The 57,671-nt window shown below is 36.4% G+C and carries 59 protein-coding genes and 1 other annotated feature (2 of these 60 cut by a window edge); of the genes, 6 read left to right on the top strand and 53 right to left on the bottom strand.

Features of this window, described 5'->3' with window-relative positions; genetic code table 11:
• The 33 genes from pyrC to panE all read right to left on the bottom strand — a co-directional run.
• On the bottom strand, window positions 1–1,127 hold the 5' portion of the coding sequence (pyrC, locus tag NSQ69_RS19135) for a dihydroorotase (protein WP_002088243.1). The gene continues 160 nt to the left of window position 1, outside the view; the window shows 1,127 of its 1,287 coding nt (coding positions 1–1,127); its start codon is at window positions 1,125–1,127; its stop codon lies beyond the left edge, outside the window.
• Window positions 1,111–2,025, bottom strand: coding sequence for an aspartate carbamoyltransferase (gene pyrB / locus NSQ69_RS19140; protein ID WP_002128846.1), 915 nt, complete (start codon window positions 2,023–2,025; stop codon window positions 1,111–1,113). The genes pyrC and pyrB overlap by 17 nt, the downstream gene beginning before the upstream one ends.
• A gap of 147 nt (window positions 2,026–2,172) precedes the next feature.
• The gene (gene uraA / locus NSQ69_RS19145) at window positions 2,173–3,465 is read right to left on the bottom strand and encodes a uracil permease (protein ID WP_002014712.1); all 1,293 of its coding nucleotides are present in this window, start codon (window positions 3,463–3,465) and stop codon (window positions 2,173–2,175) included.
• A 146-nt stretch (window positions 3,466–3,611) separates the two neighbouring features.
• Window positions 3,612–4,154: a bifunctional pyrimidine operon transcriptional regulator/uracil phosphoribosyltransferase gene (gene pyrR, locus NSQ69_RS19150; RefSeq protein WP_001156489.1), complete on the bottom strand. Its 543-nt coding sequence runs from the start codon at window positions 4,152–4,154 to the stop codon at window positions 3,612–3,614.
• Window positions 4,155–4,358: 204 nt separating this feature from the next.
• Window positions 4,359–5,267, bottom strand: a complete 909-nt coding sequence (locus NSQ69_RS19155; protein ID WP_002128848.1) for an RluA family pseudouridine synthase — start codon at window positions 5,265–5,267, stop codon at window positions 4,359–4,361.
• 4 nt (window positions 5,268–5,271) lie between these two features.
• Window positions 5,272–5,730 carry a lipoprotein signal peptidase LspA gene (lspA, locus tag NSQ69_RS19160; RefSeq protein ID WP_002128849.1) on the bottom strand — a complete coding sequence of 153 codons (459 nt, stop codon included), beginning with the start codon at window positions 5,728–5,730 and terminating at the stop codon, window positions 5,272–5,274.
• A 125-nt stretch (window positions 5,731–5,855) separates the two neighbouring features.
• A complete protein-coding gene (locus tag NSQ69_RS19165) occupies window positions 5,856–6,185 on the bottom strand; it encodes a hypothetical protein (RefSeq protein WP_002014715.1) in 330 nt (109 codons plus the stop codon).
• Window positions 6,186–6,343: 158 nt separating this feature from the next.
• Complete coding sequence (gene ileS2, locus NSQ69_RS19170; RefSeq protein ID WP_002128852.1) at window positions 6,344–9,109, bottom strand: isoleucine--tRNA ligase; 2,766 nt, start codon at window positions 9,107–9,109, stop codon at window positions 6,344–6,346.
• Window positions 9,110–9,181: 72 nt separating this feature from the next.
• Window positions 9,182–9,406: a binding site (T-box leader), on the bottom strand.
• A gap of 51 nt (window positions 9,407–9,457) precedes the next feature.
• Window positions 9,458–9,964, bottom strand: coding sequence for a septum site-determining protein DivIVA (gene divIVA, locus NSQ69_RS19175; RefSeq protein ID WP_001131609.1), 507 nt, complete (start codon window positions 9,962–9,964; stop codon window positions 9,458–9,460).
• An 89-nt stretch (window positions 9,965–10,053) separates the two neighbouring features.
• On the bottom strand, window positions 10,054–10,821 hold the full coding sequence (locus tag NSQ69_RS19180; protein ID WP_341092402.1) for a YlmH family RNA-binding protein: 768 nt from the start codon (window positions 10,819–10,821) through the stop codon (window positions 10,054–10,056).
• Window positions 10,822–10,836: 15 nt separating this feature from the next.
• Entirely contained in the window at window positions 10,837–11,100 is a 264-nt protein-coding gene (locus NSQ69_RS19185; protein WP_002014720.1) for a YggT family protein, read from the bottom strand.
• Between the two features lie 6 nt (window positions 11,101–11,106).
• The gene (locus NSQ69_RS19190; protein ID WP_002014721.1) at window positions 11,107–11,577 is read right to left on the bottom strand and encodes a cell division protein SepF; all 471 of its coding nucleotides are present in this window, start codon (window positions 11,575–11,577) and stop codon (window positions 11,107–11,109) included.
• A gap of 19 nt (window positions 11,578–11,596) precedes the next feature.
• Window positions 11,597–12,271, bottom strand: a complete 675-nt coding sequence (locus tag NSQ69_RS19195; protein WP_002033757.1) for a YggS family pyridoxal phosphate-dependent enzyme — start codon at window positions 12,269–12,271, stop codon at window positions 11,597–11,599.
• A gap of 5 nt (window positions 12,272–12,276) precedes the next feature.
• Entirely contained in the window at window positions 12,277–13,086 is an 810-nt protein-coding gene (gene pgeF / locus NSQ69_RS19200) for a peptidoglycan editing factor PgeF (RefSeq protein ID WP_002128855.1), read from the bottom strand.
• A gap of 117 nt (window positions 13,087–13,203) precedes the next feature.
• On the bottom strand, window positions 13,204–13,482 hold the full coding sequence (locus NSQ69_RS19205) for a YlmC/YmxH family sporulation protein (RefSeq protein ID WP_341099613.1): 279 nt from the start codon (window positions 13,480–13,482) through the stop codon (window positions 13,204–13,206).
• A 293-nt stretch (window positions 13,483–13,775) separates the two neighbouring features.
• Window positions 13,776–14,555 carry an RNA polymerase sporulation sigma factor SigG gene (gene sigG, locus NSQ69_RS19210; protein WP_002014725.1) on the bottom strand — a complete coding sequence of 260 codons (780 nt, stop codon included), beginning with the start codon at window positions 14,553–14,555 and terminating at the stop codon, window positions 13,776–13,778.
• Between the two features lie 157 nt (window positions 14,556–14,712).
• On the bottom strand, window positions 14,713–15,432 hold the full coding sequence (sigE, locus tag NSQ69_RS19215) for an RNA polymerase sporulation sigma factor SigE (protein WP_002128857.1): 720 nt from the start codon (window positions 15,430–15,432) through the stop codon (window positions 14,713–14,715).
• A gap of 19 nt (window positions 15,433–15,451) precedes the next feature.
• Window positions 15,452–16,369 (bottom strand): sigma-E processing peptidase SpoIIGA, encoded by a 918-nt coding sequence (spoIIGA, locus tag NSQ69_RS19220; RefSeq protein WP_002165147.1) that lies wholly within the window; start codon window positions 16,367–16,369, stop codon window positions 15,452–15,454.
• A gap of 457 nt (window positions 16,370–16,826) precedes the next feature.
• A complete protein-coding gene (ftsZ, locus tag NSQ69_RS19225; RefSeq protein WP_002014730.1) occupies window positions 16,827–17,981 on the bottom strand; it encodes a cell division protein FtsZ in 1,155 nt (384 codons plus the stop codon).
• Window positions 17,982–18,020: 39 nt separating this feature from the next.
• Window positions 18,021–19,322: a cell division protein FtsA gene (gene ftsA, locus NSQ69_RS19230; RefSeq protein WP_002014731.1), complete on the bottom strand. Its 1,302-nt coding sequence runs from the start codon at window positions 19,320–19,322 to the stop codon at window positions 18,021–18,023.
• 401 nt (window positions 19,323–19,723) lie between these two features.
• The gene (divIB, locus tag NSQ69_RS19235) at window positions 19,724–20,494 is read right to left on the bottom strand and encodes a cell division protein DivIB (RefSeq protein ID WP_002014733.1); all 771 of its coding nucleotides are present in this window, start codon (window positions 20,492–20,494) and stop codon (window positions 19,724–19,726) included.
• A gap of 98 nt (window positions 20,495–20,592) precedes the next feature.
• Window positions 20,593–21,498, bottom strand: coding sequence for a UDP-N-acetylmuramate dehydrogenase (gene murB / locus NSQ69_RS19240; RefSeq protein ID WP_002014734.1), 906 nt, complete (start codon window positions 21,496–21,498; stop codon window positions 20,593–20,595).
• Window positions 21,499–21,559: 61 nt separating this feature from the next.
• Window positions 21,560–22,654: an undecaprenyldiphospho-muramoylpentapeptide beta-N-acetylglucosaminyltransferase gene (murG, locus tag NSQ69_RS19245; protein ID WP_341099614.1), complete on the bottom strand. Its 1,095-nt coding sequence runs from the start codon at window positions 22,652–22,654 to the stop codon at window positions 21,560–21,562.
• A 102-nt stretch (window positions 22,655–22,756) separates the two neighbouring features.
• The gene (gene spoVE / locus NSQ69_RS19250; RefSeq protein WP_002014736.1) at window positions 22,757–23,848 is read right to left on the bottom strand and encodes a stage V sporulation protein E; all 1,092 of its coding nucleotides are present in this window, start codon (window positions 23,846–23,848) and stop codon (window positions 22,757–22,759) included.
• 90 nt (window positions 23,849–23,938) lie between these two features.
• Window positions 23,939–25,291 carry a UDP-N-acetylmuramoyl-L-alanine--D-glutamate ligase gene (gene murD, locus NSQ69_RS19255; protein ID WP_002014737.1) on the bottom strand — a complete coding sequence of 451 codons (1,353 nt, stop codon included), beginning with the start codon at window positions 25,289–25,291 and terminating at the stop codon, window positions 23,939–23,941.
• Window positions 25,292–26,266 carry a phospho-N-acetylmuramoyl-pentapeptide-transferase gene (gene mraY / locus NSQ69_RS19260; protein WP_002014738.1) on the bottom strand — a complete coding sequence of 325 codons (975 nt, stop codon included), beginning with the start codon at window positions 26,264–26,266 and terminating at the stop codon, window positions 25,292–25,294.
• 22 nt (window positions 26,267–26,288) lie between these two features.
• Window positions 26,289–27,764, bottom strand: coding sequence for a UDP-N-acetylmuramoyl-L-alanyl-D-glutamate--2,6-diaminopimelate ligase (gene murE, locus NSQ69_RS19265; RefSeq protein ID WP_002014740.1), 1,476 nt, complete (start codon window positions 27,762–27,764; stop codon window positions 26,289–26,291).
• Window positions 27,765–27,974: 210 nt separating this feature from the next.
• Window positions 27,975–29,891 carry a stage V sporulation protein D gene (locus NSQ69_RS19270; protein ID WP_002014741.1) on the bottom strand — a complete coding sequence of 639 codons (1,917 nt, stop codon included), beginning with the start codon at window positions 29,889–29,891 and terminating at the stop codon, window positions 27,975–27,977.
• A gap of 81 nt (window positions 29,892–29,972) precedes the next feature.
• The gene (locus NSQ69_RS19275; RefSeq protein WP_443650644.1) at window positions 29,973–32,120 is read right to left on the bottom strand and encodes a penicillin-binding protein; all 2,148 of its coding nucleotides are present in this window, start codon (window positions 32,118–32,120) and stop codon (window positions 29,973–29,975) included.
• 22 nt (window positions 32,121–32,142) lie between these two features.
• Entirely contained in the window at window positions 32,143–32,505 is a 363-nt protein-coding gene (ftsL, locus tag NSQ69_RS19280) for a cell division protein FtsL (RefSeq protein WP_002014745.1), read from the bottom strand.
• 15 nt (window positions 32,506–32,520) lie between these two features.
• Window positions 32,521–33,453: a 16S rRNA (cytosine(1402)-N(4))-methyltransferase RsmH gene (rsmH, locus tag NSQ69_RS19285; protein WP_002014746.1), complete on the bottom strand. Its 933-nt coding sequence runs from the start codon at window positions 33,451–33,453 to the stop codon at window positions 32,521–32,523.
• A gap of 366 nt (window positions 33,454–33,819) precedes the next feature.
• Entirely contained in the window at window positions 33,820–35,436 is a 1,617-nt protein-coding gene (bshC, locus tag NSQ69_RS19290; protein WP_002128861.1) for a bacillithiol biosynthesis cysteine-adding enzyme BshC, read from the bottom strand.
• Between the two features lie 79 nt (window positions 35,437–35,515).
• Complete coding sequence (panE, locus tag NSQ69_RS19295; protein ID WP_078177801.1) at window positions 35,516–36,403, bottom strand: 2-dehydropantoate 2-reductase; 888 nt, start codon at window positions 36,401–36,403, stop codon at window positions 35,516–35,518.
• 295 nt (window positions 36,404–36,698) lie between these two features.
• Between panE and NSQ69_RS19300 the strand changes: the two genes are divergently transcribed.
• A complete protein-coding gene (locus tag NSQ69_RS19300) occupies window positions 36,699–37,172 on the top strand; it encodes an N-acetyltransferase (RefSeq protein ID WP_002014751.1) in 474 nt (157 codons plus the stop codon).
• 33 nt (window positions 37,173–37,205) lie between these two features.
• On the opposite strand, the gene NSQ69_RS19305 is transcribed toward NSQ69_RS19300, so the two are convergent.
• From NSQ69_RS19305 to NSQ69_RS19315, 3 genes are all read right to left on the bottom strand, one after another.
• Window positions 37,206–37,712: an RsfA family transcriptional regulator gene (locus NSQ69_RS19305; protein ID WP_341099616.1), complete on the bottom strand. Its 507-nt coding sequence runs from the start codon at window positions 37,710–37,712 to the stop codon at window positions 37,206–37,208.
• 129 nt (window positions 37,713–37,841) lie between these two features.
• Complete coding sequence (gene rpmF / locus NSQ69_RS19310; protein ID WP_001984764.1) at window positions 37,842–38,015, bottom strand: 50S ribosomal protein L32; 174 nt, start codon at window positions 38,013–38,015, stop codon at window positions 37,842–37,844.
• A 61-nt stretch (window positions 38,016–38,076) separates the two neighbouring features.
• Window positions 38,077–38,577 carry a YceD family protein gene (locus tag NSQ69_RS19315; RefSeq protein ID WP_002014753.1) on the bottom strand — a complete coding sequence of 167 codons (501 nt, stop codon included), beginning with the start codon at window positions 38,575–38,577 and terminating at the stop codon, window positions 38,077–38,079.
• Between the two features lie 153 nt (window positions 38,578–38,730).
• On the opposite strand from NSQ69_RS19315, the gene NSQ69_RS19320 reads away from it, so the two are divergent.
• Window positions 38,731–39,972: a nucleotidyltransferase gene (locus NSQ69_RS19320; protein ID WP_175491553.1), complete on the top strand. Its 1,242-nt coding sequence runs from the start codon at window positions 38,731–38,733 to the stop codon at window positions 39,970–39,972.
• Window positions 39,973–39,998: 26 nt separating this feature from the next.
• Here the strand turns inward: NSQ69_RS19320 and NSQ69_RS19325 are convergent, their stop codons facing one another.
• Together NSQ69_RS19325 and NSQ69_RS19330 are read right to left on the bottom strand one after the other, a co-directional pair.
• Window positions 39,999–41,024 (bottom strand): SepM family pheromone-processing serine protease, encoded by a 1,026-nt coding sequence (locus tag NSQ69_RS19325; RefSeq protein WP_002088283.1) that lies wholly within the window; start codon window positions 41,022–41,024, stop codon window positions 39,999–40,001.
• Entirely contained in the window at window positions 41,017–41,808 is a 792-nt protein-coding gene (locus NSQ69_RS19330) for a patatin-like phospholipase family protein (protein WP_002088284.1), read from the bottom strand. The genes NSQ69_RS19325 and NSQ69_RS19330 overlap by 8 nt, the downstream gene beginning before the upstream one ends.
• A gap of 112 nt (window positions 41,809–41,920) precedes the next feature.
• Between NSQ69_RS19330 and ylbJ the strand changes: the two genes are divergently transcribed.
• On the top strand, window positions 41,921–43,150 hold the full coding sequence (ylbJ, locus tag NSQ69_RS19335; protein ID WP_002033736.1) for a sporulation integral membrane protein YlbJ: 1,230 nt from the start codon (window positions 41,921–41,923) through the stop codon (window positions 43,148–43,150).
• Here the strand turns inward: ylbJ and coaD are convergent.
• Together coaD and rsmD are read right to left on the bottom strand one after the other, a co-directional pair.
• Window positions 43,142–43,633 carry a pantetheine-phosphate adenylyltransferase gene (gene coaD, locus NSQ69_RS19340; protein WP_002128865.1) on the bottom strand — a complete coding sequence of 164 codons (492 nt, stop codon included), beginning with the start codon at window positions 43,631–43,633 and terminating at the stop codon, window positions 43,142–43,144. The two genes, ylbJ and coaD, sit on opposite strands and share 9 nt — an antisense overlap.
• Complete coding sequence (rsmD, locus tag NSQ69_RS19345) at window positions 43,630–44,196, bottom strand: 16S rRNA (guanine(966)-N(2))-methyltransferase RsmD (protein ID WP_001266992.1); 567 nt, start codon at window positions 44,194–44,196, stop codon at window positions 43,630–43,632. Before rsmD ends, coaD begins: the two co-directional genes overlap by 4 nt.
• A 529-nt stretch (window positions 44,197–44,725) precedes the next feature.
• Between rsmD and NSQ69_RS19350 the strand changes: the two genes are divergently transcribed.
• Window positions 44,726–45,115, top strand: coding sequence for a DUF7147 family protein (locus tag NSQ69_RS19350; protein ID WP_002014762.1), 390 nt, complete (start codon window positions 44,726–44,728; stop codon window positions 45,113–45,115).
• Between the two features lie 55 nt (window positions 45,116–45,170).
• Here the strand turns inward: NSQ69_RS19350 and NSQ69_RS19355 are convergent, their stop codons facing one another.
• From NSQ69_RS19355 to NSQ69_RS19380, 6 genes are all read right to left on the bottom strand, one after another.
• Entirely contained in the window at window positions 45,171–45,437 is a 267-nt protein-coding gene (locus NSQ69_RS19355; RefSeq protein ID WP_002088292.1) for a YlbG family protein, read from the bottom strand.
• A gap of 127 nt (window positions 45,438–45,564) precedes the next feature.
• Complete coding sequence (locus NSQ69_RS19360; protein WP_002128868.1) at window positions 45,565–46,017, bottom strand: YlbF family regulator; 453 nt, start codon at window positions 46,015–46,017, stop codon at window positions 45,565–45,567.
• Window positions 46,018–46,133: 116 nt separating this feature from the next.
• Window positions 46,134–46,706, bottom strand: a complete 573-nt coding sequence (locus NSQ69_RS19365) for a histidine phosphatase family protein (protein ID WP_002014767.1) — start codon at window positions 46,704–46,706, stop codon at window positions 46,134–46,136.
• Between the two features lie 77 nt (window positions 46,707–46,783).
• Window positions 46,784–47,029 (bottom strand): YlbE-like family protein, encoded by a 246-nt coding sequence (locus NSQ69_RS19370; protein ID WP_002014770.1) that lies wholly within the window; start codon window positions 47,027–47,029, stop codon window positions 46,784–46,786.
• An 11-nt stretch (window positions 47,030–47,040) separates the two neighbouring features.
• Complete coding sequence (locus NSQ69_RS19375) at window positions 47,041–47,478, bottom strand: YlbD family protein (protein ID WP_002088296.1); 438 nt, start codon at window positions 47,476–47,478, stop codon at window positions 47,041–47,043.
• 174 nt (window positions 47,479–47,652) lie between these two features.
• Window positions 47,653–48,687, bottom strand: coding sequence for a CAP domain-containing protein (locus NSQ69_RS19380; RefSeq protein WP_002128869.1), 1,035 nt, complete (start codon window positions 48,685–48,687; stop codon window positions 47,653–47,655).
• Between the two features lie 207 nt (window positions 48,688–48,894).
• On the opposite strand from NSQ69_RS19380, the gene NSQ69_RS19385 reads away from it, so the two are divergent.
• The gene (locus NSQ69_RS19385) at window positions 48,895–49,260 is read left to right on the top strand and encodes a YugN family protein (protein ID WP_242246923.1); all 366 of its coding nucleotides are present in this window, start codon (window positions 48,895–48,897) and stop codon (window positions 49,258–49,260) included.
• Window positions 49,261–49,296: 36 nt separating this feature from the next.
• Here the strand turns inward: NSQ69_RS19385 and ctaG are convergent, their stop codons facing one another.
• The 6 genes from ctaG to cyoE all read right to left on the bottom strand — a co-directional run bounded on the left by ctaG (window position 49,297) and on the right by cyoE (window position 55,205).
• Window positions 49,297–50,202 carry a cytochrome c oxidase assembly factor CtaG gene (gene ctaG / locus NSQ69_RS19390; protein WP_033708188.1) on the bottom strand — a complete coding sequence of 302 codons (906 nt, stop codon included), beginning with the start codon at window positions 50,200–50,202 and terminating at the stop codon, window positions 49,297–49,299.
• 81 nt (window positions 50,203–50,283) lie between these two features.
• On the bottom strand, window positions 50,284–50,616 hold the full coding sequence (ctaF, locus tag NSQ69_RS19395) for a cytochrome c oxidase subunit IVB (protein ID WP_002014776.1): 333 nt from the start codon (window positions 50,614–50,616) through the stop codon (window positions 50,284–50,286).
• A gap of 3 nt (window positions 50,617–50,619) precedes the next feature.
• Window positions 50,620–51,243, bottom strand: a complete 624-nt coding sequence (gene ctaE / locus NSQ69_RS19400) for a cytochrome c oxidase subunit III (RefSeq protein WP_000557861.1) — start codon at window positions 51,241–51,243, stop codon at window positions 50,620–50,622.
• The gene (ctaD, locus tag NSQ69_RS19405; RefSeq protein WP_002014777.1) at window positions 51,243–53,078 is read right to left on the bottom strand and encodes a cytochrome c oxidase subunit I; all 1,836 of its coding nucleotides are present in this window, start codon (window positions 53,076–53,078) and stop codon (window positions 51,243–51,245) included. The genes ctaE and ctaD overlap by 1 nt, the downstream gene beginning before the upstream one ends.
• A gap of 60 nt (window positions 53,079–53,138) precedes the next feature.
• Complete coding sequence (gene coxB, locus NSQ69_RS19410) at window positions 53,139–54,188, bottom strand: cytochrome c oxidase subunit II (RefSeq protein WP_002088304.1); 1,050 nt, start codon at window positions 54,186–54,188, stop codon at window positions 53,139–53,141.
• Between the two features lie 93 nt (window positions 54,189–54,281).
• Window positions 54,282–55,205, bottom strand: a complete 924-nt coding sequence (cyoE, locus tag NSQ69_RS19415) for a heme o synthase (protein ID WP_002033731.1) — start codon at window positions 55,203–55,205, stop codon at window positions 54,282–54,284.
• A 497-nt stretch (window positions 55,206–55,702) separates the two neighbouring features.
• On the opposite strand from cyoE, the gene ctaA reads away from it, so the two are divergent.
• Window positions 55,703–56,638 (top strand): heme A synthase, encoded by a 936-nt coding sequence (gene ctaA / locus NSQ69_RS19420; protein WP_002014781.1) that lies wholly within the window; start codon window positions 55,703–55,705, stop codon window positions 56,636–56,638.
• Window positions 56,639–56,724: 86 nt separating this feature from the next.
• Here the strand turns inward: ctaA and pyc are convergent, their stop codons facing one another.
• Window positions 56,725–57,671, bottom strand: the final stretch of a protein-coding gene (gene pyc / locus NSQ69_RS19425) for a pyruvate carboxylase (RefSeq protein ID WP_341099617.1). Its footprint extends 2,500 nt past the window's final position; 947 of the gene's 3,447 nt are visible here — the last part of the coding sequence; its start codon lies off the right edge, out of view; it ends in the stop codon at window positions 56,725–56,727.

Genomic DNA, 57,671 nt, shown 5'->3' on the forward strand with positions numbered 1-57,671 from the left:
ATATCAGCTGTTCTACCTTCTGTTAGGCGCCCTGCTTCTAAACCGAATGTGTCAGCTGGTTTTTCTGTTAAGAATTGAATCAGTTGCTCTAATGTAATGATTCCTTTTTTCACAAGGTTCGTATATAAAAGCGGGAATGCTGTTTCAAAACCAGTAATTCCGAACGGTGCTCTTTCAATCCCTTGCGCTTTCTCTTCTGCAGTATGCGGTGCATGGTCAGTTGCGATCATATCAATTGTTCCATCTAATAGTCCTTCAATTAACGCTGCATGATCTTCTTTTCCTCGAAGCGGTGGATTCATTTTAAAGTTAGGATCAGCCGATGGGATATCATCTTCACATAATACTAAGTGATGCGGTGTTACTTCTGCTGTCACCTTAATTCCAGCACGTTTCGCGTCACGGATTACACGTACAGATCCTTTTGTACTTACATGACATACGTGGTAGTGACAATTTGCAGCTTCCGCAAGTAAGATGTCCCGGGCAATATGTACGGATTCACATACTGATGGGATACCGTTTAATCCGTGTTTCTCAGAAAACTTCCCTTCATGTACACATCCTTTATTAATAAGTGTGTTCTCTTCACAGTGTGCAACAACTGCCATATTTAATTTCGATGCACGCTTCATTGCAGCTAACATCATGCTTGCATCTTGCACGCCTACGCCATCATCAGTGAAAGCAAACGCTCCAAGTTCTTTTAACGTTTCAAAATCGGTCATTTCAGAACCTGCTTGACGTACTGTAATTGCTCCATATGGTAATACATTTACATGTGCTTTTTCTTTAATACGCTTTTGCAGGTCTTCCATATGTTCTTTACAATCTGGTACTGGGCGTGTGTTTGGCATTGCGCAAATTGTAGTAAATCCACCTTTTGCTGCTGCAAGTGTTCCTGTTTCAATTGTTTCTTTATGTTCACCACCTGGTTCACGAAGATGAACGTGTACATCTACTAATCCAGGTGCGATTAACTTTCCATTTACATCGATTACTTCAGCATTATCTGCCGTAATATTTTCTGCTACCTTCGCAATTTTACCGTCTTGTACGAGAAGATCTGTTGCTACGATTGTTCCTTCTGCATTCATATAACGACCATTTTTAAACAAATAATTCATGTTTCATTCCTCCTAATACATTTGGTAATGCGCGTTTTAGTACAGCCATTCTTACGTAGACCCCGTTTTCCATTTGCTTGAATATGCGTGAGCGTTCACACTCGACAAGTTCACTCGCAATTTCAACATCACGGTTTACAGGGGCTGGATGCATAATAATGCTTCCTTCTTTCATACGTTTTTCTCTTTCAACTGTTAACCCATGTTGCTCGTGATACTCTTTCATAATGTCTGTTTCATAATGGTCATGACGCTCATGTTGTACACGAAGTAACATCATCACATCCACTTCTGGAACAAGTTCATCTAAACTCTTGTACGTTCCAAATGTGTTCTCTTCATCTTTCCACTCTTCTGGGCTTGCAAAGTAAATTGTCGCGCCCAGTTTCGTTAATGCTTCTGCATTAGAACGTGCTACTCGGCTATGACGAACATCCCCAACTATTGCAATCTTCAAACCTTCAAATCTTCCAAACTCTTGTTTAATTGTTAGAAGATCGAGTAGACATTGCGTTGGATGATTTCCACATCCATCTCCAGCGTTCAAGATTGGGATATTCACCTGATCTTTTAATTCATCGAAGTAACGATCTTGCTCATGGCGGATGACTACCGCTTTTGTTCCGATTGATTCTAGTGTTCTTATCGTATCGTATAAAGTTTCTCCTTTTTGTACGCTAGATGCATCTGCGGAAAAGTCTAATACTTCAAGTCCTAATCTCTTCTCAGCAACTTCAAAGCTAAATCTCGTCCTCGTACTATTCTCAAAGAACAAGTTCGCAACAAATGTTTGCTCTGTCGTTTTTCTCTCTTTTCCATTCGCGAAATCTTCTGCGTCTTTTAGGATTTCTGAAATTTCTTGTTCCGATAATTCACTCATCGTTAACAAATGGCTCATCGTCATCCCTCATCTTTCTGTTTTTTATGATAACACCATTGAATTTATATAACAATAACTGTATAAAAATACCCTAGTCTTTGAGACTAGGGTGCGTTAAAGTAGCCACCCTTTTCTATCTCACAGGACTGAATTAAAAGGTTATTTTTATGAAGCAATCTGCTTAGATTGTTTTGTTTTATTTGTTTGTTTTGTCTCTGGTAGTAGTAGATTTAATAGTACACCTACAATTGCTGCTAACGCCATTCCTTCTACTTGGAACGATTCACCTACGTGCAGTACCGCTCCGCCAATACCGATTACTAGTATAACTGATGCAATCATTAAGTTTCGTTTGTCACCTAAGTCTGTTTTATCGTCTACCATCATACGTAAACCACTTGATGCGATTACACCGAAGAGTAAGATTGATACACCACCCATAACTGGTGTTGGAATCGAATGAATCAGTGCTGAAATCTTCCCGATAAATCCAAACATGATTGCGAACACTGCTGAACCGATGAATAAGTATACACTGTATGCTCTCGTAATTGCTAGCACACCGATGTTTTCACCGTACGTTGTATTCGGTGGTCCTCCTATTAGTGATGCGATCAATGTTGCTATCCCATCACCGAAGATTGAACGATGTAAACCTGGTTTTTCAATTAAATCTCTTTTAATAACATTTCCAAGTACAATTTGATGTCCGATATGTTCTGAAATTGTTACAAGTGCAACTGGCACCATTAAGAGTACAATTTTCCATGAAAACTCCGGAGTATATGTTACAAACGGTACTGTGAAGTCTGGTATGACAAACCATTTTGCCTCAGCTACTGGCTTTAAATCTACTAGCCCTTGGAAGTAAGCGAATATATACCCGCCGATGATTCCAAGTAGCACTGGTATGATACTGAAAAATCCTCTTCCGAATATGGAGCAAATGATTGTAATTGCTAATGTTACTAATGCTACTGAAAAGTGTGTAATGCTATACTTACCATCCGCACCGTTCATCGCCATGTTCACTGCTGTATGTGCTAAAGATAAACCGATTACCATTACGACTGGCCCAACTACGATTGGCGGAAGTAATTTCATAATCCATTCTGACCCAGATTTCTTAATTCCGAGTGAGATTAAGATGTAAACAAGTCCCGCAAGCATTCCTCCAAGCATCGCTGCTCCAGGTCCACCTGCTGTTTTCGCTGTAATAATTGGTGCAATAAAGGCGAATGATGATCCTAAATATGCTGGTACTTGACCTTTCGTTATTAGAAGAAACGCTAGCGTTCCTAATCCACTTGATATTAAAGCTACTGATGGATTCAGTCCTGTTAAAAACGGAACAAGCACTGTTGATCCAAACATCGCGAACAAATGTTGTATACTTAATAATAACCATTTTCCCGGTTTCGGTACTTCATGAATGTCTAACACTGGCTTTTGCTCCATTGTTACATCCTCCTTCAGTTTTAATTTTTGCAATAAAAAAACTCTTTGTGCCTGTGCACAAAGAGTCCTACACTTTCGTATGCCAAATTTGACATATGAAAGCCAAGACCCTTTGGCAGCCTCACAGGACTACATTTAAAAGGGCTTTACTTATCGTATATGCTTACTCGATCTTGTTGATCTGTCTCTTGCAAATCAACTTCGATACGCTCTTCACTAGATGTTGGAATGTTCTTTCCTACATAATCAGCGCGAATTGGTAATTCACGATGACCTCTATCAACAAGAACAGCCAATTGGATTTGTGATGGTCTACCTAAATCCATAAGAGCATCCATTGCTGCTCGAACTGTTCTACCTGTATATAACACATCATCCACAAGGATAACTTTTTTCTTCGTAATATCTACAGGAATATCAGAACCTTTTACAAGTGGTTCTTTATGTTTCGATTGTAGTGTTAAATCATCACGATATAACGTAATATCTAACTCTCCTACTTCCATCTCTTTTCCTTCAATTTGACCAATTCGTTCTGCCAAACGTTGTGCAATAAAAATTCCACGTGTTTTTATTCCGACAAGAACACAATTATCGACACCTTTATTTCGTTCCACGATTTCATGACTAATTCGTGTTAAAGCGCGGCGAATCATTTGGTCATCTAAAACGACAGCTTTCTCTTGCATGCTCTACACCTCCAAGCTTTTTTTCTTGCGTGAGAGTAATGGTATAAAAAAAGTCCTCTCAGCGTGTGCGAGAGGACTTTTGAAAAAAGGGTACAACATACCCTAAGTATTTCAAACCGTTACCTTCTCAACCTCACGGGGCTGTGTTAAAGGATCATTATTTAACTGTTGTCAGTATCTCAGTTTTCTTATGATTTGTCAATACTATTTCCGTAAAACATTTAGCGCTTCTTCAAACACTTCTGGAATCGGTGCCTCAAACTCAATATATTCACCAGTACGAGGGTGATCGAAACCTAAAATCCCTGCATGAAGTGCTTGTCCATTCATATCTAATGTTTTCTTCGGACCATACTTTGGATCTCCTGCAAGCGGATAACCAATATATTTCATATGAACACGAATTTGGTGTGTACGTCCCGTTTCTAAGCGGCATTCTACAAGTGTGAAATCCTTAAATCGCTCTAACACTTGGAAATGTGTAACTGCATTCTTACCATTTTCATCAACAGTCATACTTTGACGTTCTTTTTTATCACGACCAATTGGAGCGTCAATTATTCCTTTATCATGTGGAATTACACCATGTACAATCGCTTTATAACGTCTTGTTACCGTTTTTGCTACAAGTTGATTTACAAGTGATTCATGCGCCATATCATTTTTAGCAACCATTAATAATCCAGATGTATCCTTATCAATACGGTGTACTATACCAGGACGCATTACACCGTTAATACCTGATAGGTCTGTACAATGATGCATAAGTCCGTTTACAAGCGTACCCTTCGTATGCCCTGGTGCTGGATGTACTACCATGCCACGCGGCTTATTTACAACTAGTACATCGGCATCTTCATAATAAACTTCTAAATTCATATCTTCCGGTTGAATATCTAACTCTTCTGGCTCGGGAATTGTTACTGTAATTTCATCATTTCCTTTTACTTTATAATTCCCTTTAACTGATTTCCCATTTACTGTCACAACAGCATCTTTAATCCATTGCTGCACTTGTGAACGTGACCATTCACTGTTTATTTCTGCAACGAATTTATCAATTCGCTCGCTTTTTTGTTCTTCTGCAACTGTTACTTGTACTACTTCACTCATTCAATTACTCCTTCGCTTTCTTTCCTTCTAATACTGTTTGAATAATAATTAATACAACTCCAATACATAATGCTGAGTCAGCTATATTGAATACCGGATAGTTGTACGAGAAAATATACACGTGAATGAAATCCACTACTTCTTGTCTAAATACACGATCAATAAAATTGCCAATTGCTCCGCCTAAAATTAGACCTAATGAAATACCTAGAAGCTTGTCCGTTTTCGCATATTTTTTCATATAAAATACGATAAATGCTACGAAAATGACTGTAATAATGTAGAAAAACCACATTTTATTTTCTAAAATACCCCAGGCAGCTCCTCTATTTCGATGAGATGTTATGTATAATACATTATCGATAATCGGAATGCTCGTACCCAATTCCATGTTCTTTACAATTAGCCACTTCGATATTTGATCGATGGCAATGACAAATAACGCTATTACATAATATATCATTTTCATTTCCCCCACAAAGACAGTGTACCTCAAAATTTTAGCATAGCTGCTACCTTTTCACAATGAACCTTTGTAGAAGAATAAAATAAATTAAAAAAAGGTAACATAATATCGTTGTGCGTATTTCATACATTTACCTTTTCATAGAAAAATTCATGAATAGTACGAGCAGTCGGCATTGTTTTCATTTGTTTTGTAGAAATCGCTCTTCCAGTTTCTTCACAAATACCGTACATATCTATTTCCATTTTAAACAATGCACGTTCTACATCTTTTAAATCCTCTTTTATATCATGTAATAGCAATTTTTTCTTTGTCTCTTCCTTTATTTCGTATCCAAGTTCTTGCCCAAATTCCATATAGTATGTGTGCATTACTTCTTTCGCCAATCTATCTTGCAACTCTTTTCTCATCAATTGCAATTCTTCTTTTATTTCCATATAAATTTCATTCACGTGTACATTCCTCCCAGCTGCAATGTACAATTAGTGTGTCCGAAATTTCCACGCTTACCTCACACACATTTTTCCTTCATAGGAAAGAGAGTGAAAGTTATTTCGATATATCATCAACAAAAAACTGACTGCTATTATGAGCAGTCAGCTTTTTTTCATTATTTTACATAATTTTCTTTAACAACCGTTGCACAACGCTCACATAATGTTTCATGTTCTGCATCTTTACCAATTGTTTCTGAAACAACCCAACAACGTTCACACGTCTCACCTGTCGCCTGTGCTACAACTACAGCTGTATGCTCATACTTTGGTGCTTCTGTTGGCGCTTCTTCAATTGTACCACCAAGTTTATACTCAGAGACGATGAATAATTGCTTTAAGTCTTCGCTAATAGACTCTAACATAGCCTTCATTTCTGCAGTCGGATATAGCGTAATGCTCGCATTTAATGACTTACCAATTACTTTCTCATTACGAGCTACTTCTAACGCTTTTAAAACGTCATCACGTAATGTCATAAATGCATCCCATTTTGCTCTTAACGCTTCTGAACCCTCTACTTCTGTAGCTTCTGGCATATTAGTTAACTGTACGCTTTCTTCTTCTGCACCAGGAACATATGGCCATACTTCATCAGCTGTATGAGGTAAGATTGGCGTTACAAGTTTCGTTAATGCAACAAGAACATCATATAATACAGTTTGAATTGCACGACGATCCGCGTGATCTGCACCTTCAATGTATAAAATGTCTTTTGCAAAATCTAAGTAGAATGAACTTAGATCAATTGTACAGAAGTTGTGAATTGCATGATATACAGCAGCAAAGTCATATGTTTCATATGCATCTTTTACTTTTGTAATTAAGTCATTTAACTTCACTAACATGTAACGATCTACTTCACGAAGTTCAGCTACCGCTACTGTATTTTCACTTGGATTAAAATCATCTAAGTTTCCTAATAAGAAACGGAATGTGTTACGGATTTTACGATACACTTCTGCTACTTGTTTTAAAATATCATCTGAAATACGTACATCAGATTGATAGTCAACAGAAGATACCCATAAGCGTAAAATGTCTCCGCCTAATTGATCCATAATTTTCTTCGGTACGACGATGTTTCCAATCGACTTACTCATTTTACGTCCTTCACCATCTAGTACGAAACCATGGCTTAGTACGCCTTTATATGGAGCTTTACCAGTCACAGCAACTGCTGTTGATAATGAAGAGTTAAACCAACCACGATACTGGTCAGATCCTTCTAAATATAAATCAGCTGGACGTTGTAAGTCTTCGCGCTCTTCTAATACCGCTTGGTGAGAAGAACCTGAATCGAACCATACATCCATGATGTCTGTTTCTTTACGGAATTCACCATTTGGGCTACCTGTATGTGTAAATCCTTCTGGTAATAAATCTTTCGCTTCACGCTCGAACCATACGTTAGAACCGTGCTCACGGAATAAATCTGCTACATGATTAATTGTTTCATCTGTAATAATTGGATCACCATTTTCTGCATAGAATACAGGAATTGGCACACCCCATGCACGCTGACGAGAAATACACCAGTCACCACGGTCACGAACCATATTATGAAGACGAGTTTCTCCCCATGCTGGTACCCATTTTGTTTCCGCAACAGCTTCTAATAATTCTTTACGGAACGCTTCAATAGATGCAAACCACTGCGCTGTCGCACGGAAAATAATTGGTTTTTTCGTTCTCCAATCATGTGGGTATGAATGCGTAATGAATGTTAGTTTCAGTAACGCGCCTACTTCTTCTAATTTTTCCGTAATTGGCTTGTTAGCTTTATCATAGAATAAGCCTTCAAATCCAGGTGCTTCATTTGTTAATACACCTTTATCATCAACTGGGCAAAGTACTTCTAAGCCATACTTTTTACCAACAACGAAGTCATCTTCCCCGTGTCCTGGTGCTGTATGAACACAACCTGTACCTGCATCTGTTGTTACGTGCTCTCCTAGCATAACTAATGAGTCACGATCGTAGAATGGATGTTTTGCAACTGTATACTCAAGTTCGCTACCTTTTACCGTTTTCACAACTTCAGCATTTTCCCACTCTAACGTTTTTGCAACTGTCTCAAATAGTTCAGAAGCGATGATATATTTCTCATCATTTACTTTCACAATAGCATATTCAAGTTCTGGGTGAACAGAAATACCTAAGTTTGCAGGTAACGTCCAAGGCGTTGTTGTCCAAATAATGTATTTCTCATCACCTTCTAATACGTTCTTTCCATCTTTTACAGGGAATGCTACGTAAATAGATGCTGATTTTTTATCTTGATATTCAATTTCAGCTTCTGCTAAAGCTGATTCACTTGTTGGAGACCAGTAAACTGGTTTTTGTCCTTTATAGATATAACCTTTTTTCGCCATGTCACCAAACACTTTAATTTGTTGTGCTTCATAAGCTGGCTCTAAAGTAATATATGGATTATCCCAATCTGCACGTACACCTAAACGCTTAAATTGTTCACGTTGACGTTCCACTTGCTCATATGCATACTCTGCACATAACTTACGGAACTCAGCAACTGTCATTTCTTTACGCTTTACACCTTTATTTGTTAAAGCTTGCTCAATTGGTAAACCGTGTGTATCCCAACCTGGTACATATGGTGCACAGTATCCAGTCATTGATTTAAAACGAACAATAAAGTCTTTTAACACTTTATTTAGTGCGTGTCCCATATGGATGTCACCATTTGCATATGGAGGTCCATCATGTAGTACAAATAAAGGACGGCCTTTCGTATGTTCTTGTACCTTTTCATAAATATTCATTTCAGCCCATTTTTCTTGCATTGCAGGCTCACGTTTCGGTAAATTCCCACGCATCGGGAATTCTGTTTTTGGCATTAGTAATGTATTTTTGTACTCCATGCTCAATTCCTCCTTAAATATATAAACGACAGACCTTAAAAAAGGGAATAAAAAAGAGACCTCTCATCCCCAAAAAGGGACGAGAAAGTCTCCCGCGGTACCACCCTAGTAGACCATATACAAATGCATAAGGTCCTCTTTATATTCTTAACGCGAATATACGCCTACGCTTACTAAATTTGTTCAGCGCGGAACTCCAGGGTGATATTCCCATTATCTCCTTATCCTGAGCTTACACCATCCTCAGTTCGCTATATAAGGTATGAAAAAGGTACTTATCCCTATCTTCGTTTTTCTTAATAAATATGCTGTTTAAAATTATATGTAATAATGAGAAAAACGTCAAGCTTACACTGTTTCTTCTTTTTTCAACAGTTCGTCCACTTCGTCTTCTAATTCAATTAGTTTATCCCAATCATCGTTGTTTAACATTTCAAGTTGTGTTTCTAATAACATACGGAAACGAGTTCGGAATACTTTCGCTTGTTTCTTCAACTCTTCAATATCAAAAGCAACTTTTCTTGATTTCACTAACGCTTCATTAATGATACGATCTGCATTTTTTTCTGCTTCACGTACAATTAATTTTGCTTCTTTTTGTGCATTACGCTTCACTTCTTCAGCAGCTTCTTGTGCGACAATGATAGATTTGTTCAGCGTATCTTCAATATTAGAAAAATGATCTAACTTTCCTTCTAATTGTGCAACCTTTTCTTCTAAAGCTTTTTTCTCACGAATGACTAATTCATAATCTTTGATGATTTGATCAAGAAACTCATTTACTTGATCTTCATCGTAGCCACGAAACCCGCGACCAAATTCTTTGTTATGAATATCTAATGGTGTTAACGGCACAACGCCACCTCCAAGTAGTTATCTAAATTTCCTCTTTCAATTATATCTTTTCTTCGACAAAATAAGAGAATTTCCTTCTAAAAAACCAATCATTTTAGTATACCATACAAAACTCTCCATTTGTCGCGCTTCGTTTTACCTTCTACAGAAAATAATTTACTTCGTCCATACCCTCTAACCGAGAAAACATCCCCTGGAAAACATTCATACGAAGTTTGCTCTACTGTTTTCCAATTGACTTTTACTAAGCCACCTTTTATAAGAGGCTGTACCTTCTGCCTAGATATATGTAGCATTTCAGCTAATAAAACATCTAGACGAAGTGACGAAACAGTCCCAGATTTTTCTCCCCATTTTTCACCTACACGCAAAATTTTCTCTACTTGTATAGGAGAGAGTGTGACTTTCATTTTCCCTATTGATTGTAAGTTCATTTCAATATACGATACAACTTCTTTGGCAACTGCAATTTGGGCACGGTCTTCTTGAAGCAAAATATCACCACATTTTTCCCTTGTTAAACCAAGCGACATGAATGCACCTAATATTTTCCTATGTTCTAGCGTAAAAAACTTGGAAGGATAGTCAATTTCTAATACTTCTACTTGAAATTCCTCTTCATTTAATTCTAGATAATCTGGATAAATTAGTGCTCTTTTCCGTTCGGCTTCAGGCATCGCACCATCAAACCGTACAGCTACATCTCCTTGCCCTATTACCATAGAAACAATTTGTTGCTGTCTTGGATCAAGAAAATCTGTTAACTTGACTTGATGGTACTCAGCAGCCTGTTTCCACTCTAATACTTTATCCACAAAGACCTCTTCATCAGGTCTAAAATGCTCATAGATGCTCATGTATTTAACCTCACACTATAAAAAATAGTTGAATAAACTCACTAAACCACCTCTAGCAAGTTTCAAGGCAACAATAGCAACAAGTGGAGAAATATCAATCATACCAAATGGTGGAATAAACCTCCTAAACGGCTCTAAATACGGTTCGCAAATACGCGCAAGAAAATCTCCAAAAGCTGATTCCTTTGCGCCAGGAAACCATGATAGGAGAATGTAAATAATTAGTGCCCACGAGTAAATCTCGATAGCAGTAAGTAACACTGTTAAAACTGTTGTCATGGCGTATTACCACCTCTTTATATTTGTCTCTTCTTCTTCACCGAATAACTCTGAAATCGCACCAACGATATCAACATTTTCAGGTGTACACATAAATGTTTTCGGGCCTATTTTTTGAATATCCCCGCCTATAGCGTATACAGTACCACTTAAAAAGTCAACGATACGTACAGCTTGATCTGTAGACATTCTTTGCAAATTAATTACAACAGCTCGTCTACCTTTTAAGTGATCCGAAATGCCTTGCGCTTCCGAATATGTACGTGGTTCTAGTAAAACAACTTTTGAAGATTGCTTCGCTGTTTCAATACTCACTACATTTTGCTTCGGTTGCACTTTCGCAAACGGAACATCTTGTTGTTCTGGGGGATCTTGTTGCTTTTTCATGTCTGTTTGCTCCTTTTCATAACTATATTGAGCTGCTTCTTTTTCTTCCGGTGTGTCAAAAAAGAAGTATTTTACTTTTGACCAACTCATAATAACTTTCTCCTTCCTCCTACGCTTTTCCTACTAAAACCGTTCCCAAACGAATATATGTAGCGCCTTCCTCAATTGCAATCGTGTAATCATTTGACATTCCCATTGATAATTCTTTACATGGTGCATGTAATAATTCTAGCTCCTGCACCTCTGTTTGTAGCATGCGCAATTCCTTAAAGCAGCGACGAATCTCTTCCTCTTCTCCTGTAAACGGAGCCATTGTCATTAATCCTACCACTTCAATCTTATCCAATTCTTGCAAACTTTGAATAAAAGAAATTGTTTCTTCTATCGCCAATCCTTGCTTTGATTCTTCAGATGATGTTTTCACTTGAATAAAGCATTTAACTTTCTTATCAGCACGTTTTTGAATTTCTTTTGCAAGCGAAAGACGATCTAATGAATGTAAATAATCAATCTCATTAATGATTTCTTTTACTTTTCTCGTTTGCAATGATCCAATAAAATGCCAATTCACTTTTGAACCGAAATGCTCGTATTTTTGTAAGAAACCTTCATTTCTATTTTCACCTAAATCAATAATTCCTGTTTCAATTACTTCGCTTGTTTTTTCAATCCCTACAGTTTTTGTAACTGCAACGAGCTTAATATCTTTCATCGAACGTCCAGCTCGTACACAAGATTCTTTAATTACTTCGTTTACATCTGCTAAATTCCCTTGCACTGTCACTTACTTCACTCCTCCTTAAAACCTATGAAACTCAACATTCTCCCCGTCTTACCTTGATCACGACGATGAGAGAAAAATAATTGTTCTTCACAGCTTGTACAAAGAGATGACATTACAATATGTTCTTCTTTTATGCCTGCTTGTACACATAATATACGATTAACTTCTTTTAAATTAATTGCATACTGACCATCAGAAATTACTTTATGAGGAACAGATCCGTTTACTACTTGCTGTGCTGCTGTTAATACACGATCATCAACAACATAACAACATGATCCGATTGCAGGACCAATTGCGACATGAATTTCATCACTTGAAACACCTTCTGCATTCCACTTTTGAATCATTTCTTTCGCAATCTCTGTTACAGTCCCTTTCCACCCAGCATGCGCAAGTCCTATCATATCATGTGATGGTGCATAAAAATAGAGCGGAACACAATCAGCGTAACAAGATGTTAAGAGAACATCTTTGTTAGTCGTATAAATGCCATCCGTTTTTGGAATACCGTCTTCATATGAATAAACGCCTTTCCCTTTTTCTTGCAGTCCTACTTTCTCAACATGATGGTCATGAACTTGTTCAGAGCAAATCCATTTTTCTAATGGTTTTTGTAACTTATTAGCTAAAATGCGTCTGTTTTCATGAACATTCTCCACGATATCATTCACATGTAATCCTAAATTCATCGCATGAAAGGAGCCTGTACTTACTCCACCATCTTTTGTCGTAAATCCAACAGTAATGTTTCCAAGTTCTTTCCACGCTTGTAAATACAGTATACCGTCCGCATATTTAAATGGTTCTCTCATAAAGCGACTCCTTTTAATTAAAATAACAGAAAAAAGTATGGTACTTCCTGTCTATTTTACCATACTTTTATTTTTTCATAATGACAACAGAAAAAAAAGAGGAATTTGTAATATTCTTTATGAAATTGTCGGTGTTTGTATTGATTCTGTTACAGAATTAACATGATCTACTTTTACAAGTATGACATCTTCTCCAATTTTCATAATTTGCTCCCAAGGAATCACAAATTCTACTTCCTTCCCAAAGAGTCCAAGCATTCGTGCCTGCTTAGAAATAATAACCGCCCTAATCTTTCCTGTGTCTATATCAATATCAATATCTCTAATATTCCCAAGCCTCTTTCCATCTGAAACATTTACAACATCCTTCATTTGAAACTCCGAAATCCGTATCATATTCATCCTCTCCCTTATATCATGAATCGTAAGTACGCTCTCAAATAAAGTGAAACCTTAATCAGTGAGATTATCCCCATCCCTACTGATTATTAACCCATGCCAATCGGACTTTTACGGGCAGTCCCGCTTCCATCTAACTTTTTACTTCAGCCTAATTTCGAAGCGGATAAACAGTATATAACCGCTACTAATAGAACATCCATTTTATTTTCATTATATGAACCTACCCAATCTACTATGAGCGCAAAATATTATATATAAAAAAGACCTCACCATAACTGGTGAGGTCCTTATCCTTGAATCGTCTTATTCATTTGCTTAATAGCAGACTTCTCCAAACGTGATACTTGCGCTTGAGAAATCCCAATTTCTTCGGCAACTTCCATCTGTGTCTTTCCTTGAAAGAAACGTTTTCGAATAATCATTTTTTCACGATCATTTAAACGCTTCATTCCTTCTTTCAACGCCAGTTCTTCAACCCACTGCTCGTCCTTTTGTTTTTCATCCTTTAATTGATCCATAACAAAGATAGGATCTCCTCCATCGTTATAAATCGGTTCAAATAATGAAACCGGATCTTGAATCGCATCTAGTGCAAAAACAATCTCTTCATGTGTCACTTCAAGAACTTTCGCAATATCCATTGCTGTTGGTTCTTTTGAATTTTCAGCAATCAATTTTTCTCTTACTTGCAACGCTTTATACGCAATATCTCGTAATGAGCGAGATACACGAATTGGATTGTTATCACGCAAATATCTGCGTATTTCTCCAATAATCATCGGCACAGCATACGTTGAAAACTTTACATTTTGGCCTAAATCAAAGTTATCAATGGATTTCATAAGTCCAATGCAACCAACTTGAAATAAATCATCAACATATTCTCCTCTGTTATTAAATCTTTGGATGACGCTCAGTACAAGACGTAAGTTTCCATTCACTAATTTCTCTCTGGCGCTTATCTCTCCACTTTGCATTTCACGAAATAATTTACGCATCTCTTCATTTTTTAGTACTGGAAGTTTAGCTGTATCAACACCGCAAATTTCTACTTTGTTTCTCGTCAAAGTGTTCCCTCCTATCGGGAGTTGCTGTACAGTGTAAAGTATTTCCTTTGAAGGGGATTTTATGCATACGGTTTTTCCATCATTTTTCACAAATATCATATTTCCTCATGCACAAAAAAAGAATAAGACCAGTCTAGATACCGACTGGTCTTATTCTTCACACCATTTTATTAAATTCTTTTCGTAATCTTTTTATAATTCTTTTTTCCAAACGAGAAATATAAGACTGTGAAATTCCAAGCATATCAGCCACATCTTTTTGTGTCTTCTCTTCGCCACCAGCGAGTCCAAACCGAAGCTCCATAATTTGTTTTTCACGGTCATTTAATTGATGCAATGCTTTCATTAAAAGATGACGATCTACAGTAGCTTCTAAATCTTTTGTAATAATGTCATCATCTGTACCTAAAACATCTGATAGTAACAGTTCATTTCCGTCCCAATCAATGTTAAGCGGTTCATCAAAAGAAACTTCCGAACGATTTTTATTATTTCGACGCAAATGCATTAAAATTTCATTTTCTATACAACGAGATGCATATGTTGCTAATTTAATTTTCTTTTCTGGATTAAATGTATTGACTGCCTTAATAAGACCAATTGTTCCTATACTAATCAAATCCTCAATATTGATCCCTGTATTTTCAAATTTTCTTGCTATATATACAACAAGCCTTAGGTTACGTTCAATAAGCATCGACCTCGCAGCTTGATCTCCATTTGGCAATTTATTCAAAAGAACTGCCTCTTCTTCTTTCGTTAACGGCGGTGGCAACGCTTCACTTCCACCAATATAATAAATTTCATCGGTCTTAATTCCTAATTTCAGCAATACTTTATACCAAAGGTATACCAAATAAAATTTAAATTTCACCATATTATCCCGCCTCTCATAATTAAGCAATTACCATCTTTTGCGAAATCAACATTTTCGGATGTACAATGCATTGATACTCTCCATTAGTAGATAATTGTTGTGTATTTAATCCAATCAGTACTTTGTTTACAACAACCGAACTACCTTCATGATAAACTCGCACACAATCTGGCTTAATTGCCCATAAAAATTGATTCTCTACTCCTACTGCTCGGAAAGGAATTAAACGTAGTTTCGTCGCCCATCCAGAATCATTTTCTGGTATTTGAGGAATTTCTGTTTTGGAATAAATTTGTTCTGTTAACCAAGCTGGCAAACAATGTTCTAATGATGAAATATGCATAATCATAACGGGTGTTTTCGTTAACGGGTCATAAAGTTGGTTCCCACTATCAATTAGACCTGCTAATTCTAGTTCCTCTCCAGCTAATTGAATTTCCACTTTCACGATTTGATCATAGTGTATCTTTGTGACCTCTACGCTTTCTATACGCTTTTTAGAAAAATAATAAATTACTGGAAAACCAAAAATAACAAATACCCAACTAATTGGATCACCGTAAGAAACTGATTTAGATTGAACTAATCCATTTACCATTTCGTTCGTTTGCAAAAAGTAATGCGTTCCAATTAATCCTCCACCAACCATAAAGGTTACAAAATAGAAAGTAAAAACAGTTTGTGTATAATTTCTAAATGTCGAAAACCCAAATGCTGTATACACAATAAGTAACGAGTACAATAGTTTCATAATTGGATGTGTCATCATAGAAGCAAAAGGCGTAAAGGCGAAAATAACAATAGTTGAACCTATAAATGCCCCTAACACAAGCCTCCATCTTTTGATTCTCTTTTTTAACACGGTGGCTGTTAATAAAAGTAAAAGAAAATCAATGCAGGCGTTTAACAACCAAACGATGTCGGCGTAAACAACCAAACAATTCACCTCTTTTTTTAAGTTGAGACTAGTATAATGCATATCCAATAGGAAAGTGTGTCAATTGGTGGAGGGATTTTTTTGTTATTTTGTGATTTCTAGACATAATCTGTCGGTAAAAAATAAAAGTGTATTTTTCATAGAATAATATAAATTTTTTACTTGTATACATAATAATTGAATTATATATATACAAAGTTTATCTTGCTATTTGCGGGCAGTAAGACCCTGCCTCAAAATTCAGCTATAAAAAAGTACAGAAGTTAAGTGGGCGTCGGGCTAACAATCATTTTTGGATGAACACCCCCGACTAATTAAAGTTTCAATTTATTTATCACAGCTTATGGTTTAAAAATAGGACTGGGCTCTCCATATGCAAAATAATAAAAAAAGATCTGCTTAGCAGATCTTTTCCATTTAGACAACAAAAAAAAGGAGCATGAAAGCTCCTTTTCTTTTATCGTCTACGACGGTTACGTAAGAATGCTGGAATATCGATGTCATCTGAATCAGTATGACGATCATGCACAACCGGCTCTTCACGTTTCATTTCACGCTTAACTTCACGTTGTTTTGAAGGTTGAGCTACTGGTTGTTGTTGCTGTTGCGTGTGATTCGCAGTCGGACGGATAATTGGTTTTGGTGGTTGTGTCGAAGCACTATCATCAAAACCAGTTGCAATTACAGTGACAACGATATCATCTTTTAATCCTTCATTAATAACAGAACCGAAGATCATATTTACTTCTGGATCCGAAGCTGAAGCTACAATGTCTGCTGCTTCTTGTACTTCATATAAACTTAAGTTTGCGCCGCCCGTAATGTTCATAATAACACCTTGAGCTCCATCAATAGATGTTTCTAGTAATGGACTGGAAATCGCTTTTTTCGCAGCTTCAGCAGCACGATTTTCACCATTACCAGAACCGATACCCATTAAAGCAGAACCTCTATTAGACATAATTGTTTTTACGTCTGCAAAGTCTAAGTTAATTAGACCTGGTGTAGCAATTAAATCAGAAATACCTTGAACACCTTGACGTAATACGTTATCTGCTTCACGGAACGCTTCTAACATTGGCGTATTTTTATCAACAATCTCTAATAAGCGATCATTTGGAATTACGATAAGTGTATCTACATTTTCTTTAAATGACGCAATACCAGATGCAGCTTGAGTTGCACGCTTACGCCCTTCAAATGTAAATGGACGTGTTACAACACCAACTGTTAACGCGCCTAGTTCTTTTGCAACTTGAGCAACAACTGGAGCTGCACCAGTTCCAGTTCCGCCGCCCATACCAGCAGTTACGAAGACCATATCCGCGCCACGAAGCGCTTCTTGAATCTGTTCTTTACTTTCTTCTGCAGCTTTTTTCCCTACTTCAGGGTTTGCGCCTGCACCAAGTCCACGCGTTAATTTTCCACCAATTTGCATTTTCGTTTCAGCTTTTGATAGATTTAATGCTTGTGCATCAGTATTCACAGCGATAAAGTCTACACCTTGTACACCGTGTTCAATCATACGGTTTACAGCATTGTTTCCGCCACCGCCGACACCGATAACTTTTATATTCGCTAATTGATCTTGAGTAGTATCAAACTCTAACATGTCGAAATCCCCCTAGAACCTCATTTTTCGTGTCCAATTTTAATCCCATAAATAACGGAATGCACGTTTTACTTTTGACATCATGCGGTCATCATTTTGATTAGTATTGTTTTGATTACGAGTTTTTTGTTTCGCAGGTTGCTGTTGTACCGGCATTGGTGCTGGTACTGGTTCAAAATGTTCTTGCTTTTCCTGCACATTTTTCCCACGTAATTTAGCTTTTTGATAAGAATGTTTAATTAATCCAACTCCACTTGTATATTGAGGCTCACGAACACCAATATAATCAGGAGTTGCTATACGAACATTTTCATGTAAAATATCGTATGCAAGATCAAGAACACCTGGCATAGAAGCTATCCCACCAGTTAGTACATATCCAGAAGCAGCTTGCTTTACTCCTAACTTATGCACTTCATCTTGAACAAACATTAAAATTTCCTCTACACGAGCCTCTATTATATCCGATAATTCCAACTGAGAATATTGTTCTGTTTGATCGCTTCCCATAATAGGAACCGTAAACATCTCTTCTTCAGATGCTGTATCATAAAAAGCATGTCCATATTTCAGCTTAATTTGATCTGCATTTTCTGTTGAAGTTTTCAGCCCAATCGCTATATCCTTCGTTATATGATCTCCACCTAATGGCAATACGCTCGTTGCTTGCAACTCTCCATCTTTAAAAATAGATAAGGTTGTAGATCCTCCACCCATATCAACAAGGGCTACCCCTCTATTTCTTTCATCCGAAGATAACGCAACTGTCGCTGCCGCTAAAGGTTGCAGACAAATATCAACAATTTCAAGACCTGCTTTTTCTACACAACGAAGTAGGTTATGTAGTAAAGTTCTCGAGCCTGTAATAAGTGTACCTTCCATTTCTAATCTTACACCGATCATCCCGCGTGGATCGTTAATCTCGTCAAGACCGTCTACAATGAACTGTCGAGGTACCACATCAATAAATTCACGTTCAGGAGCAATTGACACAACTTGCGCTGCATCTAGAACGCGTAAGACATCTTCATTCCCGATTTCACGATCTTCATTTGAAACAGCGACTACTCCGTGACACGGGAGCAACTGTACCTGGTTTGCATTGACACCTACTACAACTTGCTCAATGTGGATACCCACCATGCGCTCGGCTTGTTCAATTGCTTTTTTAATTGATCGAACAGTTTCATCTATATCAACTATCGATCCCTTTTTCAAACCATTTGATTTTACGTTTCCAACACCAATAATGTTTAAGCTATCATTAACCATTTCACCAATGATGACTTTAACATTGGATGTACCGATGTCAAGACTAACATATATTTCATTGCTGTTCATTCTTTGGCACCTCCTTCTTTATTTATACCATACAACTCAATATATGGAACAACAATCGCAACTTTACTATTTATAAGAAAAATATTCAACGTCTTTGTACGTTTCCCTTTTTTAACCCTATATTTTTCTTATTTTTATTTAACATTCATTTAAGAATATCGCAGTAACCTGTGAATAACTGCTCTATCTTGAAATAATTATATTTCAAGTGTAAAGATTACCGCCAAGTATAAGTCTACACTAAGATGTACTTGTAGAAAAGTGAAACTTGTACCAATCCTAGTATGAATCTAAGAAAATTTACATTTTTTTCATCAAATTAAGCATTCTTGCAAATTAGCATCCATATAAAAGAACGTTTGTTTCATTTCATACGTAATAACGCAGTAAAAACTATCATTCTATTCTTTCTTTTCTTCAGCACCTAGTTCCTTCGTATATGCACCCACTTCTAAGTCAATTAAAACCTTCTTACCAGGTTCAATTGTTTTTAAAATAAGTGGATAAGCTTCCATTCGCTTTGCGAAATTTTGAATAGTGGTGCTCACTTCATATCCTTCATTCATATATAAAGTAAGATGATCTTCATTTGCGTTCGTTGGTGTATAACGAATTTCAGAAATAGACCTTAAAATAGTTGGCGTTAATTTTTCTAGTTCTGCAATTAATTCCTTCATTTTTTCCTCTTTAAATGGTTCAAAAATTGGTGCTGCAACTGGAAGCTTTCCGTTCGGAAGTACATCGAGTGTTTTCCCATTTTCTAATAACGGTTGTAATTTCCCATCTTTGTTTATATAGCCAATTGTTAAATATTCTTCGATATGAACATCAATTTTGTTTGGGAAACGTTTTTTTACATTTACCTCTTTAATTTCTTTTCGTTTCGTTAAGTTTTCTTCTGCTTTATGAGCTGTTACTCGGAAATAACTCGTATCATATGTCACACCTGATTCCTTCATAACTTGTTCATCTGTCATATAATGATTTCCAAAGACACTTATCTTTTTTATATTACTAAGCGGAGACCGAAAATAAATTAAAAAGAGTACTAATAAAAATAAAATCGATATGTATAAAATTAACCGATGATTAACAGGTTTCTTATTTTTTTTATTTTGATTCTTTAATTTTGGTACACGATCTTGTAGTTTAATCACTTTACTATTTTTCATGTACGATCCCCCTATGTAACATAAAGAACGGCATGTTCCTCATGCCGTTCTTATCTTCTTATTATAACATAAATGATAATGAGCGGAACGAACAACCGTTATCTTCCAATTATTTCTACTTCTGTATGCATATCAACACCAAATTTATCTTTAATTGTACGCTTTACCAATGCGATTAAGTCTAATACATCTTGCGCTGAGGCCACACCAGTATTAACAATAAAATTCCCATGCATTTCAGAAATTTGAGCTCCACCTATTGTATAACCACGAAGCCCTGATTTTTCTATTAAATCTCCTGCAAAATAGGGGACTGGATTTCGAAATATACTTCCTGCACAAGGGTGATTCCAAGGCTGCGTTTCACGGCGATACTCTTTATTCTTTTGCATACTTCTTACAATTCCCTCGCGTTCGCCTACCTCCAATTGGAATTCAGCTTCCAAAACAATACCAGGGCGTTTCATTTGCAATACAGATGTGCGATAAGAAAAGCCCATTTCGGTATTCGTCAACCAATTAATTGTTCCATTGTCAAACAAAATACGAGCTTTCGTTAATACACTCGATATATCGGACTTATGAGCGCCTGCATTCATATACACTGCACCGCCAACACTTCCTGGAATACCACTTGCAAATTCCAGGCCCGCTAATCCCTGTCGACTAAGTAAAGTTGACAATTTAATAAGGGGATATCCAGCACCGACTCTTACTCTATGTTTTTCGACTTCTAAATGGTCTAATCCTTCTCCTAAACGAATAACCACACCTTCTATACCTTGATCAGATACGAGAAGATTTGAACCACGACCAATTGCAGTCCACCCTGTCTTGTACTTCTTTACTAACTCTAGAGTCTTCTCAATACCAGCAACATGCTTTGGTACAATTAAAATATCAGCTGGTCCGCCTATTTTCATAGTCGTGTAACGCGCTAACGGTTCATTAACTAACACGCGACCAACATTTGCTTCTAAAAGCTCTTTTACTAATTGTTCCATAGACAATCTCCCCCATATCAAGTCTCCTTATTACAGTAATATGCAGGGCGTTCACCTAATGTTATTTTTTAATAAGCTTGTTCATTACTTCATATAGCTTATTTGCTGCATCTGGAATACCAAGTTGCTTAGTAGCCAGTTTCATATTTTGTAATGTTTGTGTATCCAATAAAATCTCATCAATGTCACGAATAAGCGTTTCAGATGTTAAATCTTTTTCAAGTAGCATTTTAGCTGCTCCTTTATCAACAACTGATCGTGCATTTTTTTCTTGATGGTTATTTGTTACGTACGGACTTGGAATTAATACACTCGGCTTTCCTAACGCTGTTAATTCTGCAAGCGTTGTAGCCCCTGCCCTTGAAACAACAATATCTACACCCGTCAGTACCTCTGGCATATTATGAATAAAAGGTTTAATAATAACATTATTCGGATTCCCTTTTTGTTTCACGGCTTCCATAACTTTATCATAATGTACTTCGCCTGTTACATATAATACTTCGTAACTTTTATTCCCAAATTGTTCAATCGCTTCTACAAAAGCATCGTTAATCGGTCTAGCCCCGCGGCTCCCACCAAAAATAAGCACGGATTTTTTAGAAAGGGATAGTCCTACCGAACGTTTTCCTTTCATTCCATTTTGGTCCATTACTTCTGATGCACGTGGATTACCTGTCATAACCACTTTTGACTGTGGAAAATGTTCTGCAGCTGCTTCAAAACAAACTGCAACTTTATCGACATAACGACTTAAAAATTTATTCGTTACACCAGGTACACTATTTTGTTCATGGACAATAGTCGGAATACCTAATTTAGCCGCAGCATATACAACTGGCCCACATACGTATCCACCCGTACCAATCACAATATCAGGGTTAAAACGACGAATATATCGTTTACTATCTTGAACACCTTTTAGGAAACGCATCACTGTTTTTACATTATCAAGAGATATTTTTCGTTTAAATCCACTTATAACAATAGATTGGAACGGAATACCCGCTTTCGGTACGATGGTACTCTCTAATCCATTCTCTGTACCAATGTATAAAAATCTTGCTTCAGGATTTAGTTTTTTTATTTCTCTAATTAAAGCAAGAGCTGGATAAATATGTCCTCCAGTACCCCCACCACTTACTAATACTCGCACTACTGATTCCTCCACTTCCCTGTTCTTATTCAATCGTATTTATTTCTATATACATATTGTATTTTCACACACACACGAAAAACCCTGTCTTTTAAACAGGGTTTAATAGCGAGAATGGCGACTTATATTCAATAATACACCTACCGCCATTAACATTAAGGTCAAACTTGATCCACCATAACTTAAAAATGGCAAAGTAATACCGGTAACAGGCATCAGTCCTGTTACAACACCAACATTAATCATTACTTGAATCGCAATCATCGCCACAATACCTACTGCTAAAAACGTACCATATAAATCTGGCGCTCCTAATGCTATACGAATCCCACGCCATAATAATAGACTAAATAATAATAACACAAATGAACCACCAATAAAACCTAATTCCTCGGATAAGATTGCAAATATAAAGTCTGTTTGTGGTTCAGGTAAATAGAGAAATTTTTGTCTACTTTGTCCAAGTCCAAGCCCAAATAAACCACCAGGTCCAATTGCGAGTAACGATTGGATAATTTGAAATCCACTTCCGAGCGGATCCGACCACGGATCTAAATATGATGTGATGCGTTTCATTCGATATGGCGCTGATGCAATTAACCCTACAAATCCCGCTGCACCAAGCAAACCAAACATTGCAAAGTGAAAGACCCTTGCTCCCGAAATAAATATCATAATAATACATGTCCCAATCATTACCGTTCCCGTACCAAGATCTGGCTGTAACATAATTATCCCAAAAGCAAGAAATACAAAACTAAGAGCCGGTAGTAAACCTCGTTTAAAAGATGTAATTAATTTTTGTCGTTCCGCTAAAAATTTTGCTAAGAAAATAATCATCGCGAATTTCATAAACTCTGACGGTTGGATAGAAAATGCCCCGATTCCAATCCAACTTCGCGCCCCTCCACGAACGAGACCTACTCCAGGAATAAGAACGAGAATAAGAAGAACGAAACAAACTAGTAAAATTACTTTTGAATACGTACGCCATACCCAATAATCAATTTTCATCAGAAAAAACATAGCTACTACCCCAAGACTTGCAAATAACAATTGTCTTTTTGCAAAAAAGAATGAATCCCCCATTTTATAAGAGGCCCAAACCGCACTCGCACTATAAACCATAATCATTCCGATTGTTAACAACGCAAGTGTAACGATGATGAGAATAAAATCAGGCGTTTTCTTCATTACCCATGAACACCACCTCTTTGGGCAGAACCTTTTGCCCTATGTAACAAAACATCAGTAGGTGTTAGCCTACTGATGTTTTGATTTACTTTATATAAGTTTATGCACAGCTTGTATAAAAATGTCTCCTCTTTCTTCAAATGTTTTAAATTGATCCCAGCTTGCACATGCTGGTGAAAGAAGAATAACATCACCATCGGTAGAATGAGCATAAGCCTTCACTACTGCATCATCTAAAGTTTCGACACTTTCAATTACATCTAATCCTGCTTTTTCTGCCGCTCTTACTAATTTTGGTGCAGTTTGTCCAAATGTCACAATCGCTTTGACATGTTTAAAATATGGAATTAAATCATCAAATTCATTACCACGATCAAGTCCACCAGCCAATAATACAATCGGTTGTGTAAATGCAGATAATGCTTTTTCTGTCGCTAGCATATTCGTCGCTTTGGAATCATTATAAAATTTACGATTATTAATCGTTGTTACATATTCTAAGCGATGTTTTACACCTGTAAAACTTTTTAACACAGCAGTAATTGCTTCATTAGAAACACCTAGTAATTTAGCAATACTCATTGCTGCTAAAATATTTTCTAAATTGTGCTTACCAGGTAAAACAATATCACTTACTTTAACTACTTTTTCGCCTTTAAAATAAAGAGCGTTATCTTTTATATACGCACCATCTTCAATTTCTTTCGTCGTCGAAAATAATACTTTCTGTCCTTTACTATATGCCGATAACGCCATGACATCTGCATCATCTGCGTTAATTATACTATAATCTGCTTCAGTTTGGTTTTTGAAAATATTCGCTTTCGCCAAACCATACTCTTTCTTCGTCCCGTGATAATCTAAATGCGCTTCAAATAAATTTAAAAAGGCTGCAATTTTTGGTTGGAACGATTCCACTCCCATCAATTGAAACGATGAAAGTTCCGTAACGACAACTTCATTTTCCTTCGCCAATTGTGCAACTTCACAAGCTACAGTACCTATATTCCCCGCAATAACTGGGTGCTTTTGTCCTTCTTTTAACATTTCAAACGTTAACATTGTCGTTGTTGTTTTACCGTTAGATCCCGTAATCCCAACAAACGGTGCTGCTGAAATGGAATATGCTAATTCAACCTCAGTTACAATTGGAATTTGTTTTTCTTTCGCCGCCACTAAGAGTGGATTAGAATATGGAATTCCTGGATTCTTTACGACAAGTGAAATGTTTCTCTCCAGCAATTCTAATGGATGCCCACCACACACAACATCCATTCCTTCCGCTTGTAACTCAGCTGCAAGCACATTACCCGCTAATGGTTTCCCATCATTTACAATGACGTTTGCCCCTAACTTTTTTAATAAAGTAGCTGCTGCATAACCACTTTTAGCAATACCTAATACAAGAACATTTTTATTTTGATATTCAGTTACAGTTTTCAATTACATCCACACCCCGATATAAATTCCTAGCACAGCTAATAAAAATCCTACAGACCAAAACGTTACAACAACGCGCCACTCTGACCAACCACATAATTCATAATGATGATGTAATGGACTCATTTTAAAGACACGCTTTCCTGTTGTTTTGAACGAAATAACTTGGATAATAACAGATAAAGTTTCCGCTACGAATACACCGCCAATAATAACGAGTAACAATTCTTGTTTTAACAAAATCGCTACAGCTGCGATAGCACCACCTAAAGCTAGAGAACCAGTATCCCCCATAAATACTTTCGCTGGATTCGCATTGAATACTAAAAAGCCAAGTACAGCTCCTACGACTGCCATACAGAAAATCGCTACCCCAAATTGTTCTTGAGCTACAGCAATAATACTAAATGCTCCGAATGCAATAGCAGCTGTTCCTGATAATAAACCATCTAAACCATCTGTTAAATTAACCGCATTTGATCCACCAATAAGCATAAATAATACGAGAACAAAATACGCCCAGCCTAATTCAAATTTAACATCAGTTCCTGGAATCATGATATACGTGTGAAATGCTTGCCCTTTTCCAATTAAAAAGAACGCAATAGCAATTACAAGCTGACCAATCAATTTTTGTTTTGATGTTAAACCAAGATTTCTTTTCTTTACTACTTTTATGTAGTCATCTAAAAATCCGATTAATCCGTACCCAAATGTAACTAATAATAACAATGATACTTCTGCACCTAAATTGTTAAATTTAATCGCCATAATAAGCGTAGTCACCATCATAGATACATATATGACAATACCACCCATCGTTGGTGTCCCTGATTTCTTTTGGTGTGACTTCGGTCCTTCGTCACGAATACTCTGTCCGAACTTTAACTTTCTTAAAAATGGAATAAATAATGGCGAAAGGGCAACAGAAATTAAAAATGCTACCCCAGCCGTTACTAATAAACCTTGTTCAAGCACATGTAGTCCTCCTCTCATGCTGTTACACTTCGTTGTTTAAACGCTCCGTGATTGCTTCTTTAGCAACTTCACGATCGTCAAAATGATGAACTTCTTTACCAATAATTTGATACGTTTCATGCCCTTTACCAGCAATAATAATAATATCTTCTGCTTTTACTTTCGAGATAGCGGAACGTATCGCTTCTTTTCGATCGACAATTACTTCATAATTATTCCCATTCACATCATTTACCATATCATCTAAAATAGCCTTCGGATCTTCACTTCTTGGATTATCTGATGTATAAATTGCATGAGTTGCATATTCGGTTGCGACACTTGCCATTATTGGTCTTTTCGTTCTATCTCTATCACCACCGCAACCAACGATACAATATACATCGCCTTTTGCAAACTGTTTTGCTGTTTTTAGTACGTTCTCTAAGCTATCAGGTGTATGCGCATAGTCAACAATAACTGTGTAATTTTGTCCACCATCTACAACTTCAAAACGTCCAGGAACGCCAGCAAGCTCTTTAATTACATCAATAATTGTTTGTAAGCTCACTCCTGAAACAAGACCTGCTGCTGTAGCAGCTAACACGTTGTATACATTAAACTTACCAATTAATTTCATCGTAACATTTACAGTTTCGTACGGTGTTACAAGTGTAAATGTTGTACCGCCACTCGTCATTACGATATCTCGTGCCATAATGTCGCTTGCAACATCTATACCGTATGTTACAACAGTAGCTGCTGTACTTCTCATATACTCTTCTGCTACTGGATCATCACTGTTTAATATAGCGTATTTTTCACGATTATGATGATAACTATTGCCAAGCTGTGCGAAAAGCAACCCTTTCGCATGTTTATATTCTTCCATCGTTTTATGATAGTCTAAATGATCTTGTGTTAAATTCGTAAATACTGCAACATCATAATCGCACCCGTGTACACGGCCAAGATCTAAAGCATGAGACGAAACTTCCATTACTGTGCTATCCACACCTTGTTCAACCATTTTTGAAAATGTCTGTTGAAGTGTTAGTGCATCTGGTGTTGTATTTTTCACCTCAAATGTTTCATCACCGATTTTCATATTAATCGTTCCAATTAGCCCTGTTTTATGACCATGTGCGCGCATAATTTCATCCATAATATGCGATGTTGTTGTCTTTCCATTTGTACCTGTAATACCGATTAAATGTAACTTGTGTGTTGGTTGGCCATAAAAATAATCAGCTAAAACCGCTAGCGAACGAAAAGTATTTTTCACAAGTACAACTGGAACGTCAACATCAATTGGTCTTTCCGCAACAATAGCAGCCGCTCCTTGTGCGGCTGCTTGCTTAGCAAAGTCATGGCTATCAACCGTATATCCTTTCATACATATAAATAAGCTTCCCTCTTTCACTTTACGTGAATCCGCTTCAATAGATGTTATTTCTGGATTTTCTGTTGGAACAACTGGAAAATCATGCAAACATGATACAAGTGTATGCAACTTCATTTCACTAAACCCTCTCTACATTGTTTATTTATCTCTTATTTTAGCAAGTAACACGTTACCTCCTAGTTATATAAAAATAGGAGGTAAGTGCTACTATAGTCTAATCAATAGATTTATTTATTAATGAGACACTTATCGTCTCAAGTAAAGCAATTTTTCTATAAAGAACTCACTTCCACCAATTGTACCATAAAACACAATCAGTTACCTTTAATTCCCGAAGTAAATTCTAACTTTTGAACCCTCTTTTACTTTAGCTCCTGCTTCTGGTGATTGTTTAATTACTTTCCCACCATCACCACTTATATCAAGCTTCAAGTCTACAAGTTGCGTTTGTAAATCTTTCTTTTTCATACCAATTAAATTCGGAACTTCCACAGTTGGTGTATCGCCCCATTTATATTCTTTCTCAACTTGCTCTTTTCTCGGTTCCACTCCCATTACAGGAAGTGCGTCACGAAGAATATTCCCAACAATAGGTGCTGCTACAACTCCACCAAATTGAGTGACTCCTTTTGGATTATCCACTGCTACATAAACAACAATTTGCGGATCGTCAGCTGGAGCAAAACCGATAAATGATACAATATAGTTATTATCTAAATATTTTCCATCTTTCACCTTTTGAGCAGTTCCAGTTTTTCCACCTACACGATATCCATCAATATAAGCCCCTTTACCCGAACCTTTCGCTACAACATTCTCTAATGCGTAACGAACTTTCTCTGAAGTTTCCTTGGAAATAACTTCCCTTTTCGCAACAGGTGTCTTTTTGCTGACAACTTGATTATTCTTCGGATCAATAAATTCCTTCGCTATATATGGCTGATACAAAGTTCCACCATTTACAGCGGCCGCTACAGCTGCTACTTGTTGAATCGGTGTAACAGAAACACCTTGCCCAAATGAAGTCGTCGCTTGCTCGACTGGACCAACTTTATCTAAATTAAATAAAATCCCGCTACCTTCACCTTGTAAATCAATTCCGGTCTTCTGTCCAAACCCGAAATTGCGAATGTATTTAAACAATCGATCTTTACCAAGACGATCACCGAGTTCAATAAATCCTGGGTTACAAGAGTTTTGAACTACCTCTAAAAACGTTTGGCTACCATGGCCTCCAGCTTTCCAACACCGCAATCTAGCTCCACCAACTTCAGCTGCCCCATCATCATAAAATGTATCTTTCTCTAAGTCTACTAAATTTTCATTCAAGGCTGCAGCTAATGTAATAATCTTAAATGTTGACCCCGGCTCATACGTACTCCATACAGGTAAGTTTCTGTTATATACTTCCGGAGAAACACTTTGGAAATCTGCTGGATCAAAACTTGGTCGACTTGACATACCTAAAATTTCACCATTTTTCGGATTCATTGCAATTGCTATCATACCGTCAGGATTATACGTTGATTCCGCAATATTCATTTCTCTTTCCATAATCCTCGTAATGCGTGAATCAATTGTTAATCCTAAATTCAAGCCGGCTTCTGGTTTTTTGAAATCATCTCCAACGTTAGGCATTCTCTGTCCTTTCGCGTCTGCAAAAAATCGCACATGACCTTTATCACCATTTAGCTCTTTATCATAATATTTCTCTAGTCCCATAAGCCCTTGATTATCACTGCCCGCAAATCCTAATACGTGTGATAAAAAATTACCAAATGGATAGTACCGGATAGAATCCTCTGCGATGTACACACCCTTTAAACTTAATCCGCGTACTTCTTTCGCTTTGTCATGCGATATTTTCCTTCCGCCTTTATCAAGCCTTACAATCGATTCTTTTTTTGTAATCCGCTTATAAACATCATCTTTTTCCACACCTAATACTGCAGCTAACTTCTCTGCAGTCTCTGCTGGTTTTTCAATTTGCCTCGGCACAACAAAGACGGTCGGTGCACTTTTATTCGTAGCAAGCTCCACACCATTTCGATCTAAAATTTTCCCTCGCTCTGGTTCAAAAGTAATATTACGACTCCATGAATCCTTCGCACGATCCGTTAACATATTTCCAAGAAAAAATTGCACATATCCAAGACGAATATCGATAATGGTGAAAATGAGTATACCCGATATAAGTATAAAAATAAGTCGTTTTCTAACTGTTACATTTGATACACGCATATTGGAACAAGCCTCCCTTACGCCTAGCTTGTTCCAATATATGCTTGTACTTATTTAATTAGAACTTCTTCCCTATTACCATTATGGCTTTTCTGCTTCTTGCTGCGGTTCAAGTGGTGGTACGAGTGTTACACCTAATTCTGTACCAGGTTGCAACAATGTCCCTTCCGCTACACTTTGCTCAGTTACATATCCTGTACCAGAAGGTTTTAAGTTAAGCTTTAATGTTTTTGCTAAATTCATAACATCACGCAGTGCCCATCCCTGTATATTTGGCATTGTAGGTTTATCTCCTACTAAGAAGACTCGATCACCCTTTAATGTTTGTTCAGTTGCTTTTGGCACTTGCTGCTGCACTTTACCTTCACCTAATACGATTGGACGAAGTTTTGCTTTATCAATTGTTTTTTTCGCTTCTTCCATCGTTTTTCCGGTTACATCTGGAACGACAGTTTGTTGTTCTTTCACATATTTTTTCGGGTCTTTTACTTCATTCGGCTTAATCTTTAAGTACTCTAAGCTATTTTTCGTTACATATTTAAAGATATCAGCTAAAGGCTTAGCCCCGTTTTCATCATCTTTTAATTTTGGTTGTTTAACTGCCACATACACAACAAGTTGCGGATCGTCCATCGGTGCCATACCTAAGAATGAGAATATATAATTCTCTCTTCCCGTCATATAGCCACCTTTCCCGTCAGGAATTTGTGCTGTACCTGTTTTCCCCCCAACTGAGTACCCATCAATTTTATATGCAGTTCCTGTTCCTTTCGGTGATGTAACAACACGTTCTAGTAATTGCCTTACTTGCGCTGCTGTATCTTTGGAAACAGGTTTCCCTACTTCTTTTGGTTTATGCTCTAGCTGTACTTTACCTGTTATTGGATCCACAATTTTATCAATTGTATAAGGTTTCATCATTTTCCCATCATTTGCAATCGCTGTTGCAGCTTGTACAAGTTGAATTGGTGTAACTGTAGAACCTTGTCCAAACGCTGTTGTTACTTGTTGTATTTGTTGATCAAATAAAATTGTATTTGACCCTTCACTAGGTAAATCAATGTTTGTTTTTTCATCTAATCCAAAATTATGAATATATTTCCGGAAACGATCTGGACCAAGTTTTTGATCACCTAAAATTGCAAACGCTACGTTTGAAGAGCGCTCTACCCCTTCATCAAAAGTAATAGAACCCCATCCAGCGCCGCCGTTGTGATCTTTTATTTTGCGATTACCAACTTGATATGTACCAGACTGATAAAAGTCTTGTCCATTGTATACACCTTCATTAATGGCCGCCGCTAATGTGAAAATCTTCATTGTTGATCCCGGTTCAAATGCATTTGCAATTGCATCGTTATAATAATAATCCATCTTTCCCTGGTTCGGATCATAACCAGGTTTACTAGACATCGCTAATATTTTCCCCGTCTTTGGATCCGCAACAATTCCAATTAAATTTTCTGGTTCATAATGTTTACTCGCTTCTTTCATTGCGTCTTCTAAATAACTTTGAATACGTTGGTCAAGCGTTAAATACACATTATCTCCATTTTTAGGTGCCTTTACATTCACTTTCCCACCGTCAAGAGATACTCCTTTACGGTCCCCTGTATAAGCTACCTCACCATTAGAAGCACCTAAATACTTATCCAAACTCTTTTCTAAGCCAAATTGACCTACTGCGATTCCATTCTCATCAGGGCTGGCATGCCCTATGACGTAAGATGCGAAATCACCGTTTGGATACACTCTCGCATTTTCGGTGATAAAAGAGATTCCTGGCAATTTCAACGCTTCTATTTGTTCTTTCTTTTCTTTCGTCAAGCCCCTACCTAATGTTCCAAATTCCACTTGACTTCTATCTTTATTTAAAGCGGCTAAGATCGCATCTTCGCCCGTTCCGAGTACTCCAGCGATTTTCTTTGCAGTATCCTCTTTATCCTCAACAGGCTTAGCACCTTTTAATTCCGCTACCATTTTATAGGAATTTGCGTCTTGTGCTAGCACATGACCATTTTGGTCATAAATTGTTCCTCGATTCGCTTCGAGAACTCCTTTTTTACTATGTTTCTGTTCAGCAAGTTTCTTCAAATCATGATTGTCCACTGTTCCTGTTGCTTGTATGTAAAAAAATCGGGCTAATAACAGCAAAAAGAGCAGGAGGAAAAATATCATAAAATAACCTGCTCCCTTATTGGTATGAAATTTGGTCATATTTCTCTTCATCTTTTCTTCACACCTATTTGCCTTACTTTAGGCCTTTCACATTATTCGCATTAATTTCTAGCCCGTGTTTTTTTGCAACTTCAGCGATACGTTCATAACGACTTAACTTTTCTACTTCAGCCTGCAATTCTTGATTTTCCTTTTGTTTTTTCACAATTTGTTCTTCTATCGTCGCTGCTTCTACATTAACTTGATATAGACCCGCTTTATTCCCAATAAAAGCTACACAAGCATATAATAAAAACCCAATAAACGTTACGTACAATAGCTTTTCAATTCTTGTAATTTTCGTTTTAACTTTTGGCTTAACCATCTGCTGTGGCGGCGCTTGAATTTGTACCTCTTCTTGCGCCTGTTGTTTATACTTTACAGCTAAATTAGTCATACCTCTCTCTCCTTTTTATCGTTTTTCAGCGATTCTCAACTTCGCAGAACGCGCTCGATTATTTTCTTCTAATTCAATGTCAGAAGGTAAAATCGGTTTCCTTGTAATAAGCTTTAATTTCGGCTTAAATTCATCCGGAATAATCGGTAGTCCCTGTGGTAATTGCGGCGTTGTGCTATTTCGCTTAAACGTCGTTTTACAAATACGATCTTCTAAAGAATGGAATGTTATAACACTAACTCTTCCACCAGGCTTGACCATATCAATTGCAGATTCCAACGCTTCTTCAAATACTTTTAATTCATCATTTACAGCAATACGAATCGCTTGAAATACTCGCTTCGCAGGATGTCCACCTGTTCTACGTGCCGGAGCTGGAATACCTTCTTTAATTAATTCCACTAATTCTCCTGTCGTTTCAATAGCCTTATTCTCGCGATAAGCTTCAATTTTCCTTGTTATTTGCTTTGAAAATTTTTCTTCTCCGTATTGGAAGAAAATCCTTACGAGTTGTTCATATGACCAGCTGTTCACAACATCATATGCTGTTAATGGGGCATCTTGATCCATCCGCATATCTAACGGTGCATCATGATGATAACTAAAGCCACGCTCTGGTGTATCTAATTGTGGGGATGAAACACCTAAATCGAATAAAATCCCGTCTACTTCTGTGATACCTAATTCATGTAGTTTTTCAGATAAATAACGGAAGTTGCTCTTCACTGTTACAAATTGTTCACCATAAGAAGAAAATTTTTCCTTCGCATTTTGAATCGCTATTTCATCTTGATCAAATGCTATTAACTTTCCACCATCTGTTAGCTGAGATAATAAATAAGAACTATGTCCTCCTCCACCCAGTGTACAATCTACATATGTACCACTCGGTTTTATATCTAAGCCATCTACTGTTTCTTTCAAAAGTACTGTTACGTGTTTGAACATTGCTGCACCTACTCTTTTTCCAATTAATTATGTTAAATACATTTCTCACTCTACAAACACAATTTACTACTAGAGGATGAAATGCTACTAAAGAACGACTCATTTAACTTCCAACAAGGTAGTACGCTATACAAATCGCTATTTTATTTTATTATATACTAAATTTTATCATTTTTTGCGGGAATTTAAACAAAAACCTGTCGAAAAAGATATTAATCCGTTTACATTTTGTGCTATTTTGTCATATATATATACCTGATACATATCGATTCATTACATTAACATAAGATGGATAATTCAGAAATATTTCACTTCACAGTTAATTCAACAGAATAAAAATAAAATCCTGCTCAAAAGAGCAAGATTCTATAGTTTTATTACATGATGTTTTCCATCCCACGAAAAAGATTGTTCCATTACCCGGTCAACAAAATCAAGGCCGAACTGATTTAAATAATAACACACATTCCACACACGTTCTTGCGGTGCTCCTAATGGACGAAGCGCGAATTGTAAACGGCGGAATTTATTCAGTTGAACCTCATGTTTCTTCTCAACATTTCTTTTCAACATTTTTTCTAACAGTTCAATTTGCTCATTAATTTTCAGTTCATTTTTCCCCGCAAACTCATTTAACCCTGGATCTATTTTTTTCACGAATTGTTGTAATGATGTATGAATATCCATTATTTCTTTTTTCGCTTCTATAAATCGCTCGTCTATCGGTTCCTCTATTTGATTAGAAAGCCAATTGTCACGCAGATTATCTATATTATTTAGAAATGGATCAATTTCTTGCAAATCTAAATCATATAAATCTGTCGCTATATCTCGCTCCATATAAGTAATTGTAAGCCGCGGAACAACAGGTGGCATTTGGAAACCTGCCGTATGAAACACTTGTTGCAATTCACTCCAATAAGCTAACTCCCCTGGACCGCCAATAAACGCTAACGTAGGAAACACATATTCTTGCATAAGAGGGCGCGTTACAACATTATTACTAAAACGTTCTGGACTTCTTTCCATCTCTTCCATCAATTCTTCATACGAAAATGAATGCACTCCATCTTTTCCAATAAACTTCCCTTGATTCTCTTCAAGCAATACTCGCTCATTATCAATTTCCATAAATATATGCACTGCATTTGTCTTCGTTTCAATAATCGGTTTAAATCCTAATTCCTTAAGTACTTCCTGTTGATTACGAAGCCCTACTTGAATTTCTTTATATTTACTTATAATTTGTTGTAAAAACGGCACTTCTAATTTTCTTAATGCAGGATGATGTGAATCTACAAGAATTAAACCAGAATTTGCGAACATTTTCGTAATAAGGTGCGCAAAGAAATCTACATATGTATGCGATTTACCTAAAGCATCATCAACAAATTGTAATACATCCTTTGTAAAATTCGTTTCCGGATATGTTTTAAAAATCTCTTCGACCCATTTTCTACAGTCTTCAATAGAAAACTCAGACTCAGAAGCACTCGCCTTTTTCGGATAACGATCATGAAAAATGGTCTTTTTTATTTTTTTATTTTTCGTTACAAATGTATGATTAATTTCATCCATATCATGGTCTTCACCAGCAATCCAAAAGACAGGAACAACCCGAACCCCTAAGCTCTCTTCTTTTTCTTTTGCAAGCTGTAAAATTGAAATGATCTTATGAACTGTATAAAGCGGACCAGTTAATAACCCAGCTTGTTGTCCAGCTATAACTACATATGTATTTTCATCTTCAAGCGCTTTTATATTTTGAATTGTAAATTCTCCCGCTTGCAATTGTGTATTATATTCTAATAAATGCGTTACTAAATCTTGACGGAAAAACTCTCTCTCACGTAAATCATGTAAACGCTGTTTAAAAGCATCCTCTGTTAACAGATAATCAAAACATGACTGTATCTCTTTTTTACCGTTCATATAGTCCGCTACAACACCTTGTAGTGGAACAGAGATTTCTTTTATCTCCATATAATTCTTCCTTTCGTATCCTGTTCTCTCACCAACCCACATTGTATTCAATGTTTCACGTAAAAGCAAAGAAAAACACTTATAATTCCATTCCTTTTATTGCATTGAACAAAAATCGAAGTGTCGGAACAGATTGTTGTTGTTCCTTAGCTTCTTCTAATACATATCCAACAATCGCGTTAACTTCCGTTTGTCTATTCGCTCTTACGTCTGCTAACATAGATGAAATATTATGGGATGTTTTTTCACATACTTGGCATACCATTTTCCATAGCATTTCCTTATCTTCTTCTTTAACAAGAAATGCAACTTCCTGAAATACTTGCTCCATCATTTGATAAAAAAGCGGGTTTGAAATTAACTCCCCGTTCTCAACCCGCAATAATGCCGTCAACGGATTAATACATACATTGACTACTAATTTATTACGCATAATCCCCTTCCAATCATCTTCTATCTGAATCGGAAAATAATCAAAAGGAAAACAATTAAATACCTTTTTAAAACAACTAGATTGACCACGCACTACACCAAACTTTGTAACACCTATTCCAGTATGACGAACTGTATGTCCATCCTCTTTTTTTGCACCATGCTCCACAATCCCGACTGCTATACGTTCATTTCCTATTTTTTGCATAACGTGAAGATGTGACATTCCATTTTGCAAAAAGATTAATGACGATTCTCCCTGCACAAAAGGTAATATATCAGTTACATGATATTGCTTTACAGCAATAAATGTATAATCTAACTGTTTATCCAGCATACTTTCTATCGGTAAAATAGATGGAAATACCGTTTCACGTTCTCCATTCCTAATACAAGTTACACCCGTTAAGTTTAATTCTTCTGCTTGCTTATCGTTTCTTGTAAACAACGTAACATCTTGATTACTTTTTTGTAAATAAAATGTATATAGGAGACCAATAGCTCCCGGTCCAACAATTCCAATTTTCATCTTCACACAAAGAACTCATATTAACAAGTGATATAAGTTCCCTTGCCTTTCCCCCTTTATATCTTATTAAATTACAATTACATAGTTGAGGATTCAATTATCTTTTAACAAATGCAACCTCTTCTTTCACTACGTATATACTACCTATATACATAGTTCTATTCTTAGTTTAGCAAATCCTCAAAAAAATAATGAAAGAAATATTCTATCTTCTTCATAAAAATTTAAAAATGAGTTATAATATTATTATAAATATTTTAACTTTTCTGCATTCAACAAGATAAGAAAAGGACGTGATGTAATGGGATTCCCAAAAGTTGAACGCTTGCTCATCAATTATAAAACATTAGATGAATTTAAAAAATTTAAAGGGTGCGGAGCTCAAGAACTATCCATGTTGGAAGAATTACAAGCAAACATTATTGAAAATGATAGTGAGTCTCCATTTTACGGGATTTATTATGGTGGATCGCTAATCGCACGTATGAGTCTATATATGAAAAGGAACGGTGGAGAACCATTTGAAATTACAGGTACTTACCTAGAACTTTATAAACTTGAAGTATTGCCGACTTTTCAAAAACAAGGATTCGGACAAATGCTTGTTAATTATGCGAAACAACTACAATTCCCAATTAAAACGATAGCACGTATCCAGTCATCTGGTTTTTGGGATAAATTAAGTTTCCAGCCAGTATCAGTAACTGATGGTGATTTTTATATTTGGCATCCAGAAACAAATTCGAATGCGATTACAAACGAAGAATCTGCATAAGAAACAAAAAAAACAGCTGTTACGCAGCTGTTTTTATTTCTTTAATTTTTCTAATTCTCCATTCGAGCGAGCGCCATTTCTTTCCGCTACCATTACACTTCTTTTTTGATCGATATAATCAAGTAATGTTCTATATTCTTCCTCATATACTGATAATCGCTCCAGAAGACGTTCTTTCTCTGTTTGTAACGATTCAATTTGTTGTTGCAACACCATTAAAGAGCTTTCATCTTTATAATTTCGCAAGAATTCAATAACATCATTCAATGTAATTGATGTAGGCTCTTCTACCTTTGTCTCTTTCACTTCATAATTTTCTACTTTACGAAGTTGCTTTGCTTCTTCAATACGTTCTTTGTATTGCTTTCTAACATAAGAGTTCCATCTAAATCCACATGCTGCTGGTGTGCGAGACAAATGTCTCCCCACTTCTTTAAAGGCAGAAAGTTGCGTTCCACCTTCTTGAATATGCCGGAGTACTACTTCTGCCAGAAGCAAATCTTCATCATCAGTCCAAGCATCTTGTCTTGTTGTCGCCATCTCTCTAGTCCTCCCTATGCATTTTTTATTAAGCATATGCAGTTACTAGAAAAGATAGAATACAACAAATAAAGAATAAGACAAAAAAAATAAACGTAGAAGATATCTTCTACGTTTATTTTCCCGCAATTACTTGCTGATTACTTCTTTACCTTTGTAAGTACCGCATGCTTTACATACACGGTGAGCTAATTTCGCTTCACCACAGCTTGGGCACTCTACCATACCAGGTACTGATAATTTGAAATGCGTACGACGCTTTCTTTTTACTGTTTTAGAAGTTCTTCTAAAAGGTACAGCCATTCTTCCCACCTCCTTAAAAGAAATAGTTATTTTCATATGAAGGCCTAAACCAGTCTTCCGATTATTTGTCAAAAAACTTTGCAAGTCCTGCTAATCGTGGATCAACAGTCTTTTCTTTGTTTTCTTCCGAAATCACTTGCCAGTCTTGACCTTGCATCGGTGCTCCACCAGAAACATCATCACTGAAAATTTGCATTGGAATCTCCAAAAGTATATTTTCCTTGATTACGGGCAGTAAGTCAAGTACTTCTCCTTCTAAACAATGAATTTCAGCTTCTGTTTCAAATTCTTCTTCCGAAGTTTGGAACACCTCAGTTGTTTTAATGTCAAATGGTAATGTCACATCTACTAAAGAGCGAGAACATGGTAAAACCATGCTTCCAGTTATATGTAGATGAAACGTAAACTTACCGGAGCCAAAATCAACTCTTCCTGTTACATGAGCAGGATTAATTTCACGAATATCTTTCTCGACCTCTTTTAGTTCACTTACATCTACCATTTCATTTAATGTCAATCCTTTATTTCTCAATTTATTCAATTGATGGATGGACCATTTCATATCATATCACCTCAAGGCAACAAACAAAATTATAGCTAGCCATTTTATATTTGTCAATGTTTTTTCTTTACACTATAATGAAGTCATCATAGGAAATAATATATAGACTATCACGTTTTCCAAAAAGATGCTACATCGAAAGGAGAGATTACCATAAAATCCAGTGGTATTGTTGTTGAATATAACCCTTTTCATAACGGTCATGCTTATCATGTGCAACAAACAAAAAAGTTAACACAGTCTGATATTATTATCGCCGTTATGAGTGGTCCTTTTTTGCAGCGTGGTGAGCCCGCACTCATCTCCAAATGGTATCGTACCAAAATGGCCTTAACAAACGGCGTAGACCTCGTTGTAGAGCTTCCATATGCATTCGCAACACAAAAGGCCGAAACTTTCGCAAATGGCGCAATTTCGATTTTAAACGCCCTTGGTGTTTCTGAAATTTGTTTCGGTAGTGAAGATGGACAAGCTGAAAATTTCTACAATACCATCGCTATACAAAAAAATGAAGAAGAGACTTTTAATCGTCTTGTGAAGCGATTTATGAATGCAGGTAATAGTTATGCCAAAGCTACATCTGAAGCCTTTCTACACATCTTACCACCCGAAAAAAACGTAGATATGTCACAACCAAATAACATTTTAGGCTTACAGTACATTAAAGCAATTCTCTTACAAAACAGTTCGATGCAAGCACAAACTATAAAAAGATTCGCCTCTCATTATCATGATGAAACATTTCACGATCAACATATTGCAAGTGCAACAAGTATTCGCAAACAGCTATTTAATGAAAACAGTTCCTCTACAACTATTGAGCCTTTTATCCCGAAAATGACTGCTTCTCTTTTAGAAAACTACAAGCAAAACTACGGGACGTTACATAACTGGGAAAAATACTTTTCATTTTTTAAATACAAACTTATGACGATGTCTTCAGAGGACTTACAACATATATATGAAATGGAAGAAGGTTTAGAGCATCGTATTTTATCAAAAATACAAAACAGTTCATCTTTCTATTCATTCATGGAAGCATTAAAAACAAAACGTTATACATGGACTAGATTGCAAAGAGCTTGTACACATATTTTAACAAATACAACGAAGGAAGAAATACACAAAGCAAATATAGAGCAACATGCGCCGTATATCCGTCTTCTCGGAATGTCACAAAAAGGACAAACTTATCTTTCTAGAAATAAGAAAAAAATAGAACTCCCAATCCTTACTCATACAAAAACATTCGAACATCCAACTTTAGACATAGAACGAAAATCAAATGCTGTATATTTCTCCATAATGCAAGAACCTTTGCGGACACAACTGCTAAAACAAGACGCAACGCATCATCCAATTCGTTATGATGAAATAACGAAAAAATTCCTATAAGAAAAACCTCTCTTCTTCAGAGAGGTTTACTTTGTTTTACCCATTTTTTCCAAATAAGTTAATGCATCATCCAGTGTGTCCACCGGTACAATTTTCATCTTCGTTTTAATATCTTTCGCAGCTTCAAGAGCATCTTTATAATTCGATTTCTCTACACCTTTTTCATTTGGCGCAAAAAACACTTCAGCTCCCGCATCACTAGCAGCTACTACTTTTTGCTGAATACCACCAATTGGACCAATTTCTCCTTTATCATTGATTGTACCTGTTCCAGCTATTTCATGTCCGTTTGTTAAATCTTCTTCAACGAGCTGATTATAAATTTCTAGTGTAAACATTAACCCCGCTGATGGACCGCCTATTTCATGGGAATCGATTTTCACTTTCGGATCTACTACTAACTCTCTTTCTGTAACGATAGAGACCCCTATACCGACGCGTCCATTCCCATTAGGGATCGTCTTTACATTTAAATTTTCTTTAAACTGTTTTCCGCCCCGCTTGTATTCAATATTTACTGTGTCCCCTTCTTTTTTCCCTGTCATATACTCAATAAATTGTTCCGTCTTGTCGAATATTTTTCCATCGACAGCTATAATAACATCTCCAAGCTTAAGCTTTCCCTCTGACGGCATACCCTTTGCTACACCAGCAACCAGTACACCTTTATTTTCAAAAGAAACAGAGCGATTTGCACGTTTATAAGCATTATAGATTGCTGCATTTTGCGAATCTTTCATTGCATAATTTTGGCGAAATTGATATTCTTCATCACTCTCGCCTTTTTGCAATATTTCTTCCGCCTTCGAAACGTGTGTATATTTATTAAATTGCGCGGCTATTAAGTTCACCACATTAGCAGGTCCCATTGAGACAGTGACAAGCATGAAATCGCCAGACTCTTTAGTTCCACCGTCAACTTGCACGTACGGCGCTAATTTCGCGGCCATACCTGGTTTTGTCACATAATACGGCAAGCGCACATAAACAAGTAGCATCGCCAATATAACCCCTATTAAAATTGCATATATAAACCGAAAACGCTTAAACATTATGTTTCTCCTTCCACTGCTCAATTAGTAAATAAATGTTTGAAATATGTTTTTCCGCTTCCACTTCTCCGACCCTAATAATGTCTTCAATATGTGTAAAAGCACGCGAACTAAATTGTTCCACTGCTGGCCGCATCATTAAATCTGATGCTATTTGCCGATTCATCACAAGTTCATGTTGCATAATTTCAATACTTTGCATAATTACATCATAAATCGATGTAACCTCTCCATTCACCTTAATTGGAGATACATCAACAGCAATAACAATATCAGCACCTAAATCTTTTACAACCGATACTGGAATACGGTCAATTACCCCTCCATCCACTAATAAGCGGCCATCTATTTTTTCTGGAACAAACACCCCTGGTACAGATATACTAGCTCGAACCGCCTCCGCAATCGGACCACTTGTAAAAACAACTTTCTCCCCCTTCAAAATGTCAGTAGCCACAACAGCTGTCGGGATATCTAACTCTTCTAAATTTTTATTATATGTAAACATTTTAATCATATCTTTAATACGTTTTCCAGCAATAAATCCCATTTTAGGAACTGTAAAATCCAAATAATATTTCCTTTTGAAAACAGCTGCCAATTTATACAGTCTTTCAACGTTACAACTCGCTGCATAAAATGTACCAATTAATGCCCCTATACTACTACCTGCTATCATGTGAATAGGGATGCCAGCTTCCCTCAACACTTTTATTACCCCTATGTGAGCAAAACCTTTTGCACCTCCGGATCCAAGCGCTAAACCGATTTTTGGTTCCTTCATTTTTCTCACCCTTTAATTTTTTTCATTCCTTTTTCATACTTATGGTCTAAATTCACCACATATCCACGTATACTGAAATGAACGTTTTTGGGACAAAGGGGGATTTTCTTACATGTACGAAAAATGGAAAACTGCTTTTCTTACCATATCAATGTTGTTTTTAACCTTTTCTCTTGTACTTCACCCCCAAGATGCTTTGCAAGCTTCAATTCGCGGGTTAAATATATGGTGGGAAGTTGTATTCCCTTCACTACTACCGTTTTTCATCATTGCGGAACTTCTAATCAGTATTGGTATTGTAAAATTTATCGGTGTTATATTAGAACCACTAATGCGTCCACTGTTTCGTGTTCCAGGGGTAGGCGGATTTGTTTGGGCAATGGGAATGGCTTCAGGATTCCCCGCTGGCGCCAAATTAAGCGCTAGACTACGCAAGAGCAATCAACTAACACAAATTGAAGCGGAACGACTCGTATCTTTCACAAATTCTTCTAATCCACTTTTTATTTTCGGAGCGGTTTCTATTGGTTTTTTCAATAATCCGAAATTAGGACTCGTATTAGCAGCAGCACATTATATAAGTAACTTTATCGTCGGATTACTTATGCGCTTTTATGGTAATAACGATACTTACATAAAAGACAAACATACGAATCAAAAGCGTGCCTTTCAAAACCCTTTTTCCATCCTCCACCAAACACGTATGCAAGAAAAAAGACCAATCGGAAAACTACTCGGTGACGCTATCGTTTCTTCTATTCAAACATTGCTCATGATTGGTGGGTTTATTATTTTATTCTCTGTTTTAAATAAAATGATTACTGTTTTCAAAATTACAGAAGCGCTTTCTTTTATTATGCAACATATTTTATCATTCTTCCAACTTACATCCCAATTTAGTATTCCGATATTATCCGGTATTTTTGAAATGACGCTTGGAAGCCAAATGATTAGTCAAATTAATGAATCAACACTTCTTCAACAAGCGATGGTAACAAGCTTCATTTTAGCATTTAGCGGTCTTTCTATTCAGGCACAAGTAGCAAGCATATTAGCGGAGACAGATATCCGCTTTAAACCATATTTTTTAGCTCGAATTATCCAAAGTATTCTCGCTCCTATTTTCACTTTTATATTTTGGGGACCATTTTATGAAAAAGTTCATTCTTTCTCGCCTACGCAAGAAGATCTTCCCGTATTTTTATTGAATCATTCTTATACACTAACTGATATTTGGACATCATTTATACACTACGGACCAATCTTCACCTTATTTTGTTTATATTTGTATGTCATCTTATTGTTTTTACGCATTCATAAAGAAAAACCCCGTTCACTTTAACGGGGTTTTAAACTTTTCTTTTAAAGCACGCTCTACAATCGGAGGAACAAGGTCTACTACACTCCCACCATATCTCGCAACTTCTTTCACAATACTTGAACTTAAAAATGAATATTGATTATTTGTCATAATGAAGAAAGTTTCGATATTTTCGTCTAATTTTCGATTCATTGAAGTAATTTGCATCTCATATTCAAAATCAGAAACTGCTCGCAAACCACGTAATATTGCATTTGCATTACGCATTTTTGCATATTCCACCAATAATCCACTATGTGAATCAACTTTTACATTCGGAATATCCTTTGTCGCCTCTCGAATTAACTCTAGGCGTTCTTCTACCGAAAAGAATGGTTTTTTTGATGAATTGTTTAAAACAACTACATATACTTCATCAAATACTTTTGCTCCCCTTTTAATAATATCCAAATGTCCAAGGGTAATTGGATCAAAACTCCCTGAAGAAATAGCTATACTTGTCATTCTGTCCCCTCACCTTCATACTTATAAATCGAAATTGCTGTAATCCCGTAGTTTTCTGCCCGTACTTTTACAAGCTCTCCTATAGAATCAGGTAAAACCACGTCATCCCCATGCTCTGCCATAATGATGCCATCTTTATTTAACAATCCATGTTGATCCATTACACTAACTAAAGACACAATTTTTTGAGCTTTATATGGAGGGTCTATTAGTATAAGATCGAATGATATTTCACGCTTTATAAGCGCCTTTACCGCACGCTCTGCATCATTTCGGTACACTTCAGCTTGTTCTTGTAGTCTACAGCTTTCTAAATTTTGATGAATGACTTTTATCGCTTTACTATCTCGGTCAACAAAAATCGCTTTATCAATCCCTCTACTTATGGCCTCAATTCCAAGACCACCGCTACCACCAAATAAATCAAGAGCGATACCACCATCATAATAAGGACCTATCATATTAAAAATAGATTCTTTCACTTTATCTGTCGTTGGACGCGTTGTATTACCAGGTACCGCTTTAAGTGGGTGCCCTTTACATTTTCCTGAAACTACTCTCATCTGTTGTCACTACCTTTATTTCAATCTATAGAGCGATTACAGCAAATTCATTTCAATTCGGTAACCGCTACCGATTCATACTATTTCATACATTTTTTCATTAATCTGTTATTTAACTAATTGAAAACCTCAGTTAAAATAATCGCTCGCTATTTCTTTCATATCCATTTCACTATTTGCAAGCAACAACCCTCTATGTACATCAGTTCCACTTTACCTTTTTTATCCTATCATAAAATAAAAAAAAGAAAAATAAAAAGCCTAACATAAATTTTAATTTCATTATGTATATCTTCATTTTAGATTGGACATAAATAAATATAACAACATCATTTTCGATGTTGTTGCCAACCGCGGAGAAGACTTACGTTTCCCCATAAGTTCTTCCTCCGGTTTCTCCTCTCCCTTTGCCTTCTTACTAGTAGTACATACTAGTATTAGAAGGGCCCTGCTTTGCAGGGTTTTTTTATTTGTCTACTTTTCATTTAAAAAGTCAGGTGGTACAGTAAAAGAAAGAGGAGGAAAAAATATGATTCAACGCTTTATAGAACTCGGAGAAGGCTACTCTGACTTATATGAATTACTTGAAATTGCCAAAACAAACCAAGAACGTGTAACACATATGTTACAATTCGAAACTGTAAAAAACGAAAAAAAAGTGTGTTCACTTGTTGTAATACTAAAACCGACAACTACTGGTGATTTCCAACCATTATACATATGTCGTGAAGGCATTCCTGTACTTGAAAATAAAAAAAGTAAACGTGTCGTTTTATTTGAAGAAATGGCGGAACAAATAGGGAAAAAAGTTACTCCCTTTACTGTAAAACCATCAACAACTTTCCCTGAAAAAGAACTATTTTTTAATCATCTAATTGGTATTTTACGAATGAACAATTTCATTCCTCCAATGAAATAACACGTTATTTCAAGTAAAAAAATCCCCTGCTAAATTTAGCAGGGGATTTTTTTACTTAGCTATAATCGTATTCTTTTGCCCGATCAGGACGCGAATTTTCGAATTCCGTTTTTAAAAATGGGCGATACGACTGTTCTACTTTTTTTACAAAAGGAAGTTTATTCAATTTTTGCATCATATGCTCAATTTGTTCCATATCACAATATACAACGGCATATTTCAAACGTTTTGATATGTAATGAATGTTACCATATTTCCTTAAAATCTTGGCATGTTTCAATGAATGTAAATAAACAATCATACTTTGTCGTTGCCCGAACATAATCTTCTCCATCTTCTCCTTTTAAAAACTTATATTCTTATATTTTATGAAAACCAATCATAAATTTATGACATTAAAGAACAAACTCTGTATACGTTTTCTTCTATATTCTAAAAAACGGGGTAAATTACCCCGTTTTTTTACAACCACAACCGCCTCCGGTACCACAACCACCGCCACAGCCACCCGCATCAAAAAACGGATTTCCTGTTGGAACTTTAACGGAAGAAGACACCTCAGAACCAATTGCTACACTAACTTCATCTAATAACTTCTGTAAAGTTGTTTCTGCTCTTTTAAAGGTCGCAACCTTATCATGCATATCTACAGAACGCTTTAATTCCCTCATTTTCGTCGAAACGAAAGTATAATCAGGATGATATTTACCAAAACGTTGCACTTCTTCGTATCGCTCTTTCATCGCTGTAAATTGCTGAATTAGCGTCTGAACTTCTATATCTTCTTGTAAATCCTTATAATACTTACGGTAATCTTCTGCTATATCTGAACAGATGATCGCTTTTGCAAGCTGCTCTGCCTTATCTAAAATCAATACGCTTTCCAGCGTCGCTACAATCATGAGAGACACCTCCGAGTATTCATCATAACACATTTGGAACAGAACTACTAATTGAAGTGTCTCACCTAAAAGAAAGATATGATTCTAATTACTTTTCATACAATCTTCTTGCACTCTTATACACTAATATGCTCCGCAATATTATATTTAAGAACATCCCATTTCCCGCTATTCTCTTTCACGTAGCTAATACATGCGTTTTTTAACGGCGTTTTAAATGTAATTTCATTTGGTGCAATTGCGTGTAAAATAGCTTTTATTGCATGTGAATGCGCAACAATGATAATACGTTTATCTCCATGTGCTGCTGCAACCTGTTGTAAAGCCGTAAAACAGCGCTCTACAATTTCTTCATCCTGCTCCATTCCTTCTACATTACCTTCTGTAATTAACTCTCTAACGGCCGCAACTGGTTTCCCAGAAGCTTCGCCAAAATTACGTTCCATAAATCGCTCATCTAATAAAATAGATGGTAATCCAATAGCCCCAGCAATTTCCTTAGCTGTTTCTTGCGCTCTAATTAACGGGCTACTTATAATTATATCCCACGATTCCGCTTGCAAGGCAGCTGCACTTTGACTCGCTTGCTTCTTCCCAACTTCATTGAGTGGAATATCTTCGCGCCCTTGAATAATCTCTTGAAAGTTCCAATCAGTTTGTCCATGTCGTACTAAACAAATTTCCGTCATGCTGCAACTCCTTTTTTAAATAATCCGATTCTATTGTAACAAAAGTTTTGCATAACGGACATAGTTTTCCCTTCCAATTACGTCGTATTTTGCTGCTTCATATACTGGAACATATCAATCATAATTGAAGCAACGGCCAATTGATTTTGAAATTTTTCCACTTTATCTGGTATCGTTTTTTTGAAATGCTGCATGGCAGCTAACTCAAAAGCTTCTTTTTCTTCTGGGTTACGCGTCAATTTCCGGTACCAGTATGGCTGTTCCCGAATATAGCGAGCTAAATCCTCATCAGCTTTTATAAACTCCATAAGCTCTGCTCTCATTCTCTTTCCCCCTAATCCTTTTGAAAGAAAAAAGGATTATTTTCAGAAGTACTTTGTTCTTGCTGCGCACGGTTTCCTTGAAATTGTTGAATAACTTGTTGCACGCTACCAATCGCACTCGTTACATTTGCTAAATGATGTTGCATTTGTTCTACGTCTAGCTTTTTAAAGAAAGAAAGCATTTGCCCCATCACATCAGCAGTTTTTTCCTCTTCTGTTCGATTTTCTTTTTCTTCTTTATTTTCTTTTACCGAAGAAAAAGCAGGTGCTCCATCAGGTCTATATGCTGTCCATATTTGATCTTCTTCACCAAGTAAGTACCATTCTTCATAAAATTGCTGCCAAGTTTTTTGACCACTTCTAACCTCATGAACCATTTTAGGGTGATGGTTTACAAACTCTTTAAACTGTTGAACCGATGGATGTAACGGCCCTTTTGTTGTTGGCATAATCCTCACCTCTTCATGTATATCTACTATATTGTAAGAAAAAAAAGGCACATGGTTCGCCTATTTTTAGACGATTCATGCACCTTTTTATCTTCCTATTTGTGGACAGTTAAAGCCCGATTGGTGAAGGCTAATAATCATTGAAGGATGTCCCCCACTGATTAAAGTTTCATTTTATTTTCGGATAAAGTTTTGAGTATAAAATTTATCATATACCCCAACACCTAATCCAGTAAATTGCTCATTTAATAAATTCTTTCTGTGACCCTCACTATTTAACCAACCTTGTACCGCCGCAATTCCATCGCTATGTTGCGCCGCTATATTCTCACCAGCAAGTTGAAAAGCCACTTGCCCACGTTGCAAGCGATCTCCTAACGTACCAAAAGTAGGTGAATCGTGTGAAAAATAATTATTATCCTTCATATCTTTACTATGGCCAAACGCAACATCTGCAGTTTGTTGATCCAACGTTAACAACGGTAATTGATGACGATTCCGAATAATATTTGTTAAATCGAGAATTTGTTGCATATTTCCATTTTCTACTTGCTTCATTTTTTCTGGCGTCAGCGGCTGTTCCGCTATTAATTCACCTGAATAAACAAGTTGATATGGTCTTTGTCGTAATAACGTTTCATCATCCATATAACGAAGACCAACAAGCTCATGTGTAAAGTGATCAAAGTATAATTGTGCCCATCCATCTTCTACAGGTACTAGCGGTTGTTCCATTACTTCCGTATCAGATAACTCAAATTGATAACTATTCTTTCCTCTTTTTAATGAAATCTCATGTGAAAGTGGATTCTTTTTATATACCTCTTCATACTTTTCATTTATATAATAGGGAGCCACCTTAACTTGCTCACCAGCAACATACGCCGTTACAACTTTACGTTCAGCAACTCCAAATTGAACATACTGAGCTAAATCTTGATTATACACCCACCATTCATATCCATAAGCAGACGGCTCTATTCGAGATGGTTCGCCCCACTTCGCTAATAAATTCTCAGAGTCCCCACCGATCATATTTAAAACAGTGTCTGTGGATTCTTCATTTACTTGCTTCTTCTTTTTCACAATTTTATTTTCTTGCTTAGAGTGAGATGGGGTTAATATATATTGTGACACGAGTAACTTCCCGTATAAATCAACAGCTAAAATTAAAAATGTAATCATTACGATACGCAATAATTTCTTCAAACGATATACCTCCTGAACAAAGCATAAAATCGAGATATACACAAATCCTTTTTTTCCTTTTTTGTGTGTACCGTACTCTTTTCACTATATCATATTTTCACGAAAAAAAGTCTGGATTATCCCTTTTCTTGCAATACGAATTGCACTTTCTTATTATTCGTACTATTATAAAAATAATGAACTAACATTAAAATAAGGAGGTATTCTATGCAATTTACAAATACAAACTTTACTGATGCAGTCGTTGATCTAACTCTTTTAACTGAGATTATGGAAAACAATCATTTTGTACTTGCCGGACAATGGGATTACGAACGCGTTACATATGATTATAAATTTGAAATATTAAAGGATATTTATTATTTACGTGTACAAGGATTTGCTGTTGAAGGTGACATCGGCGGCAGACACGCTCAAGTAAAACTATTGCCACCCTTATTAGGAAAACATTATTATCCTCATGGCGTTGAATATAGCGATGATGAGATTTTTCCAACGAATGTACTTCAAAAAAGCGAACAACTCCTACAAAATATTGAAAAAGAGTTAAAAGAATTTCAAATTATTGAATAACAAAAAAACTAGCGCATTAACACGATGCGCTAGTTTTTATTTCGTCTGCAAATAAGGAGGTAACTCTTGCAGCTGCTCTTTATCCTTTTCACGCTCTCTACGTGCCCATTTAAAGAACACATAACCGATAATCGTACCGTACACTATTTCCTGGACAATTTTCATAATAATACCACCTGTTTGCTGGTCTTGTACTACCGGCATCCAATGTAAAAATTCTGGTCCAGTTATATTTAAATCTGATAAAGTACCCGCCGGTACACAGAGTTCCATTGCCTTCATCCAAGCGGCCGGATCTGTATATGTTGCAAATAATGGTGCAGTCGCAAAAATTATTAACGCACAAGCTGGCGTTAATAAAATACCATTAGCAAACATGTAACCAAGCTTCTTAATATCACTTAAAGTTTGATATTCTGGCAGTGGATTTAACATTGGCCACCACATCATCATTGCTGCAAAAAACAATATAGCAAGGCAAATAGGATGCGCTATTTGACTTTGTTTTACTGCATCAAAAACAATTGGCAAATGATAAAAGGAAAACAGGCCATTAAATACAAACAACGCAATAAGCGGCTTAGCAAAAAACTTTATCACAATTTGAACGAACTTAAAAGAAGTAATATAACGATATAACCAAACAGGTATACCAAGCAGTAATAACGGAGGCACCGCAATATACATTACTGCCATCTCAAACATATGTGCACTAAATATGATATGACCAATTAAATCAATAGGTCCTCCCTTTACAACATACAAAAGAACAATCCCGGTCGTAAAATAAAAAATTTGCTTCTTACTTACCTTCGTCGCATTTTCAAATCGCGTTCTATACGGTCCAATAATTAAAAAATAACTAATAAGAATCGAGATCATAAATAATAAAAAAATTGGACTCCATAAAGCTTGAAAACCAAATACCCATAAGTTTTCCATTTCCACACCTACCTTTTCAAAATTCTTATATTTCATATAAAAAGAGGGCTTTGATATATCAGAGCCCCCTACTATCACTGTTTAAATCCACACAATTGTCATAAAGGCTAATATTGTTAATAAACCAATTAACAATCCAGAGTACAAGAAGAAACTCGCCGCTTCATGCCCTTTATGACTCATATGCATGAAATAATATAACTGAAATATAACTTGAATGACTGCTAACAATAATATAAATGGAACCGAAAAAATCGGGCTAAATGTTTTCGGATATGCCACCGCTGCAAATGCAACTAATGTTAAAAAAATCATTAGTGAAAATGTAACAACTTGGTGCTTCATTTCCTCTGCACTTTTTCTCTTCCGATAAACAAGATCCACCTTAGGATTATTCGTTTGCTTAACCGCCATTGTTTATCCCACCATTCCCATCAAATATACTACAGTGAAAATAAACACCCAAACTACGTCAATAAAGTGCCAATAAATTGATGCAACATAAAACTTTGGTGCGTTGTATAAATTTAAGCCTCTCTTCGCGTTTCTAAAGATTAATGTTAAAATCCAACATAATCCAAACAACACGTGGAGCCCGTGTGTACCAACAAGAGCATAAAATGCAGAACCAAATGCACTACTTCTCATAGTATGCTTAAATTCATGCGTATAATGATAAAACTCATATATTTCAAACCCCAAAAATCCTAAGCCAAGCAACACTGTTACAAGTAACCAAAGTTGCATTTTCTTAAAGTTAAAATTTTTCATATGATACATTGCGTATACACTCGTTAAACTACTTGTTAACAAAAGCATCGTCATAATGAAAACGAGTGGCATTTGAAACATCTCTTGAGATGTTGGTCCACCATTTGTAGAGTTCTTTAACGCTAAATATGTGCCAAATAAGGAAGCGAACAACACTGTTTCGCCTCCAAGAAATAACCAAAAACCAACAAACTTATTTTTCCCCTCAAGGGTTGCTTTTTCAGGCTCTGCTGGAAATGTTTCATTCGTTAATTTCTCATCTACATGCATTACGCCTTGCCCCCCTTATCATCTAAATCTTCCTTATGAATATGATATCCATGATCATCAATTACTGAACGAAGGAACATTGTACCAAACGTAATGATTAAACCGATAATCGCTACTAATAACCAAAATTTATCTTTGCCACCCTGCATATACATCGCACCGAATGCTGCTATGAATAAGCCTAGAGAAATGATAAATGGTGAAAATGAAGCATTTGGCATATGAATATCACCAACTGGTTCCGCTGCTGTCATCTCTTTATTACCTTCACGTTTTTCAATCCAAAACGGATCTAACCCGCGAACAAATGGCAATTGTTTAAAATTGTATTCCGGTGTAGGTGCTGGCATTGTCCATTCTAATGTACGTCCATCCCATGGATCACGGCCAGCCTTCTCTTTTGATACCGTTGTTTTTATTACATTGAATAAAAGAACAATCGTTCCAAGAGCCATAAACACAGCTCCGATAGAACTAATCATATTCCCCATTTCCAACCCTTGGCCCTCAAGATATGTGTAGTAACGACGTGGCATACCAATCAATCCAAGGAAATGCTGAATAAAGAATGTTAAATGGAAACCGATAAAGAATAACCAAAATGTTATCTTACCTAATGTTTCATTTAATACTTTATTAAACATAAGTGGCCAATAATAATGCGCACCTGCAAGTAAACCAAATACAACACCACCAACAATTACATAATGAAAGTGTGCTACTACGAAATAATTATCATGAAACTGATAATCAGCTGGTGCAGAAGCAAGCATAACACCTGTAACTCCACCCATAACGAAGGATGGAATAAAAGCTACCGCCCACATCATTGGTGTTGTAAACCTAATACTTCCACCCCACATTGTAAAGAGCCAGTTAAATATTTTAATACCCGTTGGAACTGCAATCGCCATTGTTGCAACCGAGAAGATAGCATTTGCAACAGGCCCAAGACCAACAGTAAACATATGATGCGCCCATACCATAAATCCTAAAAACCCTATTAATACTGTCGCGAACACCATAGAGGAATAACCGAATAATCGTTTTTTCGAAAATGTGGCGAAGATTTCTGAGAATATTCCGAAAGCTGGGAGTATAAGAATGTATACTTCCGGATGACCGAAGATCCAGAATAAATGCTCCCATATAATCGTGTTCCCACCTAGTGCCGGATTAAAGAAACTTGTGCCAAATAAACGATCTAACATTAAAAGTCCTAATCCTACAGTTAATGGTGGAAATGCAAATAAAATAAGTGAAGATGTTACAAATGTTGTCCATGTAAACATCGGCATGCGCATGTACGTCATCCCTGGCGCGCGCATATTAATAATTGTAACAAGGAAGTTAATACCTCCAATTAATGTACCAATACCTGATATTTGCAAGCCGAGTACATAAAAATCAACACCATGTCCTTTAGAGGCTAAAGCTAAAGATGCATACGATGTCCACCCTGCATCAGGCGCTCCTCCTAAAAACCAACTTAAATTTAAAAATAATCCACCAAAGAAAAATAACCAAAATCCGAGCGAATTCAAAAACGGGAACGCCACATCACGTGCTCCAATTTGAAGTGGTACAGCGGCGTTCATAAATGCAAACACGAGTGGCATAGCTGCGAGGAAAATCATTGTTGTACCGTGCATCGTTAATACTTGATTATAAGCATCCCCAACAAGAAAAGCATTGTTAGGAATCGCTAACTGCAGGCGAATAAATAGTGCTTCTATTCCACCTATTACAAAAAACAATCCACCTGCAATTAAATAGAGAATGGCAATCTTTTTATGGTCTACTGTCGTTAAATAATCCCATATGACAGCACCCATCCCCTGTTTTTTTGCTACAGAACTCACGTTTTCAACCTCCCCTTCGCAAATGATCCCTCTTTATTTTTCAATCTTTAACGTTTGTAAATATGCATTTAATGCATTAATTTGATCATCCGTTAAGTTGCCATATTTACCAGTCATTTTATTACCTGGTTTCATATTTTCAGGATCTTTGAGCCATTTTTTTAAGTTCTCTTCATTATTTTCGGCAATACCAGCAACCATATCGCGATCTGCGAAGTTTGCTAAGTTCGGTGCGATACGAGCAGAAGGTGGTCTACTATCATTTGATCCAACTGCATGACAACCAATACAGCTTTTATTAAATATTTCTTGACCCTCTTGCGCCTTTGTAGAAGCTACTTCTTTTTTTCCATCAATCTTCTTCATGTCAGCAAGCCACTTTTTGTACTCGCTTTCATCCAGAGCTTTCACTTTGAACTGCATTAAAGAATGTGATGGGCCACAAAATTCTGTACAAAAACCATTATAAGTGCCCGATTTATCTGCCTTTAACCACATTTTGTTTACATTATCTGTATTTGTATCCATTTTCCCAGCTAAAGATGGAACCCAAAACGAATGTTTAATATCGGCACCCTTCAAATTCAAATACACTTTCTTACCTGTGGGGATAACTAAATCTTGAGAAGTTACTATTTTTTCTGATTTATAAGAAAATTCCCACCAATAAAGATTCGCTGTTACATCAACAACGATAGTATCTTTATCAATATTCTTTTTCTCCATCGCACTTACATCAGCAAGCTTGAATGTATATGTAACAGTCGGAACAGCCAAGATTAACAAAAGAATAATCGGAATGACTGTCCATATAATTTCTAGTTTGTGATTTCCTTCAACTTGCTCCGGAATATAATCTTCCTCACCCTTTTTTTGTCGGAAACGCACAATTACATATAAGAAAATAATAGTAACTACAAGTACTACTCCTACCATGATTGCACTCGCTAGTAAGAGCAAATCATATTGCATTTTTGCTACTTCCCCTTGCGGAATTAAAGTAGACTGAAAAGCTTTACCGCATCCCCCTAACAGTAAAGCCAGCAGTGAAACGAACGAAAGCAGTCGCCACTGTTTCTTCATACAAACAACCCCCACTTTCTTTGTGAATTAGATTGTACTTTATAGTTAAGTAAAGTAAATCTCAACGTAAAGAAATCCAATCATGTCGTTGTCTTAGAAGAATGTAACTACAATCATTGACACAAATAAGATTGTTAAGTAATTCAGGGAATAAACAAACATTTTTACGGACCACTTGATGTCATCTTGCTGACGGAAGCCATAAAGCCCTAATGCGATCCATCCGATGTTAAGCAATGTTGCAATTACCATGAATGTTATTCCAAGTCCACTCATATAAAATGGTAGTGGTAATAAACATACTGTCCAAATCATAATCTGACGTTTCGTAATATCAAATCCCTGTACAACAGGAAGCATTGGGATTCCTGCATTTCGATATTCATCAACACGCTTCATCGCTAATGCGAGGAAATGTGGGATTTGCCAAATAAACATAATTAAAAATAACATCCAAGCAATTGGATGATTTAAAGACGGATCAATTGCCGCCCATCCAATTAAAGGTGGAACTGCTCCTGATATACTACCTACAACAGTATTTAACGTATATTTTCTCTTCGTCCATAACGTATATAAAACAACATATGTGAAGGCACCAATAAATGAGATTAACACTGCCATCGGTGTAGTAAGTAATAAAAATGCAAAGCCAAGAAGTAAAATTACAAGTCCAAATGCAAGTGCAAAGCCAGGTTTATATTTACCTGTTACCGTTGGACGGTTTTTTGTTCTTTCCATTAATGGATCGATATCTCGGTCAATGTAGTTATTTAAACAACATACCCCTGCCATAATTAATGCCGAACCAACGATTGTGAAAAATAACTTATCTAGATTGTCCATAACACTCAATCCATTAAAATGTAAAGCCAACCAAAATCCTGTAAATACAGTAAGTGTATTTGAGTTTACAATCCCCATTTTAACGAGCGCTGATAAATCTTGTAACCGAGTTGTTTCCGGTACAATTGAAACAGCTGACTCATCATGCAGCTCACTTGTTGCATGGTTCATCACTTTAACCCCCTCTTAAACCTATCATCTTTCTAAGCATATATTTCATGTGAAATATTTCGCTTCTATATAGCAATATTATTACAGTAGAAATATTGTTAACCCATTCTACTACTAATCTACGCCCATACTCCAATATATTAAATCACATTTCCCGAACATTTTGTGAAGAAAACATGAACTTTTTGTGTCGAACATTAAAAAACTTTATTCTAATTTATCCTTATCATAACATGATGTTATCTTCTATAATAAACTATTTTGTCATATTTAGCATGTATTCTCCCCATTTCTTTTCAAAATAGCCTAAATTCCTCCTAAAATATGTATTTTAAATCCCATTTTTTTCTTTATAATACGTACGTTGTCCTCGCCCTCCATTTCTTTGCTATTTTATTATTTTTTATATATCATAGGACTGTAGCACGTTTTATTCTATACATAATGGAATGAAAATATTTCGCAATAACTTCATAGCAGAAAGATGGTGAAAGAGATTGCAACGCTTTATTAAATGGTTAGCAGTCATTACAAGTCTCGATTTATTAGTAGTTTTACTAGGAGGCGCTTTAGTTACAAAAACGGGTTCAGGCCAAGGATGCGGCAAATCATGGCCTCTTTGTAACGGTGAATTTGTTCCATCTAATTTATCAATGGAGACTATTATTGAGCTAAGTCACCGCTTAACATCTGGATCAGCAGGAATCCTTGTTACTCTTCTTTGTATCTTGTCCTGGAAATATTATAAACATGTGCGCGAAACAAAGACGTTAGCAATTTTATCCTTCGTATTTTTAGTTGCACAAGCATTAATGGGGGCGGCGGCGGTTGTTTGGGGTCAAATGCCTGCTGTATTAGCTATTCATTTCGGTATTTCCTTAATTTCATTTGCTTCTGTCATCTTGTTAACGTGTCTTATTTTTGAAATTGATCAGAAATTTGATGCACGTTCACTCATTATGGACAAAAAAATGAAATTTCATATTTATGGTGTAACAATTTACAGTTATATCGTTGTCTACACAGGAGCTTTAGTACGTCACGAACGAGCTACCTTAGCCTGTCCAGACTTCCCTTTATGTAGCAAAAATAGACCTATGCCAACTCAACTACATGAGTGGGTTCAAATGGGACATAGAGTTGCAGCGATGTTAATTTTCGCTTGGATACTATATGCGATGATTATCGCTATTCGCCATTACAAGCAGCAGCGTGTAGTATACTGGGGATGGATTATTTCATTTATCCTTGTTACACTTCAAGCTATAGTAGGGATTTTAGTCGTATTTACAAATGCTAGTTTAGCAATGGCATTATTACATTCGCTCTTCATTTCTTGCCTGTTTGCTGTACTATGCTATTTAGTTATGATAGGTACAAGAAGTACAGTCAATGCAAAAGAAACTGAATCAACTTCTAAGCAAACAAAATAAAGTAAAACTTTAATACCTTGCCAATTCGGCAAGGTATTATTTACACACAAAAAAGAGCTGCTTTCGCACAGCTCTTTTTCTTTATTTTAATGATCTAATTCAATGAGTAAATCTCCCGTTTGAATTGCATCCCCATCATTTACATATACTTTTTTCACTTTACCACTAAATGGCGCTTGAACCGTCGTTTCCATTTTCATAGCTTCTGTAATTGCCATGGAATCACCTTTTTTCACTTCATCGCCTTCTTTTACAACTACTTTAATAACAGTTCCCGGCATCGTTGCGCTAATATGATTTGGATTTTCACGATTCCCCTTCACACGCTGTGCAACAGTTGATTTCACGCTTTCATCTTTCACTACGATTTCACGCGGTTGTCCATTAAACTCCAGGTAAAGCACACGATTTCCATCTGGCTGTGGCTCCCCAATGGAAACTAGTTTAACCATCAATGTTTTACCTTGCTCGATTTCCACATCAATTTCTTCACCAAGTCTCATACCATAGAAGAATGTCGGTGTATCAAGCACAGATACATTTCCATAAATCCCAGCAACTTTTTCGTAGTCCATAAATACTTTTGGATACAATGCATATGCGACTACATCAAAAATTGTTACTTCGCGTCCAAGTTTGTGGAATAACTCTTCTTTTAAAGCATCAAAATCTACTGGTTCTAATAATTCACCCGGTCTTACTGTTAATGGCTCTTTCCCTTTTAAAATAATTTTTTGTAATTCTTTCGGGAAACCACCATATGGTTGTCCTAAATCTCCAGAGAACATTTCAACAACAGATCCTGGGAAGTCCATAGCATGTCCACGTTCTAGAATATCTTGTTCTGTTAGGTGATTTTGAACCATAAATAATGCCATATCACCGACAACTTTAGATGATGGTGTTACTTTTACAATATCGCCAAACATATCATTAACACGGCGATACATCACTTTAACTTCATCAAAGCGATCTCCTAAACCAACCGCTTTTGCTTGTTGTTGAAGATTACTATACTGTCCACCCGGCATTT

The organism is Bacillus sp. FSL R10-2201 (genome assembly GCF_038008665.1).
Taxonomy (GTDB): domain Bacteria; phylum Bacillota; class Bacilli; order Bacillales; family Bacillaceae_G; genus Bacillus_A; species Bacillus_A mycoides.

What these genes read in the sequence shown, in the direction of transcription:
- NSQ69_RS19190 (WP_002014721.1), bottom strand. Translation starts at nt 11,577, where the DNA reads ATGAGTTGGTCAAAAGTAAAATACTTCTTTTTTGACACACCGGAAGAA.
- ylbJ (WP_002033736.1), top strand. Translation starts at nt 41,921, where the DNA reads ATGTACGAAAAATGGAAAACTGCTTTTCTTACCATATCAATGTTGTTT.
- NSQ69_RS19360 (WP_002128868.1), bottom strand. Translation starts at nt 46,017, where the DNA reads ATGATTGTAGCGACGCTGGAAAGCGTATTGATTTTAGATAAGGCAGAG.
- ctaF (WP_002014776.1), bottom strand. Translation starts at nt 50,616, where the DNA reads ATGGCGGTTAAGCAAACGAATAATCCTAAGGTGGATCTTGTTTATCGG.
- rpmF (WP_001984764.1), bottom strand. Translation starts at nt 38,015, where the DNA reads ATGGCTGTACCTTTTAGAAGAACTTCTAAAACAGTAAAAAGAAAGCGT.
- sigE (WP_002128857.1), bottom strand. Translation starts at nt 15,432, where the DNA reads ATGGTGAAATTTAAATTTTATTTGGTATACCTTTGGTATAAAGTATTG.
- cyoE (WP_002033731.1), bottom strand. Translation starts at nt 55,205, where the DNA reads ATGAACCATGCAACAAGTGAGCTGCATGATGAGTCAGCTGTTTCAATT.
- NSQ69_RS19370 (WP_002014770.1), bottom strand. Translation starts at nt 47,029, where the DNA reads ATGAGAGCAGAGCTTATGGAGTTTATAAAAGCTGATGAGGATTTAGCT.
- ftsA (WP_002014731.1), bottom strand. Translation starts at nt 19,322, where the DNA reads ATGAACAGCAATGAAATATATGTTAGTCTTGACATCGGTACATCCAAT.
- NSQ69_RS19325 (WP_002088283.1), bottom strand. Translation starts at nt 41,024, where the DNA reads ATGTTTAAGCGTTTTCGGTTTATATATGCAATTTTAATAGGGGTTATA.
- ctaD (WP_002014777.1), bottom strand. Translation starts at nt 53,078, where the DNA reads ATGGGTGCTGTCATATGGGATTATTTAACGACAGTAGACCATAAAAAG.
- rsmH (WP_002014746.1), bottom strand. Translation starts at nt 33,453, where the DNA reads ATGTTCAAACACGTAACAGTACTTTTGAAAGAAACAGTAGATGGCTTA.
- pgeF (WP_002128855.1), bottom strand. Translation starts at nt 13,086, where the DNA reads ATGAGAGAACCATTTAAATATGCGGACGGTATACTGTATTTACAAGCG.
- ctaE (WP_000557861.1), bottom strand. Translation starts at nt 51,243, where the DNA reads ATGCATGTAGATGAGAAATTAACGAATGAAACATTTCCAGCAGAGCCT.
- coxB (WP_002088304.1), bottom strand. Translation starts at nt 54,188, where the DNA reads ATGAAGAAACAGTGGCGACTGCTTTCGTTCGTTTCACTGCTGGCTTTA.
- rsmD (WP_001266992.1), bottom strand. Translation starts at nt 44,196, where the DNA reads ATGAGAGTAGTTTCAGGAAAATGTAAAGGGCACCCACTTAAAGCGGTA.
- coaD (WP_002128865.1), bottom strand. Translation starts at nt 43,633, where the DNA reads ATGACAAGTATAGCTATTTCTTCAGGGAGTTTTGATCCAATTACCCTT.
- NSQ69_RS19180 (WP_341092402.1), bottom strand. Translation starts at nt 10,821, where the DNA reads ATGAGCATCTATGAGCATTTTAGACCTGATGAAGAGGTCTTTGTGGAT.
- uraA (WP_002014712.1), bottom strand. Translation starts at nt 3,465, where the DNA reads ATGGAGCAAAAGCCAGTGTTAGACATTCATGAAGTACCGAAACCGGGA.
- NSQ69_RS19315 (WP_002014753.1), bottom strand. Translation starts at nt 38,577, where the DNA reads ATGAAATGGTCCATCCATCAATTGAATAAATTGAGAAATAAAGGATTG.
- NSQ69_RS19185 (WP_002014720.1), bottom strand. Translation starts at nt 11,100, where the DNA reads ATGACAACAGTTTTAACAGTGTTACTTACTGCTATCGAGATTTACTCG.
- ftsZ (WP_002014730.1), bottom strand. Translation starts at nt 17,981, where the DNA reads ATGTTAGAGTTTGATACTACTCAAGATCAATTAGCGAATATAAAAGTT.
- pyrR (WP_001156489.1), bottom strand. Translation starts at nt 4,154, where the DNA reads ATGCAAGAGAAAGCTGTCGTTTTAGATGACCAAATGATTCGCCGCGCT.
- NSQ69_RS19350 (WP_002014762.1), top strand. Translation starts at nt 44,726, where the DNA reads ATGATTCAACGCTTTATAGAACTCGGAGAAGGCTACTCTGACTTATAT.
- ileS2 (WP_002128852.1), bottom strand. Translation starts at nt 9,109, where the DNA reads ATGGAGTACAAAAATACATTACTAATGCCAAAAACAGAATTCCCGATG.
- NSQ69_RS19385 (WP_242246923.1), top strand. Translation starts at nt 48,895, where the DNA reads ATGCAATTTACAAATACAAACTTTACTGATGCAGTCGTTGATCTAACT.
- pyrB (WP_002128846.1), bottom strand. Translation starts at nt 2,025, where the DNA reads ATGAGCCATTTGTTAACGATGAGTGAATTATCGGAACAAGAAATTTCA.
- NSQ69_RS19275 (WP_443650644.1), bottom strand. Translation starts at nt 32,120, where the DNA reads ATGAAGAGAAATATGACCAAATTTCATACCAATAAGGGAGCAGGTTAT.
- lspA (WP_002128849.1), bottom strand. Translation starts at nt 5,730, where the DNA reads ATGATATATTATGTAATAGCGTTATTTGTCATTGCCATCGATCAAATA.
- NSQ69_RS19305 (WP_341099616.1), bottom strand. Translation starts at nt 37,712, where the DNA reads ATGGCGACAACAAGACAAGATGCTTGGACTGATGATGAAGATTTGCTT.
- bshC (WP_002128861.1), bottom strand. Translation starts at nt 35,436, where the DNA reads ATGGAGATAAAAGAAATCTCTGTTCCACTACAAGGTGTTGTAGCGGAC.
- divIB (WP_002014733.1), bottom strand. Translation starts at nt 20,494, where the DNA reads ATGAAAAATAGTAAAGTGATTAAACTACAAGATCGTGTACCAAAATTA.
- NSQ69_RS19155 (WP_002128848.1), bottom strand. Translation starts at nt 5,267, where the DNA reads ATGAGTGAAGTAGTACAAGTAACAGTTGCAGAAGAACAAAAAAGCGAG.
- ctaG (WP_033708188.1), bottom strand. Translation starts at nt 50,202, where the DNA reads ATGGAAAACTTATGGGTATTTGGTTTTCAAGCTTTATGGAGTCCAATT.
- spoVE (WP_002014736.1), bottom strand. Translation starts at nt 23,848, where the DNA reads ATGAAGAAAACGCCTGATTTTATTCTCATCATCGTTACACTTGCGTTG.
- NSQ69_RS19270 (WP_002014741.1), bottom strand. Translation starts at nt 29,891, where the DNA reads ATGCGTGTATCAAATGTAACAGTTAGAAAACGACTTATTTTTATACTT.
- NSQ69_RS19300 (WP_002014751.1), top strand. Translation starts at nt 36,699, where the DNA reads ATGGGATTCCCAAAAGTTGAACGCTTGCTCATCAATTATAAAACATTA.
- murE (WP_002014740.1), bottom strand. Translation starts at nt 27,764, where the DNA reads ATGAAGTTGCATACACTTGTATCATGTTTGCATGATTTTCCAGTTGTT.
- NSQ69_RS19355 (WP_002088292.1), bottom strand. Translation starts at nt 45,437, where the DNA reads ATGTTCGGGCAACGACAAAGTATGATTGTTTATTTACATTCATTGAAA.
- NSQ69_RS19205 (WP_341099613.1), bottom strand. Translation starts at nt 13,482, where the DNA reads ATGATACGGATTTCGGAGTTTCAAATGAAGGATGTTGTAAATGTTTCA.
- murB (WP_002014734.1), bottom strand. Translation starts at nt 21,498, where the DNA reads ATGGAACAATTAGTAAAAGAGCTTTTAGAAGCAAATGTTGGTCGCGTG.
- NSQ69_RS19375 (WP_002088296.1), bottom strand. Translation starts at nt 47,478, where the DNA reads ATGCCAACAACAAAAGGGCCGTTACATCCATCGGTTCAACAGTTTAAA.
- NSQ69_RS19365 (WP_002014767.1), bottom strand. Translation starts at nt 46,706, where the DNA reads ATGACGGAAATTTGTTTAGTACGACATGGACAAACTGATTGGAACTTT.
- NSQ69_RS19330 (WP_002088284.1), bottom strand. Translation starts at nt 41,808, where the DNA reads ATGAAGGAACCAAAAATCGGTTTAGCGCTTGGATCCGGAGGTGCAAAA.
- ftsL (WP_002014745.1), bottom strand. Translation starts at nt 32,505, where the DNA reads ATGACTAATTTAGCTGTAAAGTATAAACAACAGGCGCAAGAAGAGGTA.